At 68.2% G+C, this 57671-nt stretch carries 14 protein-coding genes (2 of these 14 only partly in view); 2 read left to right on the top strand and 12 right to left on the bottom strand.

Annotated elements, in window-relative coordinates:
- The 9 genes from ACIG5A_RS17940 to ACIG5A_RS17900 all read right to left on the bottom strand — a co-directional run.
- A protein-coding gene (locus tag ACIG5A_RS17940) for a hypothetical protein (RefSeq protein WP_397241313.1) crosses the window boundary here: on the bottom strand, positions 1-4797 show its 5' portion. 3030 nt of this gene lie to the left of the window's left edge; the window shows 4797 of its 7827 coding nt (coding positions 1-4797); its start codon is at positions 4795-4797; the stop codon falls past the left edge of the window.
- Between the two features lie 21 nt (positions 4798-4818).
- Positions 4819-5343 carry a YbaB/EbfC family nucleoid-associated protein gene (locus ACIG5A_RS17935; RefSeq protein ID WP_397241312.1) on the bottom strand — a complete coding sequence of 175 codons (525 nt, stop codon included), beginning with the start codon at positions 5341-5343 and terminating at the stop codon, positions 4819-4821.
- Positions 5344-5353: 10 nt separating this feature from the next.
- Complete coding sequence (locus ACIG5A_RS17930) at positions 5354-5668, bottom strand: type VII secretion target (RefSeq protein WP_397241311.1); 315 nt, start codon at positions 5666-5668, stop codon at positions 5354-5356.
- Between the two features lie 150 nt (positions 5669-5818).
- Complete coding sequence (locus tag ACIG5A_RS17925) at positions 5819-6649, bottom strand: ESX secretion-associated protein EspG (protein ID WP_397241310.1); 831 nt, start codon at positions 6647-6649, stop codon at positions 5819-5821.
- A complete protein-coding gene (locus ACIG5A_RS17920) occupies positions 6646-8556 on the bottom strand; it encodes a hypothetical protein (protein ID WP_397241309.1) in 1911 nt (636 codons plus the stop codon). The genes ACIG5A_RS17925 and ACIG5A_RS17920 overlap by 4 nt, the downstream gene beginning before the upstream one ends.
- A 99-nt stretch (positions 8557-8655) precedes the next feature.
- Positions 8656-44928 carry a 4'-phosphopantetheinyl transferase superfamily protein gene (locus tag ACIG5A_RS17915; RefSeq protein WP_397241308.1) on the bottom strand — a complete coding sequence of 12091 codons (36273 nt, stop codon included), beginning with the start codon at positions 44926-44928 and terminating at the stop codon, positions 8656-8658.
- 30 nt (positions 44929-44958) lie between these two features.
- The gene (locus ACIG5A_RS17910; protein WP_397241307.1) at positions 44959-45471 is read right to left on the bottom strand and encodes a YbaB/EbfC family nucleoid-associated protein; all 513 of its coding nucleotides are present in this window, start codon (positions 45469-45471) and stop codon (positions 44959-44961) included.
- A gap of 56 nt (positions 45472-45527) precedes the next feature.
- The gene (locus tag ACIG5A_RS17905) at positions 45528-45845 is read right to left on the bottom strand and encodes a hypothetical protein (protein WP_397241306.1); all 318 of its coding nucleotides are present in this window, start codon (positions 45843-45845) and stop codon (positions 45528-45530) included.
- A 25-nt stretch (positions 45846-45870) separates the two neighbouring features.
- Entirely contained in the window at positions 45871-47103 is a 1233-nt protein-coding gene (locus tag ACIG5A_RS17900) for a hypothetical protein (RefSeq protein WP_397241305.1), read from the bottom strand.
- A 241-nt stretch (positions 47104-47344) separates the two neighbouring features.
- On the opposite strand from ACIG5A_RS17900, the gene ACIG5A_RS17895 reads away from it, so the two are divergent.
- Positions 47345-47998, top strand: a complete 654-nt coding sequence (locus ACIG5A_RS17895; protein ID WP_397241304.1) for a response regulator transcription factor — start codon at positions 47345-47347, stop codon at positions 47996-47998.
- Between the two features lie 22 nt (positions 47999-48020).
- On the opposite strand, the gene ACIG5A_RS17890 is transcribed toward ACIG5A_RS17895, so the two are convergent.
- Complete coding sequence (locus ACIG5A_RS17890; RefSeq protein WP_397241303.1) at positions 48021-49685, bottom strand: hypothetical protein; 1665 nt, start codon at positions 49683-49685, stop codon at positions 48021-48023.
- Positions 49686-49830: 145 nt separating this feature from the next.
- On the opposite strand from ACIG5A_RS17890, the gene ACIG5A_RS17885 reads away from it, so the two are divergent.
- Positions 49831-50562, top strand: a complete 732-nt coding sequence (locus tag ACIG5A_RS17885; RefSeq protein ID WP_397241302.1) for a contact-dependent growth inhibition system immunity protein — start codon at positions 49831-49833, stop codon at positions 50560-50562.
- Positions 50563-50572: 10 nt separating this feature from the next.
- On the opposite strand, the gene ACIG5A_RS17880 is transcribed toward ACIG5A_RS17885, so the two are convergent.
- Together ACIG5A_RS17880 and ACIG5A_RS17875 are read right to left on the bottom strand one after the other, a co-directional pair.
- On the bottom strand, positions 50573-51532 hold the full coding sequence (locus ACIG5A_RS17880) for an alpha/beta hydrolase (RefSeq protein WP_397241301.1): 960 nt from the start codon (positions 51530-51532) through the stop codon (positions 50573-50575).
- A 98-nt stretch (positions 51533-51630) separates the two neighbouring features.
- Positions 51631-57671, bottom strand: partial view of a hypothetical protein gene (locus ACIG5A_RS17875; RefSeq protein WP_397241300.1) — the 3' end only. Its footprint extends 10552 nt past the window's final position; the window shows 6041 of its 16593 coding nt (coding positions 10553-16593); its start codon lies beyond the right edge, outside the window — the gene reads right to left on this strand; the stop codon is at positions 51631-51633.

Genomic DNA, 57671 nt, shown 5'->3' with positions numbered 1-57671 from the left:
CGTACGCAGGCCATCGATGGCGGCGCGCACCGCCGCCGCCCGCTGTCCCGGGGTATACCCCGGATGGTTGATCGCCTCGTTGATCGGGTCGAGCGCGTCGAACAGACCCGCGCCACCGGCCCTGCGCACCGCACGCGACCCGGGTTCGCTGAAGATCGGATCGAAGACCCGCCGTGCCAGCTCCTCGCGCATCCGTGCCTGCAGCCCGAGGGATTCCGCGCGCAGGACGTCCGCGCGCGAGGCTTCGGGCAGGTGCGCGCCGAGCTCGGCCAAGTGGGCCGACGTTGCCGCGTCGAATGCGTCCGGTGTCAGCGCCGACTCGAAGGTCGGCCGGTGTCCGAGCGGCCCGTCCGCGCCGAGGCCGAACTTCAACCGGACCGCCAGCTCGGGTTCGTGTGCTTCGAACCTCGCCCATTCGGGGGTGCCTTCGTGCAGGCCGAGGGTGTCGACCAGGTCGGCCAGATCCTTGCGCAGGCTCGGCAGCTTCTCCGCGGCGTACGGATCGAATATCGCGCGGTCGATGTGGTCGGCGACGACCCGCACCTCGGCGTAGCGGCCACCGAGGTGATCGGTCGTCACCGCGGGATTTTCGGCCTTCGGATCGATGGCGACCGCCGGATCGTGTGCCATGCCGATCTCGGTGAGTACGTGCGCCACCGCCCGCGCGGCATCCTGCCCGCGGGCGAATTTCGACACCGTGATCTCGTATCCGTGCTCAGCGGGCCCGAATTCGGCGACCCCGCCGCGCCCCGGCAGCTCACCGAGCTCGACCGTGACCTCGGCGCGCGGCGCGCCGGGGTGCTGCTCGGGCAGTACGAAGACCCCGCGCTCCGGATTCCATGCCACCCCCTTGGGCGTGACGAGTGCGACGTTGTCGGTGACCTCGGTCAGCAGATCGTTATCCGACATCCGCAGTGGCTTACCCGCCTCGCCCTGCAATGCGTCACCGCGGAAGTCACCGAGATCCGCTGCGATGCCGCGATGTTCGCGCCCCTCCAGCTCGGGGCGGACGGCTCCCGGCGGGTCGTAGATGATCACCATCTGATCGGACGGCCGCGGCGGCACCACCGCGGCCATCGTCCTCGGATCCATCTCGTTGTTGCGCCCGGCGTTGATGGAGTAGTCGTATTCGACCACGCCCGTCGGCTCTTCGATCCGGAATCGGGCCCGGATCTCGGGCCCCTGCCGTTCGAAGGCCTCCAGCAGCGCGTCGCCGGTGACGTGCCCGCGGTCGCCGGGCCTGCCGCCGACCTTGCGCTCCGAGGACATATCCCACTGCACCTCGATGCGGGCGCCCGGCGCGAGCAGCTCGGGCAGCCGCTCGGCGATCATGTCGTAGACCGGATCCTTGAGGTGGGCACTCAGGTTGTTGATATAGATCCGCGCGATCGAACCCTCGCCGAGGAAGTTCCCCTCGAGCAGCATGTCGCCGTAGAACATCAGCGAACCGGAGTCGGTGAGCGGCCCTGCGTCCAGCATCCCCAGCTTGCGCTGGCGCTGTGCGGGCACGGCGTAACTGTCGGTCAGCTCGGTCTTGAGGATCATCAGATGGTCGCGGTCGCCGCGTGGCGTCAGCTCCTCCGCGAATGCGCTCCGGCCGGTGCCGATATCGAGGACATACTTGCCGGTGGTGTGCGGCATCTCGTCGAGCGGCCGCAGCGGAATCGGCGCGTGATCATCGCCGAACCGCAACTGCCCCAACGGAAGCCGATGCTGCGGGCGGGGGCGCGACATCACCTCGAGCACCGAACTGCCGTCCAGCTCTTTGTAGCGCACCGGGAAGTACTCGACACTGACGCCGTTCTCCGCGGCGGCGCGATTCGCGTGGTCGATGCCCTTCAGGAAGTCGTGGATCGGCATGCGCTCGCCGACCCGTGGTTCACCCGGCAGCAGCTCACCCGGCCGTTGCCCGGTGATCCGCACTTCGCCTGTCGCGTGGTCGATCTCGGCGGTGACCCGGCCGTTGCCGATATCCCTCGCCGCCTCGTGCATCAACTCGATCCGGTCCGGACCGAAGGCGTCACGGAACTCCTGCGGCATGCTTCGGTAGAACTCCTCGATGCCCGCGCGCACCTCGCGCACGCGCTGTGCCTCGGTGAGTCCCGGCCGGTTCAGCGCTTCGTTGATCGGGTTCAGCGCGCTGTTGAGCTGCCGCTTGAATGCCTCGGCCGGTCCGCGCACCGCGGGATCGTTGAACATGCTCTCGTAGATCGGATCGAAAATCCGGCGCGCCAGTTCCTCGCGCATCCTGGCGTTGAGCGACATCGATTCGGCGCGCACCATCTCGTTCGCGTGCGCGCCCGTCAGCTGGTTGTCCAGCCGCCCAAGGTGCGCCGTCGCCTCGTTTTCGAACTCCCCCGGCCGCAATTCCTGATGGAATACGGGGGGCTCCACCACGATCGGGTCGCCCTCCAGACCGAGCCGCCTTGCCAGCACTGGATCGCGATCGATCAGCCACTGTTTTCGCTGGGCGCCCTCCTCGGTATCCAGCTGCAACCGATTGAGCAGATCCGCGAGATCCTTACGGCGCCCTGGCAATTCCTGCGCGCGGGCCGGATCGTAGGTCGCCGCGTCGATCTGTGCCCGCAGCACCTTCAGTTCGGCGTAGCGGCCGCCGAGATGTGCGGTGAACTGCGAGGGGCGATCGTTGGCCTGGTCGACCGCCAGCGACGAGTCGCGCGTCATCAGGTCGATCTCGGTGAGCTCGTGTGCCACCGCGCGCGCCACGTCCTCATCCCGTGCCCGCGGCGAGATCTCGACGACGAAACCGTTGGCCCGCTCGATGATCTCGGCGACCTTGTTGCGCAATACGGTCGCGGCCACCTTGACCGTGACCGTGCGCCCATCGGGCAGGACGAAGACCCGCCGCTCCGGATTCCACGACAGGTCCTTCGGTGTGATCAGCCGCAGGTTGGCATCCATCTCGCGCTGCACGACGAGCTGGGTGAGATCCTCGATGCCCTTGCGGGAATTGCCGCCGAACTCACCGACGTTGCCGGCCGCACCACGGTGCTGTTCCGCGCCGACGAGCTCGGCGGCGCGCGGGTCAGGCTGCGCGGCGCGGGAATTCGACTCGACGAGCTGCGCCGTGGGTTCGGTCGGACGCGGCGCGGCACCCCGGGAATCGGGCCCGGCGCCGCGCTGCTCGGGGGCGGACACCCGCGGCGCCTCGGCGGCCTCGCGACGCACGGGAGCCGGTTGCTCCTGGTGCGCGGCATTGACGGTGGCGCCGCGGTCGGCAACCTCGGTGCCACTCGCCTTGGCCAGCGGCCGCTCGGTGGTGATCGGCTCCTGCGCGACCGGCTTCGATTCGGTGGCGGTGCGATCGCCAGGGGCGGGCTTCGCCCCCGTCTCCGTCGGCTTGCCGCCCGATTCGGCGGGCCGCACACCGGAGTCGCCCGGCTTCACGCCCGATTCCGCCGGTCGGCCGCCCTGATCTGCCGACTTGATGCCGTGGTCGGACGGCTTGACACCGTGGTCGGACGCCGCGACGACCGATTCCGTTGGCTTGATGCCGCTTTCGATCCCGGCGCGGGACGGCTCGGGTGTGCTGCGCGTGTTCTCGCTGACCTCGGCGACCTTGCCGTTGTGGGTGTCCCCCTTGCCGCCCGAGGTGGCGTCGCTCTGCGTTTGATCGGTTCGCAGGTCCTGCGGCCGCTCGCGCTGCGTACCCGCCTGCTGGTTCGCGGGATTGGCTTCGCCGGCGAGATCCTTGGCCGTGGACTTTCCGTCGGCCAGCGGATCCGCCTTGGCCACATCGGGTTTCGGCGCGGTGCCGTCGAGCGAACCGGCGGACCTGGTCGCGGGCGCCTCAGTGGTGTGCGCGAGCCCGCGTGCCTGCTCGACGCCGCCTTTGAGCCCGTGCGACGCACCGAGACCGACACCGGCGGCGAGCAGTTGCACGTGGAAGGTCTTGTCGACCTTGCCCCAGTCGACGGTGCCGGTTGTGGCGTACTGCGTACCGGCCTGCCAGCCGAGGCCTGCACCGTACATGCCGACACCACCCGCGGCACCGCCGAGCGTCCCGCTGAACAACCCGTTGAGCTGCGGGCTGAGCCCCATCTTGGTGAAGAGCCGGTTCGCGCCCATCCCCACCGGTGCGCCGATCAATCCGCCCGCGCCCCACTCGAATCCGGTCCGCAGGTTCTGGGTGAGGTCGAAACCCTTGTCGCGATGACCGGCGGCGAGCTGATAGCCCTGGATTCCGCCGTCGAGGGCCATACCGGACAGCCCCGCCTTGACCCCGGTGATGGCGATCTGCTTGAGATAGGGCTTCAGCAGGTTCTTCAGGCCGACCTTGCCCGCCTCCATGGCCAGGGCGCCCGCACCTTTCGTGGCGGCCTGACCGACCGCTACCCGGCCTGCGCCCAGCGCGAACGGCACCCCCGCCGAACCCCACGGCCACGCCGCGAGCAGCTGGTAGACCGCGTACGCGGTGATACCGGCGAAGGTGGCCTCCATGATCTTGGTGTATTCCATCTCGGTGCCGCCGCCGCGGGTGTACTCACCGAGTTCCTTCAGCCCGGCCGCGTTCTCCTTGACCGAGGCCGGACCGCTGAACAGCTTGCCGAACTCCTCGTGCGCCTTGGTCGATCCCTCACCGGTGTAGTACTTCAGCGTCAGGTCGGTGACCCGCTTCAGCTCCGGTTCCAGCGCGGCCAGATCCTTGGCGGCCTGCTTCCAGGCATCACCGAGATCGAACAGATGGTCCTCATCACCTTCGGGATACTCGGCGCCGAAATTGAGTGCCGAGAGGATCCAGCCCGGAATCCACTCCCACAGTCCGGTGATACTCATAGGCCGCGTCTCGCTCCGCTCTCACCAGCCGGATTCGGCGATATCCGATGGCGTGGCGGCGGACGAATCCCGGCGCCACCGCTCGACATCGACGTACTCCATCGGCGCGGGCACGTCATCGGCAATCGCCAGACGCGGCTTGACCTGCGGTGGTTCCAGCGACGCCGCCGGCGCGGTCGGCATCATGTCCTGCACATCGGGCATACCGGGGAGGAACTCCGACAGCCGAGGCAGGCGCATGTTGTCCTGGCGGACCGTGTCGACCAGTTCCTGCGTCTTCTTCCGCATCTGCAGCGCGGCATCCTGCGCGGCCGCGGTGAACGCCTGCGCCATCTCCTCGAGCGTCAGATCCTGTGCACCGGAACCGAGTTTGGTCTCAACGACCACCCCGTCGGCATTGACCGTCACGGTCACCCGCCGGTTCGCGGCGGTCGCTGTCGCCGTTGCCCGTGCGTGCGTGCGCTGTGCGCGCGCGATCGAATCCATGCCGGCACGTACCGATTCCATCAGTTCGACCAGGCGCGCCTTCGCCGCTTCGTTCGCCATCGCGCCGGTGTCAGACTTGGAGATCGCGCCGGTTGTCGTCCTCCATGCCATCGAGCACCCGCGCGCCCTCACGCAGGCCGCCCGAATAGGAGTGCAACAGTGCCACTTTGGATCCGACGGCACCGTCGAGGTTCTCGTCCGATTTGATGTAGCCGTTGCCGCCGGAGAAGTGGCCACCGAATTCGTCCGCGCCCCAACTACCCCAGGCCGCGGTGCGCGCGGCCGCCAGGGTGTTCAGCACCGCCTGCACCTTGCGCGCGACCTCATCCAGATCGTCGGCGACACCACGCAATTCAGCTGAAGTCACCTGCACCTTGTCGGCCATGCCACAACCTCACGTCCATCCCCACCATTCGAGGTGATGATCGCATGTCCGACTATCGACCGGGAAGCAAACCACGGTTGAATCGTGAAATTTACAATCAGGGCCGGCACTCTGTGCCCCTATTTCCAGGGGCGCAGAGTGCCTGTGCGATCAGCCGGTGCGCTGGACGCCCCAGTCCTGCTGCCCGAAATCGGTGTTCGCCCTGCCCTCTTCGTCCTTGATCGCCCGGACGACCGCGGCGATGCGGTTGTTGACCATGGTGGTCAGCCGTTTCGCATCGGCGCCGATCGCGACCGGCGGGTTCTGATCATCGATGACGTAGCGGCCGTCGTCCACGAGATCGCGCAGCTCGAGCTCATGCTCAGTACGCCCGCGCGGACCGTACGCCGACTGCCCCTGGATGATCTCGATGGCGCCGACCCGTTCGGCCGCGGTCTCCCGGAGGTACCTGCTCCGCTCCACATTCGAGTCCTGGAACGAGTCGAGCACCTGCGACCGGACGAACGAGTAGTCCATCTCCTCCTCGGTGCGCGAAGGCAGCACCGTATCGGGCAGCCGCCCCGGCTCGGCCTCCGGTAGCGCCGCGACGATCCGATCGCCCAATTCCAGCGCTGCGCATTCGGTGACGATGAAATCGCCGCTGTGCCAGAAGGTTTCCCCTGGCAACTGGGTGATCAGATAGCCGCGGTCCTCGCGCCGCACACCAAGGACCCTGGTGAGCCGATCCGTCCTGCGCCAGTCCGCGCCGTCCCAGGCCCGTGCCGTCACTCGCAGGTCCGGCCTGGCCACGACCTGCAGCACCTCCGCGAATCCGGGGTCGAGCCTGCGCCGCAGGTCCTCCCTGGCCTTGACCTGCTGCGCGTCATATTTCATGCCGTCCGCGGTCCGCACGGTGTAATAGAACGGCTCGGGCAGGCTCTCCGCTATATCGCTGAGGAGAACGACGAATTCGATATCGGTGAAACGCCAGCTGCGGCTCACTGATCCACCACCGGTCGCGAAACCACCGGCGGCTCACCGAACGCCTCTTCCAGGTGCTCGTCGGAATCGAGGTACTGCGCCCGCTTGTGCTCCTTGTTGTTGTTCTGGCCCGCGCCGTGCCCCGGAGAGCCCGCCGCACCGGGGCTGCCCGGCATGCCGGGCGTCGCGCCCACCAAACCCGCACGGGCGATACCGGCTTCGGCCCCGGAAAGGCGAGGGAACAGCTTGCTCGCGGCCAGCGCGTCCTTGGACAGCGGCGAACCACCGAGACCGGCGCCGGGGCCGGGGCCACCACCGAGGCCCTTGCCCTTGAGCGCGTCGGCCAGTGAATTCAGCCCGCCCGGCTGGTTTTTCAGCTTGTCCTGCAGGCCGTTCAATGCGTCCTTGCCGAGCGCCTGCTGAGCGGCCGAGGCCGCCTGCATGGCCTTCTGCGCCGGATCGCCCGCGCTACCAGGCTTATTCGGATCGTTCGGTCCGCCGGGCCGGTTCGGATCATTCGGCCCACCAGGCCTATTGGGATCGTTCGGTCCGCCAGGCCGGTTCGGATCATTCGGCCCACCAGGCCTATTGGGATCATTCGGCCCACCAGGCCGGTTCGGATCATTCGGCCCACCAGGCCTATTGGGATCATTCGGCCCACCAGGCCGGTTCGGATCATTCGGTCCGCCGGGCCGGTTCGGATCATCAATGTTCGGTGGCACTCGCGGAAAGTTCGGCATTCCGCCGCCGGGGCCGGGGCCGGGGCCACCGCCACCCGGCAAGCCGACACCGCCGGGCAAGCCGCCACCGCCGCCGCCCGAACCGATGCCGCCGCCGGAACCAGCGCCGCCACCCGCGCCACCACCCGCGCCACCCTGCGGGATGTCATCGGGATTCAGCGTGCCGTATGGCTGCGGCAGCAGCGGGATGGCGTTGCTCGCCGTCTCGACGCCGGGCCGGTACCACTGGCCGAATCCCTCCCTGGCGGTACGGAGCGCCCGTACGTACTGCTTTTCCTCCTGTGGATCCGTAAACGTGTACGTTTTCGGATCCTTCGTAGGGAGGTAATAGGTGAAGTTGTTCAGCCAGCCCGAGGCTTCCTGGAGGTTGACGCCGACCACCGACGCGGCCTCACCGAGCTGAGAGCCGTTCTCCTTGTATTTGGTCACCATCGTGCGCGCCGTGTCCGCGCCGTGGCCCTCCCACCGTTCCTTCAGCAGGGTCGTGAATTTCTGGTCGAACGTGGTGAACGCCTTCTTGAGGTTCGTACCGATCCCGTACCACGTCGAGCCGTCGTTCCAGATCATCGAGTTGCCGTTCGCGATCAGCAACTTGGCGTTGTACGCGGTATCCAACGCCAGCCAGTTCTGGTCCTCCGGATGTACCGGAACCAGTCCGGGTGCTTCGTTCTCCTTGGCGAACTTGGCCAGGCCCGGCGACACCGAATACGAGACGGGGGTGTCCCAAGCCGGCTTCGACGGCTTGGTCTCGAAGGAAATCCCCGCGCGCTCCTTCTTACGCAGGCGATCGAAAGCGGCCTTCGCCGTTTCGTCGTCGTTCTGGTAGGCCTTGCCCGAACGCAGGAACATCACGCCCATGTCCTGCAGCACCGACTGGTGGCCGGTGAGAATGCCGTCCAGTGCCACCGCGACGTCGGCGAACTTTCCCGCGAGATCGCCCGAGGAGGGAATCGCGGACGAGGGGAATCCGGCGACCTTCTTGACCGTCGCGACCCGCGCTCTGACGTGGTCGATCACATAGAGCAGGTCGGCAGCCAAACTCGCTGCCTCCCCGGGGATCTCGCCATCCAGCTGGAGCACACCGCTGAGCGGGGTGAAGGCCGTCGGCTCCCGCTTGGTGGTCTCGGCCGGCGACTCTTGCGTCGTCGTGCTGGGTTTCTGCGGATGCGGGTTATCCGGATCTGCCATTGCTGTTCTCCCTGACTAGTTCTTGGAATCGTCTGTGCGCGCAAGGGATTTACCGCTATGGCGGGTCGGGACGATTCCGTGTTCGGTATCTGCGTCGCGTCACTGGTCCTCCAGCCATGGGGGCGACTGGTAGCGCGCGGCTCGTCTGCGAGCGGCCACATCGCGCAGTATTCGCATCAGCCGCCGGTGCAACACCTGCTGTGCCGTGCTTATTCGGTCGCTATACAGCGTGGCGGCCACGCTCGCCTCCGAGTACGCGCGCCGCAGTACGAGATTCCGATCGGCGTCGAAGCTGTCGCCGCTGAGACCGGCATGCAGCCATTCCTGGAACGGTTGCCGCGCACCGGATTCGCCCCACGCGTCCATCAGCTCGTTCATCGCGGCGAGGTAGTCGGCCCGCTCGACCTCAGCGGAACTGCGCAGTCCCGCAGTGTGTTGCATGCCGTTGAACACCTCGTACAGGGTGTCCGTCACCACCGGATGCGCAGGATCTCCCGCGATCTTTCCCTCCGATATCAGCCGAATCATCGTCTGCTGATGGGCCTCCGGGTTGATCGCGACCTGCTCGCCGAGGGTGATGCGCAGAATCTCGATGCTGCCGTCGGCGGCCGTCATCAGCTGGGTGCTCATGCGGACACCGTCCGGCAGCGGCCCGACCACCGCCTCGACCGGCTTGTAACCCGGGTCGTGCCAACCCATGTCCTTGATCGTCTCCACGAAGGCGACGACCGGTTCATCACGCACACCGGGGATAGTGAGACCCGCGGTGCGAATGCCGAGGGCGTGCAGGCCTTCACCGAGCTCGACCCGCGCCGCACTGTCGGCCGGATCCTCAGGTACCGGGGTGCGCGGCTCGTAAGCGGTGCGGCGATGCCATCTTTCGGCTTGCTCGTCGAGTACCCGACTCAGCAACCGATGTCCGGCGGTAGTCTCTCGGCCGCTGTGCACCGCGGCGAACGACCGCACCAACGCCTCGCGAACGAGCAGCCGATGGTGCGGATCGAGGCAGTCGGTACCGAAATTCCGTTCCAGCCACTTGGTGAACATCGGACCTTCGGCCGGGCCGAAGTTCGCCTCGTAGTGTGCGCGCAACGTCGGCATCGCCGCCGCCTCGGCCCGCCAGCGCCCAGCGAGGACCTTCGCGACACCGAGCGCCCGCATCGTGGCGTCGTACGCCCGCGCGGGCTCCTTACCGGCGAACAGGTCGGAGTTGACGATGGCTCCCCGCACGAACAGCGCCGCGTCGTGCTCGGTCCCCCTGGTGCCGAGCACCACGTCGTACTCGGCCTTGCCGATCGGCCAAATGTCCGAGCGCTCCATATCGATCTGGGGATTCGCCGTCAGGCCGTCGTACAGGGCCTGCACGTGCGCATGCAGCGAAGGTAGTTCCAGCCCATCGCGATCGAGCCCGAGCACTTCCATGCCGAGTTTCTCCGCCGCCGCGGCTCGGAGCTCGGGCACTGTCGGGTACTGATCCGCGCGCCAGCGTTCCTGGCGATCGACCGTCGATCCCGCGTCGCCGTGTTCCGCTGTGGGCCGCGGTTCAGGTTGTGCGGCATCGACTTCCGGCGAGCGGATATCGAGTTCGGTTCGGACACCCTGATACAGCGCGGTGATATCGCCATTCGCGCCGGGGAAGACGGATTCGGCGACCAGGCCTGGACCGACGAGGCGGAAGCCCTGTTCGATCTCGTACAGCGTGTGGTCGTGCGGGAGCATGAACGCGACAGCGGCGGACTGGAAGTCGCGCCGTGACACCCCGCGCGGCGCGATGATGTCGAACATCTTCATCCAGCGCGCGGCGGTGCCGGAGGGGCCTGCCGTGATCGGGATGCCGCGTTCCACCGCTAGCTGACGGAAGTAGTCGCTCTCCGGCACGAAATCGACGAGTGCCTCGCCGCGCCGCCAAGTCAGCGGCACCGCATAACGATTCGGATCGAGGCCGAGCGCGGTCCGGATATCCACCGGTCCGGCGTCGCGGTACACCAGCACCTTCTCCACCACCGCATTCCCGGACCCATCAACTATGCGGTGACCGTAGTCGTCGTAGATGTACAGCGGCAGAACATTTTTCGTCGTGCTGTCGGCGCCGCGCAGCTGGTGTTCCAGTGCGGTCACATCGACGCGACCGCGCGCGTCGCGCGGGAGGGGGTGCTCCGATTCGAGCTGGTCGATCCGGTAGGCGCGCAGTTCACCTCGTACCGCGGCCAATTCCCGCTCCGACAGCGGCTGCCCGAGCAGCGCGAAATCCTGCACGGTCAGGTGCTTGCGCACCATATCGTCGCCGCGGCTGCGGGTGGCGCCGTTCCTGCTGTGGTATTCGGCGAAAACGGGCGAGTCCTTGACCGAGGGCAGTACCAGGTGTCCCACATCACGCAGCTGCGCACCGCTGATCGGGACACCGGGATGGGCCTCGTGCACCGACGCGCGAATCGCGGCCAGCGCGTGCGTGTTCAGCCCGAGCCGGCCCGCCTCTTCGGCCCAGTCCGACCGGTTGAGCAGGCGAGCCAAACCCTCGTTCAGCGTGGTGCCGACGGCATTCTCCGGGACCTCCGCGTTGCGCACGGCCGCATTCAGGCCCGCCGCCATCAGCTCGCGCAGATTCCCGTCCGCGCGTAGCTCTTCCAGTGGCGTCGAAGGCAGCACCATGCCGCCCCACAGCTCGTTGCCGTCGGCGAACAGCGACAGCCGGATCTGCTCCGGCGTCGCTTCGGGGAACAGGTGCCGCGCGACCTCGAGCTGCCGGTCCAGCATCGCCAGCGCGGCCCGCCTGACCTCGGGCCGGTGGTAGAGCTCCCGTCCGATCTCGACCTCGGACATCCGCAGCACCCGCCAGCCGGGCCCACCCGGTTCACCGCCGGCGGTCGAATCAGGCGGCGGCACTTGGCCGTCCGACGATCCCACGTGATCGGGTACACCCTCTGACTCGCCAGGTTCCGGCATCGATTCCGCGACATCTTGTTCCGCAGCAGCATGTTCCGTCGGGTGCTGCGCGCTCGGCGCGTGCAGTTTCCTCGACTCGACAGGGCCCAGCTCGGCGTAGCCGAAGTCGTAGGTGTCGAAGATCTCGATCACCCGGCCGGGGAAGTAGTCCACGAGGGCGGTTTCGATCATCGTGTCGATGGTGGCGAAGCCGGGTTGGCGGACGTCGGGCTTGTCGTAGCCGAGGAAGACGTGGACGAGGTTCTCCTCGTCGAGTTCGCGATAGCGGATATCGCAGCTCACCGTGTAGCCGTCGCTGGTGATCTCGACCAGGCGGTGCCCGCCGGCAGCCTCGAACAGGTCCTGGTGGTTCGCGCCCCACGCATGCACCGCGTCCAGCTCGAGCGCGCCGTTGTTCCAGCGCGCGCCCGTCACGACGCCAGCGGTCGAATCCGTCACCACGACTGGAACATTCGTCTCCAGCGGATGCGCGACGAGCTTTCCGGTCGGCCGCACTCCACCCTGGCCCGGCGACATATCGTTCGCCCGCTGATCGAGTCGGTAGAGCCGGGCATCCAGTGCGCGATAGCGCGCATCCGCCACGTGATAGTCGTGGGCCTTCGCCAGCAGTGCCCCCAATTCCCGATACCGATCGGCGGTCACGATCCCGCGCTCGACCTGCTCGGCGGACATCGTGTCGCGCACGCGAGCGAACACCGATGGCGACTCCTCCGAGCGCAGACGCCAGATCGCCTCCTCATCGAGGAATTTCGTCAGTTCCGCACGCAGATCGGCGTGTTCGGCCCGCAACCGCGCCAACTCCGGTCGCCCGTCCGCCAGTTCCGCCAGACGCATCGGCGGGTGCAGCGAATCGGCCGCCTGCCGCAGCGACGCCGCCGCTTGATCCTGACGGGCACGGGCGCGCTCCAGCACCCCTGCGCGCCTATCCAACTCGCCCGATCCGGTACCCGTCGATCCGGCACCGGGGTCAGCGGGCACGCCGCCACTGCCCGACGACCTGCGTGGCCCGGGGGCGGAACTGGTGCCGTCGGGGCCGAACATGTATTCCTGGCCGAGCTCACCCGCACGACGGCGCGCCGATCGCGGTGTGTCGTGCCCGTCGAGCGCCTGGGTGATATCCGGCCGGGGGCCGGGTTGCTCGCCTGCCGCGGCCGCTTCGATCTCGTTGCGGAACGTCCGCTGCCGCACCGGGCGAGCCAGGGTTTGATCGGGCCGCGGCGGCGGCTCCGGGTACGGGGCGAAGACGTTGAACGGGATGTGGCGAGCGAAGCGCCCCAGCCGATCACGCACCGACGGCCCTTGCGGCGGCGCCTGGTCCAGCAGGCGGAGGTCGTGGATATCGATCGATCCGTCGAGCAGAATCTGGGCGAGCCGGTCCGTCAGCTCCGTGGGGTTCGCGCCACGCATGCCTTTGAACCGCTGGGCAAGCACATCAGAGGCGGTGCCCTCGGCGGTGGGTGGCGGAACCTGCCAGCCCCCTGCACCGTCGTGCTGCAACCAGATGTCGAAGCTGAACCTCGGCAGCGCGATCCGACTTCGGAGGTACTGCGATGTCGGCCGATCGATGGCGGGCCCCTCCGTACCCGGCAGCGGGATCTGGCGGGTGTAGAGCCGATACGCATCGACAGCCGGGTTCGGCTCGACGAGCGTCTTGTCGTTCTCGTAGCGCTCGAATCCTGTTCTGAGGAAGCCATCCTGGAGGGAGCCGGCTCTGCTCTCGGTCGACTCGAAGAATGCTTTCGCACCGAAATGACCGATCCATTCGTCGATTCCCTCGCGCGTCATGGCCCGCGAGCGGTAGTCGAGCGAGCGGCCGAGTAGATGGGCCAAGGCCTCGTCGAAGCTCGGGTAGCGGAACGGCCCCTCGGCACGATCCGGCGCGATCTGCCACATCTGCCGGGCACCGTCCGGCCGCAGATCGACCTGCTGGTATTCGATACCGTGCTCGCCCCGCCACATCACACCGAGGTATTCCGGGAACGTCAATTGCAGATCGCCGAGGGCGTCGAGGTGCCCGCCCGGTGCGGCCGCGATCACGAGATCCTCGATGTGGTGTGACTGCGTCGGCGGAAATGCGACGACCTGAGGGGTCAGTCGACGTCCGGCCTGACCGGTTCTCTTCTCTCGCGCGCTGACGTACACGTCGAGTTCCGTCTCGACAACCCCATTGTCGGCCAGCGGCCGCGCATTACCTGAGTTCAGCTCGGCCACAGCGCGTTTCGCCTCGTCGGCAGCGGGCCGCTCCCACGGTTCGATCCACCGCTCGCCCGCGGAACGGGCGAAATCGACCTCGATCTCGGACAGCTCCAGCCCCGCCCTTTTCACCTCCGCCAGGTCCTGCTCGGCCCTCTTCAGCTCGGCCTTGTCCCGCGCGGCCACCACCCGTTCGGCATGTTTCAGCCTGGCCTTCTCCTGCTTCGCCTGTTCCTGCTCGAGCTTTTCCCGCTCGGCCCGCTCCCGCCTGGCCTGCGCCAGCTCGGCCTTCTTCCGTTCGACCTCTTCCGGTTCGGCGTTTTTCAGCTCGGCCTTTTCCCGCTTGACCAGTTCCGCATCGGCCTTCTTGCGCTCGGCTTCCCGCTGCTTGACCCGTTCCAGCGCCTCCTTCTTCCGCTCGGCCTTTTGCCACTCGGCATGTTCCAGTTGGCGCTTTTTCCGATCGGCCTGCTCCAACGCGGCCTTTTCCAGATGGCGCAGGATCGCCGCACGCCCGGCCGCGCTCGCCCGCCGCACGCGGACGGCTTCCGGGTCGGCGGCCAGCGCGGCCCTGACGGAGTGCTTGTCGTACGCCGCGGCATAGGCCTGCGCGTACGCCCATTCCGCCGGGGCGACAGGCACATACCGTCCCATTTCCCGCAGGCCGGCCAGCGCTTCGACCGCGCGCGCGTGGATCTCGCGCCGCACCGGGGTGTCGAGTGGCCGCACGAGGTCGGCGCCGAGCGCGGCGGTGGAACCGATCCCGTTCGGTGACTCCGTACCGCGCGCACGGTCCCATTCCGCCCGATAGAACTGCCCATGATCGACGCCGTCGATCAGCGGGCCGAGATCGACCAGATTGGCGCGCACCACCCGCGCGGCGGCCAGATGGGCCGCGCGATCGACAGCCGAGGCGTGATCGGTCGCGAGCTCTTTGAAGGCGAGCCGCACTGTCGACTGAGCGCTGCGGAAAGCATCGATGTAGGCGCCACCGAGTGGATCCTCCAGACCGATCCGGTGCCCGGTCACCGTATCCGGCAGGTTGAAACCCCGCGCGCGCTTCGCGCCAGGCCGGTTCACCTCTTCGAAGTGGTAGAAATGGCGAGCGAAACCGTCGGCGTGCCGGTCGAGCATGATCCGCTCGTACTCCTCGCGCGAGAACTTCAGCGGGTCGATCGGACCGGCGTCGTGTACTCGCTCCGCCAGCGTCGCCACCTCGGTCAGCTTCCCCGCGTGCGCCTCGGCGCTCGATCGGCTGTCGAGCACGACGGAATTGGTCACGGGATCGTAGATTCCCGCTCGCGGAACGGACTTCCGGCCGGTGGCCGGATCCACGGTAACCGCGACAGCGGCGTCGAACCGCACCCGCACCTCGAGCCGATCGAGGGTGCGCAGCGCCCACCGGCCCGCATCGGTCTTGCGCAGCGCGTCGCGCACCGGTCCGGCCGCCTCGGCCGGTATATCCATCGCGGGCGGCGCGGGCTCCTCTTCGGCAGGTGGCAGCTCCGGCTGGACGGGATCCGGCGGGGGCGTCTTCGCTGGCGTTCGCTCCGCAACCAGATCTGGTCTGCGAAGGTCTTCGGGCAAATCGCTGTCATCGAGATAACGCAGCCGCGCGGTACCGTCGGAACCCGGTGTCGCCTCCATGAACACCAGCATGTGGCGCCGATGCGCGCCCGCGTACTTCGGAGCAAGCAGCTCCAGCTGGGACACCACGGCGCGATGGCCTCCCGGCTCGGCGACGATCAGGATCTCGACGGTGCCGATCTCGCTCGGGCGCAAGATGTTCGGACGGGTGAACACCGTGATGTGGTCGTTCAGCCGTTCCGTGCCCCACCCGGCGTGGCTGGGCCATCCTTGTATCTGCTCATCGGTCGCCCGCCGGATGGTCGCGCTGTCGAACGATGGATGTGCGGGAGCCGCGGCCGACTCGGTCGCACCCTCAGGTTCCGACATCGGTTCGGCGGCAGCGAGTTCCGCGGTGTGCTCACCGGATGTCTCGTACGGGATGGTCGCGATGGTGACCACGCGGTTGTTCTCGATGACGAATCGGCCGTCCATCACCGGCGCCGCGGGCTCCGCCACGATCGCGGCATCGGCCCGCACCTGCACGCTGAAGGTGCCCCTGATGTGGCCGCTGCTGAGCGAACTCGCCTCGACGTCGAAGGCGATGACGGACTGTTTCAGTTTCAAGCCCTGTCCGGTCAGCTGGTAATACGCCTTGTACGCGCTTTCCTTGGCCGAGCCCCACAGTTGATCCCACGGCACCTCGGGAGCGCTGTCGAACATCGAGTCCAACCAGGCCCGCTCCTGCTCCCCCGCGATGTGCCGACTGTCCAACGCCCGCACGTTGGTCGCCTCGGCATCGATGCCAACGGATCGGAACCGCTGCGCGGGAGCCACGACCGCGGCGGCGTAACCCTTGGTATGGGTGATGCTGCCGATGAGGCCCTCCGGCCACCGCGGCAGCTTCCCGTCGCGCAGCACCGGGGTATCGGGATAGCCGACCGCGGCGAGCGCCCGATGGGCCGACGCGCGCCCATTGGTGAAGTCCTGCACCCGCTTCGCCTGCCACTGCTCCTCGATCAGCGCCCGTTCCTCGGGCAGCAACGAAGTACTGGGCTGATTCCCGATGGACTCACCGGTCGACAGCGCCGGATTCAGTTGTCCGACGGTGGATTCGGCGGCGTCCGACGGAATCGCGATGGCAGGCAGCGGGTCCGGTGTCGTGGGCTCGTGCGCCGCAGGTGAATCCGACGTCGGTTCAGCCGGGCGCGCGGCAGGCACGGTGGGTTCATGCGCTCGCTCCGGCTGACCTGAATCCTGGACCGGCTGGCGTGCCTGCGAATCCGGCTGCGGCACGACCGCGGAGGTGAGCGCGCGCTGACCTTCGACGGTGAAACATCCCTGGGCGCGGGCTATTTCGGCCGCGGCCGGGTGATCGACCAGCAGTTCGGCGCGGAAGGTGCCGGTGTGCGGGGCCTCGAGGTCGACGTCGAAGGTGATCCGGACTTCCTTGAAGTCGGGCAGCCGCCCGAGCAGCGGGTACGCGGCCTTCATGACGCTCTCCTTGGCGGAGAACAGGACTCGGCCCCAGTGCACATCACCGTGCGTGCCGATATCGGCGGCCCAGGCCAGTTCGTCCGCGAGCGCGACGACGCGCAGCGTGTTCCGGCTCGGCATGGGCTTGTTGTCCTCGGCATCGATGCCGATCGAGAGGACCTCACCGGCGTCGGCGACCACCGCCGCGAAGTAGCCTGCCCTGTCGGGCGCGGTGAGATCGATCTTGTGGGTGATGCTGCCGACCACGCCGTCCGGCCACAGCGGCGCGCCGCCCGCATCGCGGAGCACCGGGCTTTCCGGATGGCCGAGCGCGGCGAGCGCCCGGTGCGCGACCGTACGACCGTGCGTCAACTCCAGCAGCGGAAGCTCGCCCATATCCGGTTTCACCAGTCGCGCGGCTTCTTCGGGCAGCAACGCCGCCGCCGGATCACGACCGACGATCTCGGCCGCGCCGAGATCAGGCAGCAGTCGTTCGACGAGCGGCTCGCCCTGGCGCGAACTCCGCACGGGCTCCGGCATGCCCGGCTGCCCCGCATAGCCGGAATCCTCTGTGCCGAAACGGTTTACCGTGCCGAGATCACTGGCAACCGCACGTGTCGAGCGCGGCCGACGGCGCACATCCAGCGCGTCCTCCACGCTGGGCGCCATCCCCGCGCCGCGGCGCTCACCGCGCCGGGGCGGTTCGGATTCGGCCCGCGCATTCGGTGCGGGATCGACGTCGCGCACCGGCTCGATGGCCGGACGGCCTTCCTGTCGCGGGACCAGCCATTCGCGGTGCCCCGTGCCCGCGTTCTCCACGGCGCCGCGGAGCGCGCGCACGATCCCGGTGTATACCGGCCGGGATGACGGAAGCGTCGAGGCCGCAGCGGATCTCGGGTTCGCCCAGGAGGAACCGGTGAGCGCTGGCTCACCGGCGTGCTTCACGTTCACGGTGATCGATGCGCTGACCTTGCCGTCGGCGTCGACCTCGGTGGTGATGGACGCCAGCACTGACTCGTCCAGCTGTGCGACGTCCACCGCGCGGACGACGAGGTTCTCGCTCGTGCCACGCAGATATTCGACCGCCTCCGCGAGTTGGCGGGTGGTTTCGACGGCTGCCGTGTCGAATCCGGTGACATCGACCTCGTATCGACCCGACAGCGCGGTCGCGACCTCGGCCTGGGTCCGCATGGTGCGGAACATCCCACTGTCGTATGGATTCTCACGGACCGCGACGGCGCTGCCCGCGCTCTCGGCCGCACGTGCGTCGGCGATCAGGTTCCACAGGTGATCATGCAGGGCACGCTGGGCGGCGTTGGCGTGGTCGGGATATAGCTGCACCGCCGCATCGGCCTCGATATTCGCCAGCTCGAGATCGAACACCCCGCGTCGGTCGAAGCTGTTCCTGGTCAGCTGTGTATACAACCAGCGATCGAAGCCGCCGGGTTCGGGGTTCTCGAGGTACGTGGCCTCGAGCACGTCCAGCGCCTCTTGCCGTACCGCTTCTTTGAGCGACGGCCAATTGTGGTGATTCACCTCTAGGTGCTGCTGCCTGACCAACTCTCGGAGCAGCTCCCCGTAGACCGGAGCGTCCGGGAAACCAATTCTGGTATGGCTCAGCATGTCCTGGGTCACCCGCTGGACGTACCCCTCGAGGTTCAGCACATTTCGTATGTTCAGCCGGACGAACTTCAGATAGACCTTGCCATCCTCGTCCACCCCCCAGTGGGTGTCGGAGCGCTGATTCTCATCGAGCATCGGCTCCACGGCGACCACATCGACGTGGCTGCGCGGATCGCGCGCGTACGCGACACGGAGGGCCTGCTCGATCTGCCGTGCCGTGTCCACCGTCAGATCGCGCCATTCGAGTCCGATGATCGTGACGCCGAGATCGGCCTTCACCGACGCACCGATGCCTTGCTTGGTTGCCAGGTCCGCAGCCAGTTCGGGCGTCATCTCCGGATACGGCGCGGGATCGTAGAGGTTCCAGTCCACCGCCTCGGCCACCACCAAGTCGTGCAGCGCGGTATCGATGGCCGTCCCGCGCCCCAGCTTCACCTTGACGAACGCCTCGACCAGCGCCTTGCGCACATCCAGATCGCCTGTCGGATGGAAGAACTCGGGGTCGAACCAGGCGTGCAGCCACGCGCCGAAATCCGAGGCGGGCATCGGCGCGCCTGGAGCTTCGTGCAATCCGCGCAACAGGTCGAGTGCCTTGAATTCCGCGTGCCACTGACCCGTCACGACCATCGCGTCGGCGAACGCGCGCACCGTCGCCTCATAGGTCCTCCCCGGGTGGACGGTGAGATCGGTGGCGAACTCCGCACGCATCGCCAGCGCATGCGGATACGCCACCCAGCCTTGCAAATTCAAGAGTTTCAGCCGCATCTCCACGTCCGGAACACCGCTTCGCGGTGCTGCGTACGGGTTCTCGCTCGGCATACCGCCTTCGCGCACATAGACATACGGATGCGCTTCGAGCATGTCGTGCAGCGCCTGCGTATGTTCGCGAGCCTGCATGAGGTTCGCGCGCTCCAGCCTCGGGAGTTCGATGCCCAGATTCGCTTGGGTGATCAGGGCGAGATCCTCGCCGGTCAGATATAACTGCGGATCGAATCGCTCACGCACCACCGAGCCGTCGCCATCCACGACCATGTCCGATGCGCGGGTGCCGCGTTCGGTCTCCAGCTCATCGAGCATGCTCAGTTGACGTGCGTGCTCGGCACGCTCGGATTCGGTGGGCGCGAGATCCATTTCCACGGCGACGAACGCCGCCGCGCTCTCGGCGTCACCCACCGTATGGGCCAGTGCCCTGCCGAATTCTCCGGTGATGACCGAGGCCACCGGCCGATCCGGATCGCCGCGCAGCGCGCCCGATTCGATCTGCGCACGGACGGTGCGGCGCAATAGTTCCGGCGTGCCGACGTACTCGGCGTTGAGCACGAGGGCCTTGACGTAGAAACGGTCGTATACCGGATCGTAGCCAAGGTCGAGCTTGGCCACCCTGCCCGTGTGGCTTCCGGTGAACCGCTCCACGCCCAGTCCGGGCATATCGACCTTCGAGTGTACGTCGAGCAGATGGTCGAGCGTGTCCGTGACCTCCGCGGCCAAGTCGTGCTCCACAGCGGCGAAATCCTTCTGCACCGCAATGTCTTTCCGTGCACCGAACGCCCGGCCGGGGTCGGCGGCGGAAGCGCCTCGGTTGGCGCCGGGCGCCCGTGGCCCGAACGCGTGACTCGTCTCGTCACCGTGCGGATTGTTCGCGGTGACCATCCCCGGGTCGAACCGCCCGGACGGATTCGGATTCGCGACAGCCGGATTCGGAATGTTTCGGCCGCTGCGCCGCGGCGGCTGCTCGTGCGTCGCCGGTTGTTTGTGCGGAATCACACCTTCGGTCGGCACTTCGGCCGCTGCCGGTCGGAGGGTGGCCTGCGCTACGGAAGGCGCGCTTTCGTGTGGCACGAGGACCGTGGTGATGACGAAATCGCCCTCGATGAGGAACCGGCCGAACATCGTGGTCACCGGCAAGCCGTCGTGCCCCGGGTGGTCGCCGAACACCTGCACGTCGAAAATGCCCTGGAACGTTCCGTCGTACATATCGGGCTCGATCTCGAAGGTGAGCCACGACTCGCGCACCTTGATGCGCTCTCCGGTGAGCTGGTAGTAGGCCTTGTACACGCTTTCCTTGCCCGAGGCCCACAGCGAACCCCACGGCATGCCGGGAACGCGCTCGAGCATGTCGCGCACCCAGTACTTCTCCGCATCGCGCCCACCGACCATATCGGCGACCGGAATGTGGCGATTCGCCTCCGCATCGATGCCGACGGCACGCGCATCCTCGGCGCGGACCACCACGGCGGCGGCGTAGCCATTGGTATGTGTGATGCTGCCGTGCAAGCCATTCGGCCACCGCGGCAACCGTCCGTCACGCAGCACCGGGAAGTCGCTGACGCCGTGCATGGCCAATGCTCGATGAGCGGCGACGCGTCCGTTGACGAAGTCCTGCACGGTACGCGGCGGTGAGACGGGGTTGATCAGCGCGCGCTCTTCGGGAAACAGTGAGGTGATCTGCTCCCGGCCGACAACCTCGGCGGCGGACATCCCCGGCATCAATCGCTCGACGACAGAACCGGTTTCCGCTTCGGGCACAGTAGCTGTGGTGGTCGGCGCTGTCGCGTCGTGGTCGGGTACCTCGAGTACGCCTGGCTCGTTCGCGACCGTGACCGCGGTCAGAATACGACCATCCTCGACGAGGAAGCGACCCCTCAATTCCGCCACCGGGGGACCGGAGTGCGGCGTGTGCTGCACGAGAATCCGTGCGTGGAAGGTGCCGTTCTGGAGGTCGAAGGTGATGTGTGATTCGTGCTCACTGAGGTTGCGACCGGTCAGCGAGGACCACACCCTTTGCACACTTTCCTTGGCGGAGAACACCACCCGGGTCCACTCCACGCCGTCGCCACGTTGTCCGGCCTCGTGCAACCACTCCTTCTCCCGCGGCACCAGCTCTTCTGCGTCGGCGTACATCGCCTCGTTGGGGGCGACGTCGACGCCGAGGGCCCGAACCTGATCCGCGGGGACAACGACCGCGACCGCATAACCGGGAATACTGGCGATGGCGCCGTCGAATCGGCCCGGCCACCGCAGCACCGACTTTTCGCCGAGTACCGGTTTGCCGGTGACTCCGAGTTGTTCGAGTGCTCGGCGAGCAGCTTCCCGCTCGTTGGCTATCCGGTGCAGGTGGCTCGGCGTCTCGCTACCTGTGACCAGTTCCCAGTACTCCTCGGGACGGAGCACTGCGACGGGATCCTGGCCGGCGACCTCGGCGGAGTGCAGCTCCGGCAACAGCCGTCCGATACTGGTGTCTCGATCTTCGGGCACAGGTAGCACCGCACTCGGTGCGAGCGTCCGATCGGCGTCCAGGAACGCGGATTCGTGGACCGGCTTCAGGCCCTGGTCCAGAATCCGTTGCAGTGCGGGCTCATTGGACGCAGTGGCGGACCAATAGTGCCCGGTCTTGTTGTTCCGCGCGACAACCCGTCCATGGATCGCCCGCACCTCACCGGCATCGGCGACCGGTTCCCCGCGCAGGAAAGACGAATGATGTAGGCGCGGCTCCCCCGGCACCGCACTGGTGTCGCCGTACATATTGCCGCTGCTGTCCACCACATACATCGCCCAGTGGGCCGACGAGCCATCCCAAACAGTCTGGGAGCCGTCGAACGCTTTGCCGTTCGCCGCGCTGTACAAGCGCCCGTCCGGCCCGGCGAACAGTCGGCTTGCCGCCAACTCCGCCGGTGACATGTAGTGGACCCAGGACTGGCTCGACGGATCGCGGTCGTTCTCACCGCGATAACGCTCGTGCATCACATGATTCGCGGGCAGATCGCGCCCCGACAGCGGCGGCGGGATCCGGTCGAGCGGGACATCCTGCGGCACCGCACGCCAATACCCGTCACGGTCCTGCCAGTACGTCAGCTCGGTCCCTTGCCAGTACCCGGATTCGATCACGGCCTGCCGCAGCGCCCGCGGAGACTGCTCGATCAGCTGAACCCGCCCTTGGTGGTCCAGTGACGCTGTCACGTACTGATATTCCGCCCCCGGCCTGGTAAGTGCCATCGCGAGTTCGGGAGATCGATCGAGCGCCTCGGTCAGCGCGCTGTCGTGGTCCGCACCGCGCCAATCGACGACGACCACGCGAGCCCGTTGCCCGTCGACAAGCCCGATCCGGCTGGTTTGCGCCTGGCCGCCCATCCCTTCGATGTGGGTGCGAGCAGCCGTATCCAACTCCGTCGCCAACCTGGGGTCGGCGTTCTCCGGCGCGAAATCTATTGCGCGCGGCGCGGGTTGACGCACCGATTCTGGACGTACGGCGCCTTCACCTGACGCGTCGGGTGCAGCGCCGGCGGTAGGCGCCGCGTGATCGGAAGACTCCGGAAGCGCTTGCCGCTCATGCTCGCCCGGCGGATCGGGTCGTTCACTGGGTTCGGTCGTGGACAGTACCGTTTCGGGTGCGTTGCGCTCGATCATCGCGTCGAGGTCGGCGATCTGGCCCCGCAACTCCTGGATGGCGTCGGCCATGTCGGGCGCGTCGGCGAGCTGATCGAGCAGTGCCTGTGCGCCTCTTCTTGCCTGAGCCAACTGCCGGGCTCGGTCCTGGGCGATCTCGGCACGCTCCGCGGGGGTCACGTGGGTCGGAACCGGCTCCCGCCCAGGGCGGAACAGCACGAGCGGCTCGCCGCCTCGACCATATCGATCCATCAGTTCGACGTACCTGTTCCAGGCACTCTCGGACTGCGGATTCGATTGCGCCAGCGGCGAATGCCGCACCACCGGTGCGCCATCGCGCCCCTGATCGATGAGCAGGAAATTCTCGTGCGGCGCCAACCGGCTGCCGTCCGCGTGCCTGACATCGAACAATTCGTGGTCGAGCACCGTGCTCGATTCGGGCGGACGGGCATAGACCAGCAGATCATTGCGATCCGCGTAATCCTGCAGAGCTCGCCTGCGCTGCTCCGGAATGGCAACGATCGCACTCGCGGGTTCGGCCGATCCCGGCTCGCTCGATGGATGCAACTCCCGCTCCACGTGCGGCGAGGCATCGCCGTAGTCGTGGATATCGGTGACGCCGATGACCGCACCGGGGAACCGATCGCGCAGCGCGGCATCGATCGACTCGGCGATTTCAGCGTGCCTGACATCGTTCACGTCGGGCTGTTTGTAGATGACGAAGGCGTGCGCCTTGCCGTTGCCCGCGACGCTGTAGCGGATCTGGACGTCCGCCGCATAACCATCACGTTCGATGCGGACCGTTTCGGGAGCGCCGGTCGCCTCGTACAACGCCCGGTGTTCCAGCACCCGCCCCTCGACCGCGTGCAGCACCACCGCCTGGCCGCTCTCTACAGCCGACACAATGCCCTTGAGCTGGTCGTTGTTTCGGCCGCCCATATCACTGTGCTGGCGCACGACCATCGTCCCTGACCTGTCCGACACCGCTTCGGGTGCGGCTTCGGGCTCGATAGGCGCAGGTGGTTCCGGAAGATGTTGCCGCTCGGGTGCAGGCAGCGGGGGAAGTTTGCGAACCGTGGAGTACGAATTGCCGCCGATGCCGTTCTCGTACGTCACATGCAGGCTGATCGCCCGGCCCGGGAACCGGTCACGCAAGGCGGCTTCGATCATCCCTTGGACGTTGGCGAAGTCCGGATGGCGGGGGTTGTCACGATCGAAAGAAACCAGCGCCTCGATCAACCCATCGTCGTATTCGCGGTACTGGATGTGCGCCTGCACCCTGAAGCCGTTGCTCTCGATGGGGAGCATGAACGGGTAAGGGATTCCGATAGCCGTCGCCAGATCACCATGCCCCGGTCCCCAGGCGTCGGTCGCACGCAGTACCAGCGATGCGGTGTATTCGTTTTTCCCGTCCTCGGTGACAACCTCTTCCGGATTGGTTCGACTCGCCGGGTCGATGGCTGTGACCAATCCGGCCATTGTCTCGGGATATTTGCCGCCGACCTGGACGACCTCGGAGGTGATGGATCCTGATAGCGCGACGGGTGTATTCGCGGTATCCACCAGTGGTTCCGGCTGCGCCGCAGGAGTTTCGGCCGGTTCCGGCAGCTCCGGCACACGCTGATCCGCAACGGGTTGTTCGGCCGTCTCGGTACTTTCGCGCTGACCTTCGAGCAACGCCGCATGGCCGTCGGCAGGCGGCTCGGCGTGCGGCGCCTGCTGGGTGACGAACCATCTCGACTGGCCGCCTGCGCGTTTGGTAATACCCGCCGAATCCGATACGGCCCCGGCGATCCGGCCGTCACGGCTGGTGTCGATCACCTCGACGAGCAGCGTCTGCGCCTGTGGTTTGCCGAACTGCCAGATCCGTACCCGCACCCGGTCACCGGTGGCATCCAGCGCGGTGGTCGTGTACTCCGCCGTATTGCGCTGCACAGTGTCGACCAGATCTTGCTCATGCCAGCCGGATTCGCGCAGCTGCTCACCCAGCCAGCGCTGGGCGACCTCCGCGTCGCGTGCACGCTCCTGCGATGGCATCGGCCGCCCGTCCGGCCCGGGTTTGCCAACCGTCAGATCCGCGGGTTCACCCCTGCCACCGATGAATCGGACATTCGTTTCCGTCAGCCACGGCTCGAGCGTCTCGTGGAACTCTCGGAGTGCTGCGGCCACTCTCGGCGCCGCCGGACCCAACGCGCCGACCTCGAAATGTGCGGTGTTGGCGCCATTGTCGCGCCCGAACACCACGGCCGCGTGGCCGGACTCGGCACCGACCGGATGGACTGCGAACGAGATCGCCAACCGATCCGGCGCCGATTCGGTCGCCGTGACCTCGATCCGGAAGTCCTTGGTTCCGCCGTTGAACAGTGACTCCGCGACCGCGGCACCACCGTCGAGCAATTCCCCGAGGGCAGGGACTGCTGTCGACGCTTCGGGCGACCATAGCCCGTTCCGCGGACTCACATCCGAACCAGGTACTCGGTTCGGGCGATCGCCCGGTTGCCCGCCGTAGCCTGAATCCTCTGTGCCGTACCTGTTTACGGTGCCGAGGCGGCTACCACGCGCACGCGCGGATGACTTCCGTTCCGGCAGGTCCAGTGCGTCCGCGAGCCGCGGCTCCATCCCTGCGCCTCGTCCGGCTGAGGTGCCATGCGCCACGGCGGAATTCGGGCGTTCCACCGGGCTCTCGATGGTTCGACTCGGAGCCGAACCACCCGGCGCGACGGTGTCCGGCGTCGCGGGGGTCGCGAACTCGTCGGCGAGCAGGTGCTTCAGCGACTTGATCGAGCTCCGCTGCCTGGCACGGAGCGCGCCCTCGGAAAGGCTCAGTTCGAACCTCAGCTCGTCGGACGTGTGGCCCCGATAGAACCAGGGCTCGAAAAGCTCGCGTTCCGAAGGAGTCAGGAGGCGCACCGCGCGATGCAGCGCGGTGTGGTTGGTCTCGTACAGCGCGACGAATGGCACCAGCTCGGGATCGCGAATCGGCCCTCGGACATATTCCGGCGGCTGCGTGGGCTCCCACGAGCCCAACGTCGCCCGTCCACCCTCGACCAGCGGTTCGCTGTGCCCGGTCGGCGGCTCGGGACGACTCGGGGACTCGGCAGGCTCCTTGGTGACAAGGTCGCCCAGACCCGGGACGAGCCCATTCAGCACCTGGCGAAATGTGTTATGCGCCAACAAGTCGACAGCGGACGCAGACCGGCCCACGACCGCTGCCACCTCGGCGGTCGGCTGGTTTTCCAGTACCCGCAGCGTGATGATCCGCTGCTCATCACGCCCCAGCTCGCGAGTGGCCGCAAACCAATCGTGCTGGGTCACTCTGTTCAACGCGAGATGTTCCGGGCCGAATTCGGCGACCGTCCCCGAACGCAGAACCGCGACGACCAGCCGGTGCCGGAGCTGGACGAATCCCAATTCATCCCCAGAGCTCAGTGCCTCGACCTCGACCTTGCCCTCGGCGATCGGGCGCAACGCCTCGTTGGCAGCGTCCGACAGCGATTCCTGCTGGGACGGAACCGATTCGCTCGAATTGTCGAGCCGCACCCGTCGCATCTCCTCGAGGAAGCGGATCATCCCGCTGCGCAACTGTGCCCGCACCGCATCCTCGGTGCGGTGCGACGCCTTCGCGATCTCCGCGGGCGAAAGCCCGAGCACTACCCCGAGTTCAATGGATTCCTGCTGCCCCTCGGTGAGTTTGTCCATCGCCGCCCGCGTGTGCGCCCGCGCCTGCGCCGAGTTGTCGTTCAGCGCGGCCTGGACCAAGGCCAGCCGCTGATCCGGCGTGATCCGCCCGGCACCCGACAAATCCGCGACCAGCTGGTGCACGGCCCGATACCTGAGCGAGGCAAGCCCACGTGGATCCAGTCCGCCCATCCGCGCTGCGATCTCGTCTGGAAGCGCCTTCTCCAAGAAGTGCATTCGGTTGTAATCACCCGTCTTGCCGGGCATCTCAGCGATCAACGTGTCCACCGCTTCGCGCGAACTCTCGCGCGCGTCTTCGACAATCCGGTCCGCCGTGCTGTGCGCGGGCCGCCCGCCTATCTCCCGTTCCCCGGTGAGAATCTCGGCCAGCCTGCGGAACGCGCGCGACTTCACGGTCCGCCAATACTTGTCGTCGCGCTCCGCGGTCACGAACTCGTCGATCGACCTGCCGCTCAGCAGCAGGGCTTCGCTCAGCTCTCGCTGGCCAGGCGGCAGTTCGGTGAGGGCCACCAGCAAGTCGTCCCGACGTCGGCGCAGCGCGTCGGAGATCACGACCTCGCTGTCGGTAGGCGGCAATATCCTGGCGGGCGCGCTGATTTCACGCTCTCCGGTAAGGAATTGCGCCATCGTGCGATACGCGCGCGACTTCACGGTCCGCCAGTACTTGCTGTCGCGCTCCGCGGTGACGAACTCGTCGATCGTCCTACCGTTCAGCAGCAGATCTCGGGCCAGCGCACCCTGCACATCCGGCAATTTCTTCAACGCCTGCAACAGCATCGGGCGGTGGTTGTTCAATGCATCGAGAACGACTTCTTCGCTGGCCGACCCTGACGCACCCCGCTTGTGCGGCTTACCCGGCTCGGCGCTCTGTCCGTCCGGGCCGAAGCGGAATTCCGTGCCCAACCCTGGCACTCGACCGCGTGTGGTTTGCCGCTTTTCGGGACCATCTACCGCCGTGGTGATATCGGGCCTCGGTCCCGGCGCGGACTCATGGCGGCCAGCAGCCGCCTGTTGTGCCTGCGCCCCTGGATCTTTCAATACGACGACCGTGGTCAGGAGTCGATCGGCGTCAAAACTGAAGCGGCCGCGCAGTTCTGTCACCGGTGGGCCCGCGTCGAGGCGGATCCCGGTGGACAGCCGGACGCGCAATGTACGCGTGCCGATGTCGGGGATTACCTGCAGATTGTCGAAGCGGATCTGCCGGATGAGGAACGGCTCCAACGCTTGGTTGACCGCGACCTTGGCAGATCGAATCAGCTGATCCAGGTGCACGGCGGGCGAGCCTGCGCCAGGAGCCGAGTGGCTCAGCCACTCCAGCTCCTCCGGACGCAGCGCGACGTCGCGGGTGGTGCTCGGCAGCGCGGTATTCGGTCGGGCGTCGATGCCGAGCGCACGCACAAGTTTGGCGTCGCCGAGCACGACGGCGGTGTAGTCGCCGGTCTGCGCTATGCGCCCGAGCACGTCCGAGTGCCACACCGGTAGACCGAGGTCGTCCTTCGTGATCGCGAAGTTGCCATATCCGACTTCGGGCAGCACCGACTCGGCGACAGACCAGATGTTGTCCACCCGGCGCGCGTGCGCTTCCGCAGGCGTAAGCGGCTCGGACAGTGCGCGATCGACCAGTTCTCCAGCGCGCAGCTCTGGCAGCAGCCTGCCGATCGCCGAGTCCTGCCCCAACGCCACCGGTACCGTGTCGGGCTCCCAGGAGCGCCACACCGCGACATCGGCGGCGGCGGTGACCACCGCGTCGAGATCTGGATACCGGTCGGCCAGCTCGGCCAGCCGCGCCGCGTCCGGCGATGTATCCGCGTACACCTCGCGCAGCCGCGACATCACCTGCGACTGTTCGGTTTTGAGCCATTTCGCCAGCGCCGCACCGACCTGCTCGTGCTCGGTGCGTAGCTCAGCCAATCGCGGCGCGCCCGGAAGCACCTCGGCCGCGGATAAACCGAGATCCTTGGCGATTACATTCAGATCCGCGACCGCGCGATCGAGTTGTGCGCGCGCGTGCGCGGCATCGGCGGCCCCATGGCTTTCACCGTCATACGCGGTCACCCGGCCCGGGTCGAATCCGCCTGGTGGCGTGGCGAAGGGTGAACGGGTTTCGCCCGAAACCTTGCGTCCCGAAGGAAGATCCAGTGCGTCAGCCACATTCACCTGTTCCACCGGCCCCGGTCCCAGCGGCCGGGCTGGAGACGCAAGTGGCTGTGCGCCCGGCTCTGCGGGTTGCGGATTTGCCGCGGCCCAGTCGGCACGCCGTTGCCGGAGGTCCGCGACGATCGCGTCGGTGAGGTCACCGAGCGGAACCGTCCGATCATTTCGGCCGGTCAGTTCCAATGCGCGCATGCCATCGCGGAAGTCCTGATCCCAGAACGCGTAGACGGTGAGTTCCGCTCTGCTGTCACCGGTTCGGACCTGTACGACCGTGCCTTCGACGCCATCCAGGAAGTTGTGCAGCCGACCGCGATTGATGCGGGCCGCATGGCGGAGCCCCGCCTCGACATTCTCCGCGGCCACCTCGGGGGTGGCACCGAATGGACGAAACGGTGCGAGCGCCTTGGCCAGCTGCGGGAGCCGCTTGGAATCGACCGCGATGGCCACCTCACCCGGCACATACACAGGCACATGCCGGATCGGCGCGATCGCCTCGGCCAACCATGGTGGCGGCCGGTTCGATTCGCTCAGCTCGACGACGGCGTCACCGACCGTCGCACGCAACTGCCGATCACCTGGCGTGCCCGTCTCGTCCAGGACGACACGGACCTCACCGTTGTGGTTCTCCATCGCCGCCGCGACGCGATCGGCGACCTCCAGCCCGGCATCGTCGATCTTCTCGGTCGGCCAATCCGGCAGCCGTTCCGTCAACCAATCCCAAGCACGGCCAGCCGCATTCAGCGCGTCGAGCTCGGTCCGCTGACCCCCTTCAGATCCGCGAATCACCAGTTCCGAGTGCCGCGCCGAATCCGGTTGAACAGCCGGTTCCGCCGCGCGTCGCTCCCCCTCGGCAGGGCCCGGCGTCGCGCTGCTCTCCTGCGGCGGCAGTTCATCGAACGGGTCGGCGAACGTGGCCAGGAGCGCGTCCTCGTCGAAATCGACCTGGCCGTCCTCGTCCACCGGCGTACCCGGCTGCGGATCCTCTGGCGGTGCCGGTTCGGTACCGAGACCGTCGGATTCACGGACGACGAACCATCTCGACTTGCCGACGGCCAGCTTGGCGAAACCGGTTGCGTCGGACTGATCTCCGACGATCTGGCCACCCCGGCCACGCACGGTGAGTTCAGCGACTTTCGCGTCCCGTTCCGCCGGCGACAAGGTGTCCCACTGCTCACCGTCCAGCGCCTCGACCTTGACCGAAGCCGGAATAGAGTTGTCGGTGTCGAGCGCCTCGATCAGCACCGTTTGATCGCCGGGCGGGCCGAATCTGGAGACCCGCGCACGGACCGGGCCGCGAGTCGGGGCGTCCAATGCGTTGGCGACGTACTCCGAGAGGTTGAGTTTCGTGTCGTAGATCAGATCTCCGTCACGCCAGCCGTAGCCATGCAGCTGGTCAGCCAGCCATTCGCGGGCCACCCCGGCATCGCGCCTGCGCTCCCAATCCGGCAGGGACAGATCGGTGCCCAAGGTCAGCTCGGCCTGCTCACCGGTGGCGCCGACGAACGAGACGTTCGAATCCGCCAGCCACGGCGTCACCATCGTGCGCAGTTCCCGCAATCCGGCGCCGACCCGCACCGGCTCCACGCCGAGGTCGATACCCGTGAAATAGGTTGTGATGGCTCCGTTCTCGCGCTGGATCACCCAGGTGAACCGGCCCGGCTCGCCGCGCACCGGGTTGATCGTCGCCGACACCTCGACGCGCCCCGGCGCGGACTCGACGCCGATGACCTCCACCCACATGTTCTTGCTCGCGCCGGTCAGCATCCACTTCATGGGCGCACCACCATGATTGATGACGTCACCGACGGTGAGCAGGCGCGTCTCGGGCAACCAGAGCCCACCCTGGGACGGATACACGAACCTTGTTGTCTCCGAATCCACTCCGAGCCTGTCTGCCTCGGCGAGTAGCTGAGCGTGGTATTTCGGACTGCTCGCCGCGGCCGAGAACGGCGCGGCGCCGGTGCTCATCCACTCGGGACGGCCGTTGGCGTCCAAGACGGCAACCCCGAATGCCGATGGCCCCTGTGCCGTGTTCCGGTAGGTCTGCAGCAGGTCCTTGTGCTCGGTCTTACTGCTGACGGGCGTCACCCGAATATCACCGGGCTCGGCACCGAACAGGATGAGGTCGCCGACCGACGGATCGGCACTGCGGTACGGCCGACCGTTCGGAGCGTAGAACGCTCCATCCCGCCCCGTGAGACGGGTGTATTCGATTCGCGCCGAACCCGGCCGGAACATGGCCGGATCATTCGGCGGCGCTACCTCGTACTTCGCCCGGCTCGGCACGGGCTGATCCCGGGCGGCCTGGTCTGCCGGCACAGCAGGATCGACAGCGCCGGAACCGTGGTCCGGTGCCGCGGCTTCGCTCGCATGCTCCTGGTCGGGTGCTGGCCCCGAGGTTCGCGGCGTGCTCTCCTGCGCGCCGCGGCCGCGCGATCCGTCCGCATGTGCCGAACCGTCGAGGTTGGAGTCGTGGGCATACAGCGCGCCCATGTCGGGCCTGCGTCCGGCCAAACGGCCGACCGACGGGTCACCGAAGTCGCGTGACCGCCTCGGGGACATGTCCAGGGCCGCCGCAGGATCCACGGACGGGCCCTGGAAGCCGGCCGCTCGCCGTGCGGCGGAGTCATTTCCGGTTCGCTGTGTGCCTGCGGGATCCGGTCGCGCGGCCGGGCTCTGCTCAGGCGCAACAGGATCCGGCCGTGTTGCGGTTTGCCCGGGCGCCAAGCCTGCTCGGCGCTCAGGTACGGGCAGTTGACGGGCGGGAGCCTCCTCCAGTGACCAAGCTGGTTCCGGCAGTTGGCGTGGCGTAGTGCCAGGTTCCGCCGGTTCGGCGTAGGTGCGGTTGTAGTGGTCGGCCAGTTGCTCGAGTACGGCGGCTTCGGCGGCGCGCTGGCGGATCTCCTCGCGGTACTGCCTGACGATCGCCTCGAGTTCGGCGGGAGTGCGGATGCCGAGCTGTTCGAGCTTGCCCGCCTTCACCTTTCCGAATGCGGCCTGGTACGCCTTGGCGGCCTTCGAATCGGTGTCGATCTTCTCGGGCGCGAGTTCAGTACCGGCGAACCGCTGCCAAAGCTCCGACGGCTCCGGGATCTCGGTGACCTCGACGGTGTCGCCACGGCCTGCGACAGCCGTGAGGAAATCATCGATCCGATCGCCGACGACCTCGCGCACGAAGGCGACGCCGGTGGGATCCTGGGCGGGCAGCGGTCCCTCGACGACGCGCGGATCGCTCAGCGCGGCAGCGGGATCCGGTTGCAACCCCTTGGTGAAAGGGTCGACAGCGCCGATTGCCCTGGCGTAGTCGGTGAGCGCCTCGACGACCTGCGCGGGATCGCCCGCGGTGCGCATCCGCTTGACGAGCGCCTTGTCGAGCTTCTTCGGATCGATCTTGGATTCGTCGGCGACGTATTTCAGCTTCTTGGTCTCGGGCTGGGTGGTGTACTTCTCCGGCGTCAGGCCACTCGTCGCCCGCCCCGGCTCGGACGGCACACCGAGCCGCTCCTCCAACAGCTTTCGTGCCGCGTCGACCGCCTTCGGGTCGGTGGCGCGCAGCTTGTTGGCGTAGTCGGTGAGTCCCTCGATCTGCCGCAGCCGGTTCCCGCCGGACTGCGCGCGATCGGTGATGGCGCCCGCCACCCGCTCCGGCGTCAAATCCTTCGGCTCGACGCCGACGCGCTCGGCCAGTTCGGTACGGACGTCGTTCAGCGCGTGGAAGGCGTGGAACTTGTCGATATCGAGCAGATTCCGCGCATGGTCGTGCAGCGCTTCCAGCTTCGCCGCGTCGGCGCCGCGCTCGACCCACAGCCGCTCGGTCGTCGGGCCGAGTTTGCCCGGCGCCAGATCGGCCCGCTCGACGCCGAGCCGCCCCGCCAGATGATCGATGGCGGCCTCGATTTGGGGGCGCGACAGCTCACCGAGCGGGGTCGCGGGCGTACCAGGTTCCGGCACAGCGACATCCGATGGCACCGGGTCCGTGACCGGGCGCCATGGCCCCTCGCCCTCGCGCACCACGGTCACCGGCACCGGCTCGCCGTGAACCTCTTTCGTGGTGTGCCGAACCTGGATCGGATCGAGATCGGCTACGTGCACGCCCGTTTCGTCGGCATACACCATCTTGCGCTCGACGACGCCGTCGACCTCGCCGCGCGCCAATGCCTGTGCCACATCGTCATTGCGCGCCAGGAAGTCGGCGAGCCGCCGCGCATGCTTGCCACCGTTGTCGATGACCACCAGCCGCATCGGATTCTCGCCGAACACGCCAACGCCCGGCGTCCGCTGATCGAGCACCGCGCCGCCCTCGGCCTCGATCCAGGCAGCGGCAGCGTCCTCGGCCTTCACCTCGGCGACGACGCCGAATTCCTCGTCGGCGTCGCGATATTCGGCAGCCTTGCGCTCGAACGCCTCCGCGGTCTCGGCCATTTCCCGCGCCTTGGCGCGGACGGTATCGAGATCGATCGATGCCGGATCGGACGCGTCGACGCCGAGCACCTCGGCGGCGTTGGCAGGCTCCTTCACCAGTTCGTAACGGCGCACATTGTTTTCGAAGTTCTTGCGTGCCGTCGGATGGTCCTGGTGGCCGAGGTCGTACCACCGGGTGCCCGGCTGGCTCCGGTTGTTGACGCCGTCCTGCCGCAGCACGATGGGGTCCTTGACCTTGCCCAGATTCGCGGCGTGCTGGCGCGCGACCTCCATCTCGGTGCGCGCCAGCGGGTCCGGCGCGAGCAGGTTCTCCGGCTCGCTGTACGCCATCCGATTGTGCTCGGCGGCAAGCCTGAGCTGCGCTGCCCCCAGGTCCTCCGCCATGACCGCTTGCCGCACCGCCAGGTGCTTGAACTGCTCGGTGGCCTCGCGCACCGACTCGGGGCTCAGATCCCGCAGCGGCACATTGTTTTCGTCGGCCATCTTGTAGAGGGCCGTGCCCGCGTCGTGGCGCGCTCGCGCCGGGGCGACGAGATCGTCGCCCCACGCGTCGAGACCGGCATTGCGTTCGGCGCCGGGCCGCTCACCCGCGGGGGCCGGACGCGCGACGGGCTCGCCCGCCGGATCGAAGCGGTCGGTCAGTCCGAGGTCGGCCAGTTCTTGCAGTGCGGCCGGATCGCGTGCGTCGGTGCGCCAGTAGGCGTATTCCTCGCCCGCCTGATTCACCGGCATCGGCTCGCCGCCGATATGGAATCTGCGCAGGATGGTGTCGACCAGCTGCTGGCGCGCCTTCCACAGCGTCACGATCTCGCGGATCGTGATCAGCGGACTTGCCTTGTGCGCCTTGGAATCCGGTGTGTACATGTGCTCGAACCCGAGCGCGTCGACACCGGTGATCTCGGCGATCGACGCGCTGAGCCACGCCTGCCCGGACGGCACCATCTCCGACGGCGGATGCACCGGATTCACCTTGTGCCTGCCGATCATGTCGCGCAGCCACCGCGGCAGCTTGGTCGGCTTCTCGGCGACCGCGGGCACGGCGGCTGGTGTCGCAGCCGGAACAGCCTTCGGCGCAACGGCTTCCACCGCGACCGGCACATGCTCCTGCACACGCCAGTTGCCGTCGGCACCGCGTACGAGATCGACCGGCACCTGCTGCTCGCCGTTCACCTCGACGTCGACGACCACGCGTTCGCCGGACCTGCCCGGTTCGGCAGGCTCACCGGCCGCGTGCGGCGCCGGCGGCTTGGACGGCGGGCCCTGCGGGGGCGCTGCCGCCCCCGCACCCGGTTCCTCCGGCCCCTCGTCGGGATGGTTCAGCGCTTCCTCGGCCCGCTCCCTGGCCCGCTCCGCCGCTGCCTCTCCGGCCTCGGCCTCGTGCACATCCCTGGCCGCCGCCTCGAGCGCGTCGATGCGCCGATGCCAATCCTGTTGTTCCCCGACGAGTTTGGTGCGGCTGCGCAGGTAGTCGAGCGTTTCGTCCAGCGTCCGGACATCTTCCGGATCACCGGGCCGCCGCTGCGGACCGAGTTCGTCGGCATTGACCGGCAGGCCACGGCGCGCGGTATCGAGCGCCTCGCGAGCCGCGGCGGCCTGCTCACGCGCATCGGCCAACCGCTCGAGCGCCGCTGCCCGCTGCTCGGCCAATCGTTCCAGCTCGGCCGAGCGCTGCTGGGCCGCACGAACTTCCGCTGCGGCGGCATCGATGGCCCGCTGCTCCGCGGCACGAACCTCGGCCGCGCGCACCGCATCACCGTTGCGTTCATGCCACAGCTGTTCGAACGCGTCGAGATCGGCGGCGCCGCGATACACCTCTTCGCGCAGCTGCTTCGCTACCGGGAGCAGGGCCGCCCTGGAGGTCAGCTGATCGAAAAGTGTTCCGGCCCGCAGCTTTCCCGCCTGCTCATTGCGGTCCGCGGCGGCCTTTTCCGGGGTCGATGCCGCGGGCTTTTCGACGGGCTCACCCCCGACGATCCGCAACCAGTCGCGGTCGTGCGGCGCGACAACACCCTCGTTCGCCTCGCGCAGCGCGTGCACCGCGGCACGGAATTTCTCAGGGTCACCCACCACGTCGAGGAGACGGCGGATCGCGTTGTAGCGCGGAACGGGCAGCTGATGGTCGGCGGTGATGCGCGGATCCCACTGCTCGGTGAGATGGTCGAGGCCGGGCAGTTCCTTGATCAGCTTTTCCAGCGCACCGATGTCCTTGGCCTTTCCTGGGTGCGCGTTCGCCGGGAACTGCTTCTTCAACGCCGCGATGGTCGCGTCCGGATCCGCCCGCAGTGCGCCCAGATCGACGTCGAGGTTGTGCAGGTAGTGGTAGAGATCGATATCGATGGCGTGGCGCGCACGGTCGAGCTCGAGTTCGAGCCGCACCAGGCGCAGCGCATTCGCCGTCCGCAGTGGCTCGACGGCTTCAGCGAGCCGAACCGGGTCGGCGCCGATCTTCGTCAAGTCGAGCCCCAAGCGCGTCGCGAGCTCTTCCAGCGGCGCGGCCGGAGCCGCGGGACGTCCAGCGGCGGGGTTCGCGTCCACCTCCACCGATCGCCACGGCGTCCCTTCGCCGTCGCGCACCAGCGTGACATCGGCCGGGCGGCCGTTCACCTCGCCGGTGACATGGTGGACCTGCGGCGTGGCGACCGGCTCCGCGTACACCTTGCCGCGGTCGGCAGCAGGGTGACCCGCCTGGTCGACCTCGGGCGCGAAGTAGGGCCTGCGGAATTCGAGCTCGGCCTCGCCGGAGTTCAGCTGTTCCGCCACGTGCGCATTGCGCCGGTCGCCCAGCGCCTTCGCCAGCGTCCCTTCATGATTGCGCCCACCGTCGAGCACGACAACCCGGACCTGGTCGCCGGTGCGGACCACCCCCACCATCGGCGCGCCCTCGAGTGGCGTCGCGCCTTCGCCGCCGAACCACTCCTCGCCCGCCAGGCGGGTCATGCGGTCCGCGATCTGCTCCAGCTCGGTGTTCACCGCACGGAACTGCCGTGCCCGATTGCCGAAATCCGTTGCCGCATCGGCGAGTTCGCGGCCTCGACCGGCAAGCTCGCCGAGCGTGCCACCCAGGTTCTCCGGCCGTGCCTGCACTCGGTCGAGCCCGTAGAACTGCCCGGCGGTATTGAGTGCGTACCTGGTCCGCTCACGAATCAGCGCGGTGTCGTAGATCTCCCCCGCTTGATTCCACCATCGGGCAAGCGGATTGGGGTTGTTCTGCATGTGCACGACGCGCTCGGAATCCAGCCGCTCGGGATCCTTGCCGAGCTGCTGGTGCATCTCCTTGGCCAGGTGCTCGTACGGGTTCGGATTGACGACGTCGCGGCGCCATTCGTTGATGCCGAGCCGCGCGTTCTCGGCGTTGTATCGATCCGCCGCCTCTTTGAACGTGAACTGGCCCGCCTCGTCGCGCAGGGTGAGGTACGTGAACCGCATCTCCGCGCGGTTCACCGACCGCACGCTCAGATCAGGCAGCGCGACGTTGTGCCCCGCCGCGGCATCGGCAAGGCCGCGCGCCTGCTCCGCCCACCGGCGTGCGGCGTCGTCGAACAGGCCCTTCTGCTCGAACAGCTCGACACGCGCGGCCTCGGACGGCTCGTGCGGACGCGCCTCGGCTCCGGCGCTCTCCGGTTCGGTACGCACCGGCTCTAGCTCGGGATGGGTGTTCTCGGGGCGTTCGAGTTCGGGCGCCGCATGCGCACCGGCGGGTTCGCCGCGAGTCGCGGCCTCACCGAATTTGTGGTCGAGTCCGAGCCGCTCCCACTCCCGCTGCAGCGCCTGCACCACCGAGCGGGGCGCCTCGTCGAATTCCGGGATGTGCCAGGTGCCATCGGACGCGCGAACGCCCGGCAGCGTCGTGACATGCTCTCCCCACGCACTTTTCAACGTGTTGCGCATGAACGGGGTGCCGTCGAGCAGCTTGCTGCTCTGCAGCAGCGTGAAGAACGGGTCGGGCAGATCCCATTCCTTGTTCGGCGCGCCGAGCGGCAGACCGGGATCGTCCACGACGTGCTGCCCGAGCATCTCACGTGCGTTGTGCGCCAACAGGTTGTGGGTGAGTGAGTTGAAGCTGGAGCCGAGCGGGTATTGAATGCTCGCCCACTTGTACTTGGCCGGCGGCTTCGGCTGTTTGGCCGGTTGTGGCTCGACGACAGCCGGCGCCGGTAGCCGCTCAGCGGGCGCCGGGCGCAGCACGCCGTCGGCATCGGGCACGAAACGCACCGGCAGCCGCTCGCCGCCCACCTCGACCATCACCACGTGCCCCGCCGCACCCGCCTGCGCCGATTGCGGCCGCGCCGCCTGCACCGTATGGGCGAGATCGGAGACAGCGACGGCTCGATCCAGGGCGCCGCGACGCAACTGGGTGACGATCTCGTCGACCGGCCGCTGCGCCAGCTCCGCCTGCGGCACACCGAGGATCTCGGCGAGCGCGTTCCGATCGGGCGCGTAGTAAAGCCGCTCGCGCGCATTCCTGGCATCGGCATGCCGTTCGGCCGCGACACGGAAGGCCTCGACGGCCCGCGCGCGATCCAGGGCGCGCTCCCGCTGTTCGGCAACGGTTTTCGGCAGCTGCTCTTCGGTGAGCCGTCCGGCCGGGACCTCCAGGTCTCCGGCGAGCCGGTCCCTGGTCGACTCGACCGACTCGAGCCGCGGTTCGGCATCGGGACGAACGCTTTCGGGCAGCTTCGGAGCGATCCGATCGCCGAATGCCCTCGGATCGGCCTGGAATGCGGCCTCGCCCTGTTCGGCCAACTCACGCAACGGATCTCGCGATGCACCGAGCTTGCCGCCGAGACCGAGCTCGTCGTCGAGCGCCCAGGCGTAGTCGCGCTCCGGTCCCGTCGACGGCTCGTTGCCGCGGTTCACGTTCCCCGGCTCGGTGGCTGGTTCGAGTGCCGCCGCACCGTTTCGCTCGGGCTGCGCGGTCGCTTCGGAGGCAGCCGCCTTTTCGGGTGCGCGTTCGGTCTCGGCGATCGGCGCGACCTCCCCCGCACGCTCGGATTGCGCTGGGGTAGAGGATGATTCGCCGTTGCCCGCCTCCGGACCGCGCGCTGGCCGGTTGTTCGCATGACCCGCACCGTCACCCGACGGATCGTGGGCATACACCCGGCCGGGATCGAATCCGCCCTGCGCCGGTGCGAACGGCGAGAACGGCGCATCCGCGGAGCGACGACCGCGCGGCAGATCGAGCGCGTCGGCGAAGCTGTCCGGCGTACCCGGTGCCGGCCGGGCGGCATCGGACGGCGCGCGAACAGGCCGCTGCGGCGCCGCATTCGAGGTCTGTTGCGGCGCGGGCTCGTTGAGCGCCGCCTCCAGCCTGGCCTGCTCGGCCTCGGCGCGCTGCAAGTGCTGGCCCGCGTCCTCGAGCGCGGTGACCCGGTCGCTCCAATTCTGCTGTTCCGCGAGCGGTTTCCCGCGGCCACCGAGATCGGCGAGCGCCTCCTCGAGTGCCCGGACCTGCTCCGGGGAACGCGGGCCGCTCCGCGGAACGAACTCGTCCACGTTGACCGGCAGTTTCCGTGCCGCGTCGACCACTGCCGCACGCGCGGCGTCGGCCTCTTGGCGTGCCTCGTTCAGCCGTTCGAGCCCGGCCGCGCGCGCCTCCTCCGCCAGTTCAGGCAGCGTCCGCGCTGCAGGCTGCTCGGGCACTCCCGCACGGGGCTGCTCGGCGCGGTTCTCCGGCTGCGTCCCGGTTTCGGGCTGCATCCCAGGCTCCGACTGTGCCCCGGGCTCTTGCTGCGTCCCGGGCTCAGGCTGAGTCGCGGCCTCCGGCTGAGTCGCGGGCTCGCCCTGCGCGGAATTGCGCTCGTGCCACTGCTCTTCGAAGGCCGTGATGTCCGCGGCCCGCTGCTGCACCTCGGCCCGCAACTTCCCGACTACCGCATCGAGTTTGGCCGGGGTGTTGAGCTTTTCGAAGAGCGTGTTCGCGCGCAGCGCCTTCGCGGCTGCCGCGGCATCCTTGGCGACCTGCTCCGGCGTCCGTCCAACAGGCGGGCTGACCGGGTCGCCACCGACCAACCGCAACCAGTCCTGATCCAGCGGTGCGACCGTACCGGCGGCCGCCTCGCGCATGGCCCGCACCGCATCATGGAATTGCGCTGGGTCACCGACGAGTTCGAGCACCCGGTTGACCGCGTCGTGGGCGGGCAGCGGCAGACCGTAGTCCTCGACGACCCGCGGGTCCCAGCCCGAATGCAGATCCTCCAGCGTTCCGCGCTCGCGGACCGAGGTGGCCAGCGCGTCGATGACCTTCGACTTACCCGGCTGCTGCTTCTTCAGGTCCGCGATGACCTGCTCCGGATTCTCGCGCAGCGCGTCGACGTCGACACCGAGCTTGTGGATGTTCTCGAAGAGCTCGATATCGTTCTCCGCGCGCAACCGGTCCGCCTCGAGTTCGAGACGCAGCGCACGCAACGCGTTCTCGTTTCGCAATCGAGAGGTGTTCTCGGCCAAGCGATTCGGATCAGTTCCGAGATCGTCCAACCGCACCTTCAATCGGTCGGCGAGCTCCTCGAGCGACGGTCGTGGCGCGGGTTCGCGCGCGGGCGCGGGGAGGTTGTCCGGCACGGCGTGCCACGGTGTGGCCTCGCCATCGCGAACGAGCGTGACCGCGACCGGCCTGCCCGCCGCCTCCCCGGTGACCTGACGCACCTGCGGCGTTCCCGCCGGTTCGGCATAGACCTGTCCGTGCTCGGCCGACGACTTGCTGAACACCGCGTCCGGTGCGAAGTAGGGCCTGCGGAATTCGAGATCGGCCCGCCCCGAGGACAGGGCCTCGGCCAGCCGTGCGTTGCGCGGGTCGGCCAACGCGTCGGCCAGGATCCGCTCGTGCGCGGACCCGCCGTCGAGCACCACCACGCGCAGCCGGTCGCCCTCGCGGATCAACCCGATCTTCGGTGCGCCCTCGAGCGGTTTACCGCCCTCCAGCCGAAGCCATTCGGCCCCCGCCTGCTCCGACATCCGCTCGGCGATCGACTCGAGCTCACGGCCCGCCTCGCGCATGCCGCGCACATGTCCTTCGAAATCGGTTGCGGCGCGGTCGAGTTCGCGCCCCTTCCCGGCCAGCCCGTGCATCGTGTCCGGTAGGGTCCTCGGGTTCAGTTGCTCCGGGTCCAGGCCGTAGTCCCGCGCCGATCGCGCGACCGCGAGCCGGGTGCGTTCACGGTAGAGCACCTTGTCGTACATCGCCGGATCGCTGTCCCAGGCCCGGCGCGCGGGATTCGGGTTGTTGTTGACGTTGACGACACGTTCGCTGTTCAGCTGCTCGGGGTCGAAACCGAGCTTCTGGTGCATCTCCTGGGCGTACGACTCGTTCGGGCTCGGATTGACATGGCTGCGCCGCGGCTCGATGAAGCCGACCCGCTCGTCCTCGCCGTTGTAGCGGTTCGCGTCCTCCTGCAGGGTGGTCAGCGACGCTTCGTCGCGCAGATCGCGGTACCGCATGCCTGCGGCGGCACGGTCCATCGCGCGCTCGCTCAGATCGGGCAGCGCGACGTTGTTCTGCTCGGCGATGGCGACCGCCGCGTCGGCGTGCTCGCCCCACCGCTGCGCCGCATCCTCGAATTTGTCGCGCAGCTCGAAGAGTTGGTCACGCACCGGCGCGGGCGGCTCATGCGGCGAGGCCCCCTCGGCCGCTCGATCCAGCTCGGTGCGTCCGTGCTCCGGCTGGGGATCGCGGACCTCGGCGACGGGCGTGCCGACGGGCTCGACGGTCGCCACCGGTTGCGCCGACTGCTGTTCGCGCCCTGGGTATCCGGCCTCTTCCAACTGCTTCCACCGCTGGGGCGAGACCTCGTCGACCTCCGCGACATACGGCGTGCCATCGGCGCGCACGGGCCGAGGCGAGGTCACCAGGTTCTTACCCCAGGTGCCCAGCACCATCTTGTAGAAGGACTGGCGGCCCCTGAACAGTTTGAGCGCCTGCAAAGAGGTGAAGAACGGGTCCGGAATCTCGATTTCCCCTGCCGGGGGCGCGCTGACATGCGGCTGCGTATCGATGGCGGTCGGCTCGTGCTGCTGGCCCAGCTCAGGCAGGTTGTGCAGCAACGAGTTGTGCAGCTCGGCGTTGAATCCGGAACCGAGCGGGTACTGGATGCTCCAGCGATGCAGCGGTTGCTTCTCCAGCAGCCGCTTCCACCAGCCCGGTTTCGCGACCGGAGCGGGCGCGGCGGTCGGGCTCGGTGCGGCGACCGCGGGCAGGCGTTCGGCCGGGACGAGCAGCGGACGGCCCTGCGGGTCGACCGTCAGGCGCATCGGCAATCGGTTTCCGTCGACCTCGACGACGATCTGATGCACCTCGCCCGCGCTCGAACCGGTCGGCTCCGGCCTGCTGGCCTGTGTCGCATGTCCCAGATCGGAAACGGCGGTGGCGCGATCGAGCGTGCCGAGGCGCAGCTGGTTCACCACATCCTCGATCGGCTGATTCGCCAGCCGCTCCTTCGGCACACCGAGGATCTCGGCGAGCGCGTCCCGCTCCGACGCATAGATCAGGCGAGCGACCGGATCGGTTTCCCGCGCATGGCGATTCGCCGCGGCGTCGAACGCCTCGACCAGCGCGGCGCGATCCAGGGTGCGCTGCCGCTGCTCCTCGATGGTCTTCGGCAGTTCCGCTTCGGTGAGCCGCTCGGCGGGCACGCCCAGCTCGGCGGCCAGTCGATTCCGGGTTTCCTCGACCGACTCGATCCGTCCGGCGCCGGAGCGGTTCCGCTCCGGCAGCGGTGCGCCGACCCGCTCTCCGGCGGCACGCGGGTCCGCGCGGAAGGCCGCCTCGCCCTGCTCCGCCAGCTGGCGCATCGGGTCAGGGGACTCGGCGAGCCTGCCACCGAGCCCGAGCTCCGCGTCGAGCGCGCGTGCGTAATCGCGTTGCGGGCCTGCCGCGGTCACCGGCCCGTCGGGGCGGGCGAGGGCGCCGGTCGGTTCCTGCGCTTCGCCCGCGCGCGACGCGGGAGTGCTGCCCGCATTGCGATTGGCATGCCCCGCACCGTTTCCCGCGGGATCATCGGCGTAGACCCGGCCCGGATCGAACCTGTTCGACGCGGGGGCGGACGGCGAGAAGGGCGCGTCGGCCGAGGCACGGCCGCGCGGCAGGTCGAATGCGTCAGCGAACGCGTCCTGGGACGACGGGGCGGGAGCGGACGGCGGCGCGTCACGGCGTTCGGGCCGCGAGGCCGAGCCGTCGACGCCGCGTCCCTCCGGCGGTCGACCGGCGTTGGCGCGTGGGCCCTTCGCGTCGCTGCCCGCCTCCGGTCCGGCATTGGGAGTAGTTGTCGCAGTGGGGTTTTGCGGGGTGCCAGTGAGCGCGGGCGTCGCGGAACCCGGTGCGGGCGTGGCCGCCCCAGGCGCGGGGGTGCTGGCACCAGGCGCGGGTACCGCGGAACCCGGTGCGGGAGCGGTGGAACCGGGCGCGGGCACCACGGGAGCGGGCGTTGGTGTGACGGAACCTGGTGCGGGCGTGGCGGAACCCGGTGCGGGCGTGACAGAACCGGGGGCGGGCGCCACCGGGGCAGGCGTCGTAGGCGCAGGGGCCACCGGGGCCTGCGGCGCCGGAGCAGGCGGCGCCGGAGCAGGCGGCGCCGGAGCAGGCGGCGCCGGAGCAACGGGAGCGGGCGGCGCGGGTGTGGGGGGATCCAGCACAATTGGTCCACGCCCCGGCGGCAACACCTCTGCCTCGGCTCCACCATTGGCCGGAGCGGGCGGATCGAGCACGATCGGCTCACGCTTCGGCGGCACGGCGGGCGACTCGGGCCCGGCACCAGGCGTACCGGTCCGGTCCGCGGCATTCGGACCGCTCGTCGGCTGCGCGGTCGGCGACTGAGCGCCGGTGGCAGGCGAACTCGGCGGGTCCATCACGATCGGCCCACGTCCAGGCGGCAACACACTCGCCTCACCGCCGGAAGCGGCCGGAGCGGGCGGACCCATCACGATCGGCTCACGCGTCGCGGGCGCGGTCGGCGACTCAGGTGCGGCACCAGGCGAACTCGGCGGGTCCATCGCGATCGGCCCACGCCCGGACGGCAACACACCAGCCTCGCCACCGGAATCGACCGGAGTCGACGGAGCAGGCGGGTCCATCGCAATCGGACCACGTCCGGATGGCAGCACACTCGCCTCCGCCCCGGAATCGACCGGAGTCGGCGGAACAGGCGGGTCCATCGCAATCGGCCCGCGCCCGGACGGCAACACGCTCGCCTCGCCACCAGCATCAGCGCCGTCGCGATGTTCTGCTTGGATGCCCCCTGGCTGAGCCGAGTCGCCATCGGCGGCGCCGGCCCGCTTCGCCGGGTCCGCACCGGCCTGCGCCGAGCCTCCACTGGAACCCGTTGGCTTACTTGCGCTTTCACCGGAAGGTGGCACAACGATGGGTGAACGCGGTCCGCCACCGGCGGGTGCCGCGCCCGCGCCCGCCGACGCACCACCTGCTGGCACACCTCCAGCCGGAGCACCTCCGGACGCACCTCCAGCCGACGCGCCACCAGCGGGCGTGCCCGGGGCAGATCCGCCGCTGGGAGCCGATGCGGCGGCATGTCCGCCGGACTCCGCGCCCGATGCCCCGGCCGGGGCAGGCGTCGGTCCGGCGTCGAAACTCTCCCGCAGGGCCCGCATCTCGGCCACCCGCTCGAAGTGGGTCATCGGATCGCTGGTGCCTGCTTTATAGACAGCGTGGTCCGAGGCAAGTTCCGACGCGCGCTTGTAGGTGTCCTCGTATCGCTGCTTCTCTGCCGGATCCATCACCTGGTCCGGGTGACTGTCCCGCATCAGCTTCCGGCCGATGTCCTTGGTCTCGGCCCGTACGGCCTGTTCCATCGGCTTCCATGGCGCGTGGCCGTCGCCCCCGCCCCCGCCGCGCAACACCACCTCGCTGCCACCGTGCCAGGTGGGCCGCCGCAGGCCCTGGGCGACGCCCATGCCCAAACCGGCCGCGATCATCTGACCGGTGAACGGCGAAATCTCCTGGCCGGTGGCGGCCTGGTAGGCCACCGTGGTTCCGTACATGCCGCCCGCGCCGGCCAGGCCGCCTGCCATCGCCGTGATCACCCGCTGCGTGGTGGGCGCCACCAGCGCTCGAGTCGCCGCGTTCACCGTCTCCGGAGCGCGCTTCGCCACGCCCTCCGCGTACTTGCCCAACCCCTTGGCCACGCCGAATCCGGCGGCACCACCGAAGGCGCCACCGGCACCCCAGAACAGGGCGTTCTCACCGATCTTCTTGAGGTTGAAGCCTTCATCGTTGTAACCGGCGGCGATCTGGAGGCCTTCGATGCCACCCTCGATCAGCGCGCCGTGCAGTGCTCCGGTGGCGGTGGCCCGAACAACCGTACGAACAAGGGACTTCTCGGCCCACTTGTCCAACGCCTTCGAGACGATGGGAACGACGATCGGCTCGACCAACGGCGTGATCGCGGTCCGCAGGCCCTTCACCGCCGCCATCTCGGCCATGCGCTCGGCGAAGCGCCGCGCCGCGATCGCCAATCCCTCGCGACCGATCAATCCCAGCGCCGCGGCCATCGCCGTCCCCCACGGCCACTGCCAAATCAGCATGATGATGGATCGGGCCATCATGCCCGCGAAGACGGCCTCCAGCATCTTCTCCGCCTGAATCGCGGTGCCGCCGCCGCGGATCGCGCCGCCTGCGTCATGCAGTGCCGCGGCGATCTCCGCGATCGAGGTCTTCCCCGAGATGAGCTTCTCGATCGCCTCCTGGCCCTCTACTGCGCCCGCGCCCTTCGGGTAGTACTTCTGGTAGAGCGCGACCGCCGCCTGCATCTCGGGCTCGAGCAGCGCCACCTCCTTGGCGAGCTCGATGACGGCATCGCCCCAATCGAAGACGGCGCCCTCGTCGCCTTCGGGGTAGTGCATGCCGAAATTGAGCATCTCGAGGATCGGTGTGGGAATCCATTCCCACATCGCGGTAATCCAGGTGGACATCAGCAGACAGCCATCACGCGCAGACTCTGACTACCAACCGGTTTCGGCCACGCCGGAGCGCTTCGGCTCGGCCCGCTGCTCGACACGATCGAATTCCATCGATGTGTCCTCGGTGCTGTCCCTGCGGGACCGGGCGCCGGGCGGCGCGAGCGAGACCTCCGGCGGCTCGGGCAGCAGATCCTCGGGTTCGGGCATCCCGGGGACGATGTCGGAGAACTTCGGCAGGCGCAGCCGTGCGTCCGATTCCTGCAGCGACGCGATGATCTCCCTGGTCTTGCGCTCCACCTGAGCGGCCGCGTCCTGCGCCGCGGTAGTGACCGCGGCCGCGATCTCTTCATAGGTGAGATCGCGGACTTCCGGGGAGAATCGGGTCTGAATGACGACACCACGGGCATTGACGACGACGGTGACCCGCTTACCGGCCGCGGTGGCGGTGCCGGTCATCTGGGCCTGCTTGCGCTGCGCGTCCATCATCGACTTCACGCTGGACTGCAGCGATTCCATCGCGTCCAGGAAGCGCGCCTTCGTCATGTCGTCGGCCACCGAAACTCTCCTAACTCACCCCCACCCGCATAGATCCCCTGCCGACCGACCGGCGGCTAAACGCTCTGGTCGTTCTCGTTCTGGTGCTCCATCCCCGTCAGCTCGACACCGGCATTGCTCGCCATGACCGCGCGATTGCGCACCCGGATGATGGCGTTGCTCAACAGCACCTCACCGTTGGATACCGAGTTGTAGAAGCCGTGCTCCCCCAGGGCGACGTTGCGGCCGGGTTCGTCGCTCCCTTCGACGCCCTTGTAGCTCGCCGACAACCCCTTCATCTTCGCGTGCAGCATGTCGAACTTCCGGGCGACCTTTTCCATCGCGTCCCTGACCTCGTCCAGCTTCTCCGGTGTTACCTCGACGCCGTCCGCCATGTCGAACCTCCTCGAAAACGTTCAACTACAACGCGATTCGATGATCGCATATATACCGACTGGCCGGTACTTTAGATGATTCGGCCGATTGCCCGGCGCCGTTCTCCGCGATGACCAGCTTCGCGGCGGACAACTCGCGCAGCGCGCCGCCGATATCGTGGCCCGCACCGAAGGCTTCCAACACCAGCGGACGGGTCACCCTTCCACGCTCGGCGGCCGTCAGCAGCCGCGTCACCGCGACCCGCCCGACCAGATCCGGCTCGCCCGTGAGCAGCTGCACCACCGTCTCGACCACGCTGCTCGCCGTCCAGATCGGCGGCAGCGCGGCACCGCATTGCTGCACCTCCGGCGATTCCCCGCTGTACCAATAGGTTCCGTCCCACCAGAAGCAGAACGAGAGCAGGCCGACCGCGGCGCGCGGGTTCAATACCGCGTTGGTCACCCAATCCGGGGCTCCGGCATAGAGATTCGGCAGATCGACGCCGCCGTTGTATGCCGCGTTGAGCGCCGGTGCGTTCCACACGCCACCCGAGAGCACCGCGCGACCGTCCGGCAGCAGGTACAGCGAGGAGCCGCTGCTTCCGTTGCGCGCGCTCTCGAACCAGCCGGTCGACGGCACGATCCGCGGACCCGGCTCCGCGCCGGCCGCGGCGCAGGCCGCCGCGAGCACTGCCCAGCGCGCCCACAGCCGTGGCAGCGACGGAAAGTTCTCGTCGACCACGGTGAGGCCGATGCCGCCGCGGCCACCGCGACCCGCGCGTGCCGACACCGCGGCCCGGCGCGCGGTGCGCGACTGCCTGCCATCGTGATGCATGTAGGCGGCCAGCCACACCGGCACCCGCGGACGCGGGTAGGCCGCGAGATCCGCGCGATAAGCCTCCGGCCGGAACAGGTGCTCGCCGGGAAAGGGCTCGTCGCCGTAGTCGTATTCGACCTCGACCTCGCCGGATGCGCCGACCTGCAGCACCAGTCGCCACCACGGACCCGCCCCGGTCCAGATGGCATGCGCGCGCTGCTCGCGGGCCAGTTCGAGCACCGGCTCCGGCGCGGCGACGCGCACCTGCCGATCGGCGACGGTGTAGACGATGTGCGCGGCTTCGGCGGCGACCGTGATCGCGAACTCCGCCCGCAGTTCCCGCCAGCCCGCGGGACCGAGCTCCGCGAGTTCCCCGGCGAGGCTATCGATCAGCGATCCGGGACGCGTCACGACCGCGAGTTCGTCAGCACCGGTGGCGCTTTCGAATGTCGCATCGTTCATCGCATGTTCCCGTTCTTGTCGACGGAGAGACCCCGCACAGGCTATGTCCAGATCCTGACATGTGATGCGCCACTCGCGCTGGCCGGTGGCCGGGGAATTGCTCAAGGGACTGTTAAGAATTCGAGCCGCTGGTCAAAGGTGGTTCACGTGACGTAAGACCTGGGGTAGGCGGACACACGCTCTCAGTGAACATATCGCCATTGAGCACGCATCGAACCTTGCGGTTTGCAAGGATCGGCGCGTGCGTGTTGCGGTTGTCGAAGACGATGAGGGAGTTGGTGAGGCGCTTGTCGCCGCGCTCACGACGCGGGGATACCTGGTCGACCGCAAACGCAGAGGCGCCGATCTGCTCGCCTCGCACCGCGAATACGACGCGGTGATCCTCGATCTCGGGCTACCCGATATGGACGGGCTGGAGGTGCTGCGCCTGCTCCGCGAGGTCAGTTCGGTGCCGGTGCTGATCCTGACCGCGCGGGCGGGTGAGCGGTCAGTGGTCAATGGGCTGCGCAGCGGCGCGGACGACTACCTGGTGAAGCCTCCGCGCATCGCGGAGCTGGTCGCGCGGTTGGAGACGGTGACCCGGCGGATGATGCCCGCCGTGCCCGCGCAGACCGTTGTCACCAGGGATGTCCGCGTCGATCTGGTGGCCAGGCAGGTCGAGGTCGGCGGCGTGGCGATCACCCTCACCCCCACCGAATTCCACCTGGTCCGGATACTGGTGGAGCAATCGGGCTCCGCGGTCAGCCGTCAGCAGCTCATGGACCGCATCTGGGGTGACTCGTCCACATCGGTGTCGCGCGCGCTCGACGTGCACATGGCGGGTCTGCGCGCCAAACTCGATCGCCAGGGACTGATCACCACCATCCGCGGCTTCGGCTACCGGTGGGAGATGTGAACCAGCCCGCGATCGGGCCGGGTCACACCGCCACCGACCGATTGCGTTCCTGGAAGCGCAGTTCGAAATCGGCGATGTACACCGAAGGCGCCACCGACGACGAAGACTGTTCCAGCACACCGTCATCGCCGACATAGAAGAGCGCGCGGCCGATCGCGATCTCGCCCGGCTCGGTCGGCGGGTAAACCATCCAGCCGACGCTGAACCGGTCGGCGGTCAGGTTTTCCAGTGGGTAGTTGCCGGTGTCGATGCCTTGTTCGAGGACGTGCTCGCGCACCTGGGCGATCGCGTCGTCCGCCGGAATCGGTTCGGGCAGTACCATCGTCACGCCGGCCAGCGTGAGTTGATAGAAGGCACTGTCGATGTCGTAGGTGTCATCGTCACCGAATACGCCGCGCAACGTGTCCCGGGTGACGACGCCGACCTCGGCCGCCGATACCAGGGTGGCGACCGCTTGCCGTTCCTCGTCGGTCGGGTTTTCGGAGAGCACACTCGAGATCACGTCGACCACTGTCTCGGTGGTCCAGACGCCGGGCACGGCGTCACTGAGCAGATCCGAGGTCGGCGACTCACCGCGATACCACCGGCCGCGCTCCCACCAGTAGCAGAACGACAGCAGCCCGTTCGCCGCACGGGGATTCAGCACGGAATTGGCCACCCACTCCGGCGCGCCCGCGAACAGCGCGGGCATCGGTGCGCCACCGTTGTAGCTCGCGGCCAGCTCCGGTGCGTTCCACACCCCGCCGGAGAGCACCGCGCGACCACCAGGCAGCGCGTACAACGTCGAGCCGCTGCGCTTGGACCCCTCGAACCAGTTCAGCGCGGGCAGCACCCTTGGGCCCCACTGTGATTCGGCGGCGACGAACACGGCCGAGATCACCGCCCAGCGCGCGGCCATCACCGGGAACGGCGGAAATTCGGTGTCCGACAGCACCGGCCGCACCCCGGCCGCCCGATCCGCGCGCGCCTCGGCGGCCGCGAGCTGCGGTGGGCGCGACTGCCGGTCGCCGTGACCGATGTAGGCGGCGAGCCACACCGGCAGCGTCTGGCGCGGATACGCCTCCAGGTCGGCGCGGTAGACCTCGGCGGGGAACAGCTGGTCGTCCGGGAACGGCTCGTCACCGTAGTCGTAGTCGACGTCTATCGCGCCCGCGCTGGTCAGGCTCAGCAACAGGCGCCACCACGGGCCGTCGCTGAGTTGCGCTGAGGCGTCGCGATGTTCGCGGACGAGTTCGAGTATCTCGGGCGGCGGCTGCAGGCGAAGCGAACGCTGCTCGTCGTCCGCGTAGACGATCGCACCCCATTCGGCGGCCGTGGTCAGCGCGAAGACCGCCTCCAATCGCTTCCAGCCCTCGGGCCCGATGGCCGCCAATTCCCGTGCGATGCGATGGCTGAGCTCTTTGGCCCGCTCGGCGACGTCGACCGTCGGCTCCTCGGCAAGCAGGCTGAAGCCGACATCCGGCTCGACCTCGTTCGCCGCGAATGCCTGCATGAATTGCTGCATGAAATCGGCTTCGGCGCCGAGGGTCGGGGCTGGATCGCCCGCTTCCGCCGGCGTATCCGCCTCGGCGGGTTCGGGTTCGGGTTCGGGTTCGGGTTCGGCCGTCGCCGTTGCGGTGGGCTGATCGGGCTCGGCAGCCGATTCGTCCTCGGCCCGGTCGCCGGATTCGTCGCCTGGTCTGGTCACTTCGCCGCAATCTCCTCACCTGTGCACCGACACGCGGCGCCGAGCTGATTTACCGCCCCATCCTGACACAGCTGCCGACCGGACGGCCGATGAACAAAATGGTGCAAACGGCGTTGACGCAGGAGCGCGCGGCACGATATTCGCCATGTGCGTTCCCAGTGACGAACAGCTGATCCTCCGCTTGATCCAGGCCTTCTCCGTCGCGGTGGAACGCGGTCTCCCCCACGAGATCGCCGCCCTGATGTGCGCCGACGAGGCCGAAGCGTTTCTGGACGATATCGCCGACCTCGACGGCGACGAACCCGTCGACCCGATCGAGGAACCCGCCATCGCGGTCGCGCTTGTGCGAGTCTTCGGTGACCTTGCCATGGCGTATGTCACCCATCCCGGCGGCGTCGAGGGGCAGCTCTTCTTCCGGCGCGAGGAGCGGCGGTGGACGGTCTGTGCCGATGCCGAGGACGAACTGTCACTGGAACAGCTGGAAGACAACGTCTGGCCCGCGGTGCCCGCCGAGGTGAGCGGGCTGGTGTGGACCGTGCATGAACTGCGCCGCAAGCCGTGCGGCAGTCTGAGCATCGAGGATCTGCGGCTGCTGTTGCGACAGGGTGAAGGCGTCGGCGTGCTGCTGCCGAGGGCGTCGAACCAGCTCCAGTGGAATCCGCTGGCCGAGGGCGACTTCTTTCCCGGTGATCTGCTCGTCGCGACATTGCAACTGGGACGGGAACATTGGGCGCGAGATCCGGTGTCGCTGACCCGCATTCGGATCGCCATCGACAGGCTCGCCGAACTGGGTGACCTGACCACGCACGGCGCGCCCCACCACCAGATCTGGTCGGAGATCAGCCGGTTCCAACAGCTGGATTCCACACGGCGATAACGCTTTTCGGTTAGGCAGATCGCATGGCCGAACCGTGCGCGATATCGTCGACGAAGCGCTCCACGCAGGTCAGCGCGGACTTCGCCTCCGGCAGGAAGCGGTGGCCGACCTGGAAAACGTGGAACATGCCAGGAGATATCTGGACCTCACAGCGGCCGCCGGCGGCGCGCTGTGCCCGGCCGTAGTGCTCGGCATCGGCGCTGAGCATTTCGCTACCGCCCGCCTGGAGCAGCATCGGCGGCAGATCGGGACCGACCCCGCCGAGGACATTCAGCCGCGGGTCGTCGAAATGCTTTGTGCCGGTGTAGAGACCGGTCATCTTGGTGGCGAGGCCGAGCGACATGAAGGCATCCCACACCTGTTCGCCGCGCGCGGCGGCAAGGCTCCAGGTGGCATCGACCAGTGGCGAGAACGCGACGACTCCCCTCGGCTGCGGCAGTTTCAGCGCACGCAGCTGACCGCAGAGGCCGAGCGCCATGTGGCCGCCCGCCGAATCGCCCATCACCACAATGTCTTCGGCGGCGTGGCCCTGCTCGAGCAGCCAGCGATAGCCGTTGAGTGCGTCGACATGCGCTGCGGGGAAACGGTATTCCGGAGCGAGCCGGTAGCGCAGCGTGAAAGCCGGGCGCTCCAGCCTGCGCGACAGCTCCGACACCAGGCCGCGGTGGGTGGCCGGGCTACAGCCGACATAGCCGCTGCCGTGCAGGTAGTAGATCAACGGTGTACCTGGCCGTGGCGGCTCGCCGACCCACTCCCCCGCCGTGCGCCCCCGTGGACCGCGCTCGTCGACGAGATGATGCGGCAGCTTCTCGTCCATCCAGATCTGGCAGGACGCGGCCAATCCGAGCCGGGCCGCGGCGACACCGAGCCGATTCGCGGGCAGCAGCGTACCGAGCGGGCGCAATGTCGCGTTCAGCGCGAGAATCGCACCGCGACTGGGTAGGGAAACACTGTGATCACCGTTGACCATCCCTCGATTGAAACAACCCGGCACGGGCGCTTGCAATAGCAAGCATTTGGTTTCGTCGCACAGCACAACGGGGCGGGGTTCGCATTGGGCCAACTGCGCTAACCGGCGAAGATCCGCATGCGCCGTTCGGGATCGGCGAGAACGTCACGGATCAGCAGACCGAGATCGATATCGGGGGTCACGAAGCGATAGCGGGCATCACACAGCAGGGTGCCGCCGGCAGTCAGCTGGAAGCGGGCCACCTTGTCGTCGACCAGCTCCCACTCGGCGCCGACATACGGTGCATCTAGGTCGATCACCTGATCGCCCGCGCGCATCATCAAGTGGACACCATCGCGATAGAACACCACCGGCAGATCACCCAGTTCGCCGTAGACACCACCTGTCCTGCCGACACCGAGCGGCACGCCCTCCAGCCTCCCCGTCGCCGGATCGAACGTGGCGAGCTCGCCGAATCCGGTATGCGAGCGCACGACAATGCCTGCGGCACTTCGTGTTCCGTAACCGGGCTGAGCATTCCCACTCGACGCGGATGCCCGGGGGAAGGACTGGGACCTGCGCGCGGGCGTGGTCTGCGATGCCATCGGCGGAATCGGCGGCATCGCTTGCGCGCCACTGCCGTTGGGCCCTGTCAACGACGACACCGGTTGGTCGCCAGACTGCGGTGAGCGAAGCCATGGCGCATGTGAATCACCGGATGTCCCTTGCCCGTCGGTGTCGGACCCGCCGGTTGCGCTTGCCGGCTCGAGCGCGTGCGCAGACTCGGGCGGTCGGGGAGACTCGGGCGGGCTCGAAGACTCAGGCACGGTTGCGGACTCGGGCGAGTCAGGCAGCTCTGGCCTGCTCGGTGGCCGAGGTGCGTCCGGCGGCTCATAGCGCGCCGGAGAAACCGGAACCTCCCGTGCGCTGGGCGCTTCGGGCCTTTCGGGTGATGTGACGCGGCCCTGAGACTCCGGGCGGTCCTGCGACGCGGACCGCTGCGGCGGCTCGAACGAGGTCGGCGACTCCGGTGGCCCGGCGAATCTCGGCAGGTGCGACATCGGAACCCCCGGTGCTCTCGGCACCCCCGGCAGCTCGGGTCGGCCCGGTGGCTCGGGGAGATTCGGCAGCTCGGGTACCCCGAACGGTTCGGGCAGCCTCGGCGGCTTCGGAAGTCCCGGCAACTCCGGAAGCCCCGGCGTGCCGGGCGGCCACGGAGTGCTCGGAAACCCTGGGAGTTTCGGCAGCTCAGGGGGTTTCGGAATCGCGGGCGGTTGCGGAAGCTCGGGCAGCTCAGGCACCTTCGGCGGCACCGGCGGCTGCGGCACTACCGGCTGCGTCGGCTGCGTCGGCTGCGTCGGCTGCGTCGGCTGCGTCGGCTGCGGCCAGGGTTGCGGAATTCGCGGCGGGTCGACCGCGATATCCGGCAGTTCGGGGTCGTAGTCGTGCGGCGGATGCGGAAGGTGCGACCGCAGCACCGCACCCGACAACGGCGGCCGCCGCCCTTCGTCCGCGCCGGACTCCGGCCGGTCGGGCGGTGTCGTCCCAGCGTCCCCACGATCACCATCCGGACGCCAAGCACTTCCAGCCGGTTCCTGTGCCCGTTCACCGTCCGATTGCGTCGCACCTTCCTGAGTCGAGCCATCGTCCCCCAGGTTCGGGCGTACCTCTCCCTCGGACGGCGTTGGGCCCTCGCCCAGGACGCGATACGTCTCCCCGTCACCCGACTTCGGATCTGCTCCGCGCTGGAGCGGTATCGACGTCCTCGACGCACCATCTCGACCACCCTGCGGGCGCGTCTCCTCGACCGAGGCCGCGTCTCCAGCGTCACCGCCCTCCGAGCGCGGCTCGACCTGCGGCGTAGCGGACCTCGCCAGCTCGGCGTCAGCGCCTGGCTCCGCCTCCTCGCCTTGGTCGGGCGGCGCGATCCGCCCCAGCTCACCCGATTCGACCTCTGCCCCTGACCGCTGCGCCACCGGCAGCGCATCCTCCTTCCACGGCATCAACCCAAGCGTCGGCTCCTCCGAATCACCACCTGGCACCGGCGGTTTCGTCAGTGGTCTGTCCGAACCACCACCAGAACCCGAAGGTTTCGACTCAGCCAACTTCTGCCGAGCCTCCTCGGTACGACGCTCCATCTCCCGCGACGCTTCCGCGTAGCGCTCATCGTTACGCCGCTGTGCCGCATCGTGATCGGCCGCGATCTCGCGTCTGGTCTGCTCGTGCCGCTCCGCGCTCCGCTGTTGGATGGCGTCGAAGTCGGCGTCGGTCTGCCGTGCCGATTGGGCGTGCTGTGCGGCGAGATCCCGTCGCAGCGTGTCGAAGTCGGTGGCGATCGGGCGGTCGGCGTCACCAGCGCGCGGGGCCTGATCCTGTCGAACTGCTTGGTCGGCGGAGTCGATCGGCCGGACCTGTGAGTCGTCCGCACCCAACGACCGGTTCCTGGACGAGCGCTCCTGCGCTTCGGCCCCCGGCCCTTCGGGTGGACGGCCTGCACCTTCGGGCGTTCGGGACGTGCCGTCGCGCAGCGAAAGAGTGTCGCCAGGTCGGCTTCGGTGCTGCGGGTTCGGGGTTGGCGGGACCTCGGAGGTGCCGTGGGCAGGCGATGTAGCGTCCGGGGGTACCACTGTTGCCCGCAGCAGCCAGTGGTCGCCGCCCAAGTTACGAACCGCGTCGACCCGGTAGTGCAGGTCGCGGCCTAGCAGCATCTCAGCAAAGCCGATTCCGAACGGGGACAGGGCATCTCCGGTGAACAGGGCCGCCGTGCCCCTGGGGACAACCAGCTCCATTTGGAAGACGAGCCCGGCCATCGACGGGAACTCGCCGAGCAGCACCGCCGGATAGCCCGGCAGGCGGCCGGTCGTTCCCGGTGTCGCCTGCGCCGGATCGAACAGCGGCACGTCGCGAGCGAAGGTCACCATGACCGTCTCGGGGAGCGGATTGCGGCTGAGCACGTCGTCGATGACGGCGACGATCCTCGCCAGTTCCGGTGTGAGCGGCTGCTCTCCGCGCAGCGCGGCATCGACCAGCGGTGCCATGGACTCCGCACCGGTGCGCTGCCCCGCCATGTAGTCGCGCAGTACCTGCTGCTCGTCCTCGGTCAACCCGCGCAGAACTTCATCCCAAACCTGGTGCGCGTACCGGGTTCTGTCCTCCATCGAGACGAACTTCTCGGGACCGTCGCGCAGGAACCGAACCCGCTCCTCCGGATCACCTCCCGCCCGGGGCTGCTCGGCCGTCGGCACCTCATCAGCACTCGGCGCCAACTCCACCGTGATCTCACGGGGCAATTCGACCGTTGGCCCCTCGGAACCGACCGGCTTCCGCGAGTCGACCGCACCGTCTTCTCCGCTGATGGGCGGCGGCAACTGAACCGTCGGCTCCTCGGAACCGAACGGCTTCCGCGGATTCGCGCCGGTGTCCTCCCCGGTGATGGGCGGAGGCAATTGGACCGTTGGGTCCTCGGAGCCCGGAGGTTTGGCGGGTGGGGGCAGTTCGACGGTTGCTTCGCTGTCCGGGTGTTTGGGAAGTTCGACGGTGGGGGTGTCGGGGTCGGAGTGCGGGCGTGGACCTTCCAGTTGGCCGCGAGGTGGGGCGGGAGGGAGGGCGAGATCGGAGGTGACCGGCCGTGGGGCGTAGGGGATCTTGGCGCGCCAGTCGGTGAGCGGGGGGCGTTTGGCGTTCCAGTCGAAGCCGAGTTTGACGGCGTACTGGTTGGCGTCGTGCCAGGTGCGAGTCGGGTTGGCACGCAGATGATTCGACTCGACCAGGGCGTCTTGGACGAGCAGGATGTCGGCGGGGAGCAACTTGCCCTCGGGCAGCGGCTCGCCGCCCATCAGGCGGTTCCATGCCTCGGCGACATCGGCCACCGCGTCGAGCGGCATCCGGCGCAGCGTGCCGTCGTACGGGTCCTCCACCAGGTACCGCTCGCGCATCAGATGGTCTTTGACCTGTGCGATCTGCTCGCGGGTGAACGGAATGTCGTTGTCGGCGAGCCGATCGGTGAGCATCTTGGTCGCGGCGCCGCGGTCCGCGGTGCTCGGCAGTTGCATCCTGTCCCGGACGTCGGACACCAACTTCGCTGCGTCACCGGGCTTTTCATCGCGAAGCCGCCCCGTCAGCTCGCCGGTGACCGCATCGGTGTCGCCGCGAATGATCCGGTCGACGAGTTCGGCCGCGCGCACCTTGCCCGCTGCGCCCTTGGCATCAGGATGTGCGGCAAGGTGATCGGTGATCCTGTCGATATCGCTGTCGTCGCCGCGGAACCGGCGGTACTCGGTATCGGCCCAGCGCTGCACCTCGGCCCATTTGTCCTGCTGCCGAAGCTGGCGCTGAGTGAAGCCCGCATCGATCTCACCGCGATCGTGCACATGATCGGTTCGGTTGTATTCGCGGACCATCGGCTGGATATCAGGCCGCTTGGCGCGGAACCACGGGTGTCCCTTGAATCCCGGACTGATCCGGCCGGGATGCTCCTTATCGCTGAACCAGGTGAAGCCGAACAGCTTCGCGGGCTCCAGCGTGAGCCGCATGAAGTTGTAGAACAGCCCGGGATAGGGGCCTTCGAACGTGGGTATGCCCGGATCCGCCGGATCCCCACCGGGAATCCGCGGCAGCAGTTCCTCGTCGATCGCCCCGGGGGGCGTATCGATGAACGGATCGACCACCGATGCTTGGAACGGGTCGGTGGCCCAACCACTCACGCCCTCGGGCAGATCGCGTGGCTTGAATTCGCCCGGTACCGCGGGCCCGTCGCGGTTGGTGCGCCAGCTCGACCGTTCGGGATTCACCGCATGCCAGGCGCCGTCGCCGTCTTGCCAACGGACCATATGCATTCCGCGCTCGCCGATCGGCCCGGGAGCGGTCAGGTACTCGCGCCGCGGCGCCGTCATGGGCTCGATCCGGACCGGCTGGCCGCGGTCCGCGACGATCCGGTGGTACTCGATCCGCGCCTCCGGCCGAGTGATCGCCTGCGCCACAGCGGGATTGCGCCGGATCGCCTCCTGTAGCGCCGCATCGTGCGCCGCCCTCGGATGCTCCAGCGTGCCACGCGGCGCGACCACGATGATGCGCGGCCGCTCCCCTTCGACCAACCCGACCCGATCGCCGACCTGCCGCACGTCCGCGCCGTGCAACAGCGGATGCGCGGCACCGGCGAGCTCGGCCATGCGGTCCTGGATCCGATGAATCCTGTTCTCCGCCTGATTGACCCGATCGGCGGCCTCGTGCAGCAACCGCAGCTGGCGCTCGTCGGGACGCACCGGCCGGTCCGCCGCGTCGCGCAGCGCTGGTTCGAGCCGATCGGGTCCGAGATCGTCGGTATCGACGTGCAATCGCTGCGCCAGATCGTCACGCATCAACCGCCACGGTTTGGCGGCGAGCACCTCGTTGGCGCGTTCGCGGGCCAATCGATCCAGTTCGGCGCGCACCTCATCCGACAGCGGCGTGTGCCCCTCCGGGCCCCCGAGTGCGGCGATTCGCCGATCCAGTTCGGCCAGCGCCTGATCCGCCTCGTTGAACCGCTCGGCGGCGTCTTGCAGCTTGAACACCTGATCTCGGCGGTGCGCGAGCTCATCGCGGCCGACCGGTTCATGGGTCTGGGTCGCCGCCTCGTCACCGGTGCCGCCCACCGCACGCGTGCCGACGACGCCGTCTTCCAACGCCTCCAGCGTCCTGGTGAGATTGCCTTGGTTCAGCGCCTCATCGGCATCGCGGAACGGCAGCCGCTCAGTGTCGAAGCGGGAGAACCGATCGTCGCGCTTGGCGCGCCAGAACTCCCGTTCCGCCGCAAGTTCCGCGCGATCCCTGGCCAACGCCGCGGGAGTGTCCTGTTCCCCCTCGTGTACCGAGGGCAGGTGCTCGCCTGTCGATGCTTGATCCTCCTCGCGCACTGCAGGTTCCGACGCTTCGGTGGAATCGCGGCGGACGACCTCCCCCTCCTGCCCGCCTTCGCCAGTCCTCGCCGACGACTCCAGCGGCCGGGTCCGCGCAGCATCGTACTCACCGTTCTGCGTCGGCTCACGGGGTGGTGCCAGCGTGTCGGGCCAGCCAGGAGGTCTCGATTCGGCGAGCAGCTGCCTGGATTCCTCGGCGCTGCGCTCGATCTCGCGGAGCACCTCCGCGTAGCGCTCCTCGTTGCGCCGCTGCGCCGCCTCGAAAT

The organism is Nocardia sp. NPDC052566, from assembly GCF_044547285.1.
In the GTDB taxonomy this organism is placed as follows: Bacteria; Actinomycetota; Actinomycetes; order Mycobacteriales; family Mycobacteriaceae; genus Nocardia.
This window is presented reverse-complemented; position numbering and strand designations above follow the sequence as displayed.

Bases quoted from the DNA above. Each gene is read 5' to 3' on its own strand.
- ACIG5A_RS17935 (WP_397241312.1), bottom strand. From the start codon at position 5,343: ATGGCGAACGAAGCGGCGAAGGCGCGCCTGGTCGAACTGATGGAATCG.
- ACIG5A_RS17930 (WP_397241311.1), bottom strand. From the start codon at position 5,668: ATGGCCGACAAGGTGCAGGTGACTTCAGCTGAATTGCGTGGTGTCGCC.
- ACIG5A_RS17920 (WP_397241309.1), bottom strand. From the start codon at position 8,556: ATGGCAGATCCGGATAACCCGCATCCGCAGAAACCCAGCACGACGACG.
- ACIG5A_RS17915 (WP_397241308.1), bottom strand. From the start codon at position 44,928: ATGTCCACCTGGATTACCGCGATGTGGGAATGGATTCCCACACCGATC.
- ACIG5A_RS17905 (WP_397241306.1), bottom strand. From the start codon at position 45,845: ATGGCGGACGGCGTCGAGGTAACACCGGAGAAGCTGGACGAGGTCAGG.
- ACIG5A_RS17900 (WP_397241305.1), bottom strand. From the start codon at position 47,103: ATGAACGATGCGACATTCGAAAGCGCCACCGGTGCTGACGAACTCGCG.
- ACIG5A_RS17885 (WP_397241302.1), top strand. From the start codon at position 49,831: ATGTGCGTTCCCAGTGACGAACAGCTGATCCTCCGCTTGATCCAGGCC.
- ACIG5A_RS17880 (WP_397241301.1), bottom strand. From the start codon at position 51,532: ATGGTCAACGGTGATCACAGTGTTTCCCTACCCAGTCGCGGTGCGATT.